We start from the raw sequence: 55763 nt of genomic DNA, 5'->3' as shown, positions 1-55763 counted from the left end.
AGCTGCTGCAGGCGCGGCTGGTTCAGCTGCTGGCCGCGACCGGCCGCCGGAGCGCGGCCCGCGACCACTATCTCCAGGTCCGCGCCCGGCTGGCCGAGGATCTGGGCATCGACCCGGGGCCGGAGCTGACCGCCGCGGGGGAGGACGTGCTGCACCGTCCGGCCGCCCACGGGGCGCACGCGACCATGACCGGGCCCGCCGGGCCCACAGCGCGGCCGAGCATGACCAGGCCCACCCAGCCCGGGGTGTGGGCGAGCGTGGCCAGGCCCGCCCAGCTGCCCGCCGATCCGCCGGTCTTCGAGGGCCGCCACACGGAGCTGGCCCAGCTGCCGTCCCCGGAGGAGGACCACGCCGGGCCGGACGCCGCGCAGGTCAGGGTCATCTACGGCATGGGCGGCATCGGCAAGACCACCCTGGCCGTGCACTGGGCGCATCAGGTCGCCCACCACTACGCCGACGGGCAGCTGTTCCTGAACCTGCGCGGCTTCCACTCCAGTGACCAGGCGATGAGCGCCGGTGAGGCACTGGACGCGCTGCTGGCCGGCCTCGGCGTGGCCGCGGAGGAGATCCCGGTCGACGTGGAGGCGCGGGCCGCGCTGTTCCGCGACCGCGTCGCCGGACGGCGGATGCTCCTGCTGCTGGACAACGCCCGGGACGTCCGGCAGGTACGCCCCCTGCTGCCCGCGTCCCCCGGCTGCCTCGTCATCGTGACCAGCCGCAACCGGCTCGACGGGCTCGCCGGCGCCCACCCGCTGGTCCTGGAACCGCTGCCGGCCCGCGAGGCCGCCGACCTGCTGCGTGCCCGGCTGGGCGCGGCGCGGGTGGAGGCGGAGCCGGACGCGACCGCCCAGATCCTGTCCCTGTGCGGCGGGCTGCCGCTCGCGCTGGTCGCCGTCGCCGCCCACGCTCTGACCCACCCGTCCTTCACGCTGGCGTCCATCGCGGCCGAGCTGCGCCAGGCGCGCGGCAACCTGGACGGCTTCACCGGCTTCGACGCGACGGCGGCCCCGCAGGCGGTGTTCTCCTGGTCCTACCGCGCGCTCACCCCGGCGGCGGCCCGGCTGTTCCGGCTGCTGGGCACCGCGCCGGGGCCCGACATCAGCGCGTCGGCCGCGGCCGGACTGGCCGGCCTGAGCCTTTCCGGCGTGCGCCCGCCGCTGCTGGAGCTCACCGCCGCCCACCTGCTCACCGAGCACGTGCCGGGCCGCTTCACGTTCCACGACCTGATCCGCGCGTACGCCGCCGAGACGGCCGCCGAGGAGGAGGCGGATCACGATGTCACGGCCGCCCTGCACCGGCTGCTGGACCACTACCTCCGTACGGCGCACCGCTGCTCGGAGCTGATCAAACCGGGCCAGAACACGATTCCCTTCCCCAAGCCGCGGGACGGCGTCGCCCCGGACCCGATCGACGACACGGTCCGGGCGCTGGCCTGGTTCGGCGCCGAGGAGGATGCCGTCCTCGCCGCCGTCGAGCACGCCGCCCGGCTCGGGCTCGACCACCACGTCGCGCATCTGGCCTGGTCGGCGCATACGTACCTGATCCTGATGCGCCCCGCGGAGCGGGTGCTGGCGCTGGCGCGGACCGCGGTGCAGGCCACGGAGCGGCTCGGTGACCCGCGCATGCACGCCCCCGCCCTGCACGCCCTGGCGTCGGCGTGCACGCGTGCCGGGCTGCCCGGCGAGGCGCACGACGCCTACCGGCGTGCTTTGAGCCTGTTCACCGAGCTGGGGGACGTGAAGGGCCAGTCCGTCGCCCATCTCGAACTGACCCGCCTGCACGACCGGCAGGGCCGTTACCAGGAGGCACTGCGCCACGCGCGGCGCTGCCTCGTGTTGTCCCGCCAGAAGGGAGCGACCCCGTTCGAGGAGGCCGGCGCCCTGAACGCGGTGGGCTGGGTGCTGATCCGGCTGGGCGAGCCGCGCGCGGGCCTGGCGTACAGCCGGCGGTCGCTGAAGCTGCAGACGAACGTGGTCGGCCAGAGCTTCGTCCTCTACACCATCGGCTGGGCGCATCACCTCCTGGGAGAGCACCGTGCGGCGATCGACAACTACCGCAGGTCCCTGGCGCTGGGCGACGGCCAGAGCTGGCACGGTCGTGACCACGACGCTCTGGTGCTGGAGCGGCTCGGCGACGCCTTGGATGCCGCCGGTGATCCCGGCGCGGCCAGGTCGAGCTGGCGGGCCGCCCTGGAACGCCTCTACGGCTCCCGGACCGAGGCCAGGGCGGCCCTCACCGCCAAACTCGACGGCGGATCATCCCAGGGGCAGGGCCGCCGGTCGCCGTGAGCGGTGCGTCAGCCCGTGGGCAGGGCCGCAGGTCGCCGTGAGTGGTGCCTCAGCAGCCGGCTCAGGGCGGCGTCGCACTGTTCGACGCCCTCGCGCGCCCACGCCTGCCGCCTCGCGAACGCCTTGACCAGGCCGTGGTACCGGTAGGTCCCGCCCGGCCCGGCCAGCAGCAGGTGCGCGTCGACCAGCGACTCCAGCAGCCGGTGGGCCCGCGGTCGCGGCAGGCCGAGCAGCGCCCCGACCGACTCCGCCGTCAGCTCGCCGTAGTCGGGCAGCGCGGCGAGCCGGAAGGCCGTGGCCTGCTGCGGATCGAGCCGGCTCTGGGCCAGCAGCAAGGGCGCCTCGATCAGCGCGCAGCCGTCGTTCGCGCCCGCGGGCCGGTACAGGTCGTCCTCCAGGCGCATGCGGACCTGCCGCACCGTCCAGTGCGGCCGGGCCTGCAGCAGGTCCGCGGCCACGCGTACGGCCAGTGGCTGGTGCGAGCACAGATCGACCAGCTCGACCGCGTCCTGCCGGTGCCCGAGGACCCGCCCGTGGCCGGCCAGCCGGGCCAGCAGCTCCAGCGCGTCCGCCGGGGGCAGGGCGTCGAGCCCGATCCAGCGGGCGCCGGGCAGGTCGATCAGGTGCCGCCAGGTGGTGACGATCGCGGCACAGCCGGGCGCCGCCGGCAGCAGGTGGCGTACCTGGTCCGCGTCGCCGGCGTCGTCCAGCAGGAGCAGCACCCGCCGGTCGGCCAGCACGGTTCGCCACAGCGCCGCCCGCTCCTCGAGCCGGTCGGGCAGCCGCTCCCCCGGCACGCCGAAGGAGCGCAGGAAGAAGCCCAGGACCTCGGCGGGGTCCGCCGGGCGACCGGCGGACGTTCCGAGATCCGCGTAGAGCTGGCCGTCCGGGAACCGGTCCCGCATGGCGTGCGCCGCCTGGACGGCCAGCGCGGTCTTCCCCACCCCGCCGAGCCCGGTGATCGCCACCACCGGCGTCCACCCGCCGGGACCGAGCGTGTCGTGGACGGCGGCCAGCTCCGCCTCCCTGCCCACGAAGCCGGGTGGCGCGGCGGGCAACTGGGCGGGCGGCCGCTCGGGCGCGACGACCGGTCCCGGCACCGGCGGGTCGAGTCCGGGGTCCGCGCGCAGGATGCGCTGGTGCAGCTCGCGCAGGCCGGTGCCGGGGTCGATGCCGAGCTCCGCCGCGAGCAACCGCCGTACCTCGTCATACGCGCCCAGCGCCTCCGCCTGCCGGCCCGACCGGTAGAGGGCGACCATCTGCAGCTCGCGCAGCCGCTCGCGCATGGGCTCGGCGGCGACGGCCTCGGCCAGCTCCTCGCTCGCCTCGGCGTGCCGGCCGAGCTCCAGGTCGAGCGACAGCCGCTCCTCCAGCGCGGCGACCCGGCGCTGGACCAGGCGGGTCCGCTCCTGGTCGACGTAGTCGCCGCGGGCCCTGCCCAGAGGCGGGCCCTGCCACAGCCGCAGGGCGCCGCGCAGCAGGCCGGCCGCCTCGGCCGCATTCCCCCGAGCCCGTACGGCCTGCGCCTCCCGCACCTGCCCGAGAAAGGTGTGCCAGTCCACGGACGCCGTGCCGGTGGAGATGACGTAACCGCAACCGGACGACCTGATCACCCGATCGTCGTCCTCGCCGGATGACACGACACGGCGCAGCCGGCACACGTAAGTACGCACGACGGCCCGCGCGCTCTCCGGCGGCCGCTCCCCCCACAGCGCGTCCACGATCTCGTCGATCGACGCCGCCTCGCCCTCGCGTAACAGCAGGAAGGCGAGCAACGCCCGCTGCTGGGGTGCGCCGAGGTCGAGCTCCGCGTCACCGCGCCATCCCCTGACCGGCCCCAGCAGGGCGAACCGCAACCCAGTCTTCATGATCGATCGTTCCTCCCCCCATCGGTAAGACCCCTGGTCAGACCGCGGGAAATCGTAGGCCGCCCCTTGTGACCAAGGACTGACCGAAGTGTGACCGCGGCTCACCCTCGACGAGCCGCCACCAGTTCGGCGATCGACTCCAGGGCGTCGAAGCCGGCGATCTCCTCGCGCAGCTCCCGTGCGCGGGCGCGGTAGGACGGCGTCGACAGGACGGTGTTCACGGCCGAGCGGAGTGCGGCGTCGTCGGGTCGCGCGGTGGCCAGGTTGACGCCCGTACCGCTCCACTCGACCCGGGCGGCGATCAACGGCTTGTCCTCGGTGACGCCCGCGACGACGAGCGGGACACCGTGCCGCAGGGCGGTGTGCACCCCGCCGTAGCCACCGTTGGTGACCAGGAGGTCGGCATGGGGCAGCAGCAGGTCGAAGGGGATGAAGTCGGCCACCCGGGCGTTGTCGGGAACGGTCTCCATGAGGTTCCGCACGTCCTCGACACCGCCCGGCCGCGCGGTGGCGGCGACGACGAGGACGTCGGAGCCGGCGAGGACGCGCAGCGTGGGGACGACCAGCTCCTCCAGGTCCACGTTGGCGAACGTCCCCTGCGTCGTCACCACGACCGGGCGGCCGTCCGACAGTTCCCTCCACCACGACGGCCGCTCGAAGTCCCCGGCGGGCGCCGACGGCAGGGGGCCGACGAAGCGGAAGGAGCTCGGGAGGTCGTCACGGGGGAACTCGAACCCGGGGACGGTCAGCTGCAGGTAGTGGTCGGGGACGGTGATCAGGCTGGTGAGCACGAACTCGGGAAGGCTCACCCCGACCGACTCGAACAGCTTCTCCAGATGCTGCTGCGCGTCCACGTGGATCTCGGGGCCCCAGCCGGTCGCCGGGGGCGGCGGCGAGACGCCCACGCTGACGGTGATCGGACGCGTGTCCGGCCCGGAGGCCAGGGAGAGCGGCAGGGCCCCGAGGAACAGGTTGTCGGTGATCACCGCGGTGGCCGGGATGTCGGCCAGCAGCCGCCGCAGCGCCTCGTACTGGGCCGGAACGGGGTCGCCGAAGATGTGCTTGACGTCGAACCCGAGCTGGACCGGGCCGGGAGGGAGCTGGCCGCGTTCGGGGAACTCCAGGTCCATCCGCCGGTCGTCGTAGTCGGCCTCCTCGGGGAGCGCCGTGAAGTACGCGCCGACGGCCTCCGCACGCTCCTTGAACCTCGTGCCGGTCAGGAAGGTGACCTCGTGACCGCGCCGCACCAGATCGGCGGCGACGGTGAGGAGGGGAGCCACGTGCCCGTTGGCGGGCGTGGCGGCAATAATGATCTTGGGCATGGACATCTCCGCTGTCAGAACGTGAGAAACAAGCGGAGATCGTACGTTCGCCCTTGTGCATAACTAGTGACCAGATTCAACACATGCGAACGGCCGCCGCCGGAGCCCGGTGCTCCGGCGACGGCCGCGTCCGTTGCCTCAGGACCTGCTCTTCTTGCCCAGCATGCTCGTGGTGGCCGCCACGCAGACGACGGCCAGAACGAGCTGCACGGCGATCACCAGCCAGGTCTTCTCGTTGAAGCCGAACAGGTAGGCGATCCCGGTGCCGGCCCCGGCGGCGACGATGCCCGCCGCGATGGTGGCGAACCAGCCGATGTCCTGGCGTCCGGGCAGGAGCAGCCGGCCCAGGCCGCCTACGATGGCCCCGCCGAGCACGGCTCCGAGCAGGATGGTGATCATTGTGTTCTCCTTGTGTTCGCGATGGGTCGGAGCTAGTTGCCGCTGTCCTGCTGGGCGAGGTCGCCGCAGGTGAAGCCCTCTCTGCGTTCGGGATCGAGCTGGATCCGGCTGAGGTTGGTGGTCTCCATGGGCCTGCGGAAGGTCTCGAGCTTGTCGCAGTCGTACATGACGTACGTGCCGTCGCTCTCGCCGAGCAGCATCATCCAGCGGCCGTCGTAGAGCGGCTTGTCGTCCTCGGCGCTCTTGACCACCGTCCACTGGTCCTGGAAGCCGACCGCGCCCAGCAGCTCGCTGGCCTGGCCGGTCTCCTGGACGTCGATCGCGCCCTCGACGAGGCTCAGGATGAGCAGGAACCCCAGGCCGACGCCGGTCAGGCCGCCGACGATCACCTTCGTCCCGGCGCGCCCGACGGGTTTGCGGCGCATCAGCCGGAACGGGATCAGGAAGGCCAGCACGCCCAGCCCCACCGCGACGACGACCATGACGAACAGGTCCAGCGTGCCGAAGATGCGGAAGATGCCCCAGTACGTCGCCCCGCACCACAGCGCCGCCATCGTGGCGGCGATCCAGGGCCGCTTCCTGATCCCCTGGAAGAGCCTGTTCGCCGCGCCGCCGGTCAGCTTGTCGATCAGCCATGCCAGGCCGGCGATGACGCCGAGCAGCGGGAGGGCGACCAGCAGGAGCAGGACCAGGGTGCTCGTCAGCCGGCCGAGCAGGACCGACTGGTCGACGCCCACCTGCTGCGGGTTGACGCCGAAGACGGCGTACATCTGCTCGACGCCGATGTAGAGGACCGCATAGAGCGCCACCGTGATCGGCACGACGACGGATCCGATGCGTTCGAGCAGCGCCATGACGCCGCCGCCGTCCTCCTGCTCCTGCTCCGGCCCCTGCTCCGGCCTCGTGGCGACGGCGCTCCCCGGAGCTTCGGGAGGGTACCGGTGCTCCGGCGATATCCGATGACTCGACATGGCCCAAGACCGTAGGACCCGCCCGCATGCGGAACGTTGACGGCGCGTATACGCGGCGGCGGGGACGGGCCCGGGCTGCCTACTGCGCGCCGCCCGGCTCGATGAGGTGATCGAGGAGGACCTGGCTGATGTCCTCCAGTTGCCGCAGCTGCTCCGGGGTGAGCAGGTCGATCAGGTGCTCGCGCACGCTGGCCACGTGGCGGGGAGCCGTGGCCCGCAGCGCGGCCAGGCCGTCGTCGGTCAGGACGGCGAGCCAGCCCCGCCGGTCGTCCACACAGTGCTCCCTGCGCATCCATGGTTTCGCGCTCAAATAAACGCCGAGCCCGGCCCTGGGGGCGGGCTCGGCGGGTCCGACGGTGGTCAGTACCGGAGCTTGCGCAGGTAGCGGTAGCCGACCTCCGCGGTCTGCCGGGGGGTCACGTCGGGAGTGTCGTTCTCGACGATGTACTCCTTCACCTGGTGCTTGTCGAAGATCCGCCGGAAGTCGATGGTCCCGGTGCCGAGGTCGGCCATGTCGCCGTCCAGGTGCCGGTCCTTGACGTGGAACTGCAGCACGCGCTGCGGCGCCCTGCGGATGACGTCGAGGGCGAAGCGCACCGGGTCGGCGGCGCCGCGTCCGACGCCGCCGGTGACCGCCCAGTAGATGTCGATCTCCAGGTGGACCAGGCGGGGGTCGAGCTCGGAGGTGAGCACGTCCCAGGGGGTCTTCCCGCCTCCGAGGTCGGTCGTGAACTCGTGGGCGTGGTTGTGGTAGCCGTAGCGCAGACCCGCCGCGCGGGCGGCCTGCGCCTCGACGTTCATGCGCCCGGCCCACGCCTTCCACTCGTCCAGGCTGGTCGAGTTCAGGTAGGGGACGACCATGAAGGACTGGCCGAGGGTCAGCGCGTTCTCGATCTTCGTGTCCAGGGCGGCCTGGTCGGCGGTGAGGCCGTCGTGGCTGGAGCTGGCCCGGATGCCGAGCCCGTCGAGGAACGTACGGAGCTGCTTGGCCGTGCGGCCGAAGTAGCCGAGCGCGACCTCGATCTTCGGGTAGCCGGTCTCGGCCAGGTAGGCGAGGGTGGCGTCGTAGTTCTTGGCGAGGTCGTCGCGTACCGTCCAGAGCTGGATGCTGATCTGGTCCCGGGGGATGCGGTTCCTGCCGGGGTGGTGCGCGGTGGCCGCGGCGGCGGCCGGGGAGGCGGCGGCGACGGCGGCCGCCCCGAGTCCGAGGCCCGCGGCGAGCAGGGAGCGCCTGCTGGGGCCGTATCCGTAGCACATGGGGGGTTCTCCTAACGTGTGGGCTGGAGGATGACCTCGTCGCTGCCGGTCAGCGAGGGCAGGTCCGCGCCGCCGGGGTCGGTGTAGGTCGCGACGAAGACGCCGGTGAGGTGATCGGTATCCGGATCGTGCCCGCTCGGCACGGTGGTCTGGATGGAGCCCGTGCAGCCGCGGGCCGTGGTCTGCGGGTGGCCGTGCTCGTCGTGGCCGAGGATGTAGTCCACGGTCACGTTGGCGCAGTTCACCGGCTGGTCGTCGGTGACCCGCACCTCGAACTCGACGGCGTCGCCGAACCTGAATGTCTGCCCGTCGGCGGGCCGGACCAGCTCGACGACCGGCGCGGCGTTGCCGACCACGATCCGCACCGACGTCGCCGCCGACCTGCCGGCCTCGTCGCTGACGCGCAGCGTGGCGTTGTAGAGGCCGTTCTGCCGGTACGTGTACGACGCCTGCGGGCTGCGGGAGTCGACCCGGCCGTCGGCGTCGAAGTCCCAGGCGTAGCGGATCCGGTCCCCGTCGGCGTCGGTCGTGCCGGCGCTGGTGAAGTTGACGGTGAGCGGTGCGTGGCCGGCGGTCACCGACGCGGCGGCGGCCGGGACGGGAGTGTGGTTGCCGGTGTTGCCGATGTAGTCGAAGCGCGAGAGCTGGGCGTCCGGGTTCTCCTGGAAGTAGCCGTCGCCGTACTCCAGCACGTAGAGCGCGCCGTCGGGGCCGAACTCCATGTCCATCGGGTTGTCGAACACGAGCGACGGCAGCACGTCCTCGATCCGCCCGTCACGGTGGAACGCCTTGACGTAGTCGCGGGTCCACTCGTAGAAGAGCGGGACGCCGTCGTAGTACCTGGGCCAGGCCACGGTGGTGCGGCCCTGCGCGGCGCGCGGGTCGTAGGCGTACGCGGGCCCGGCCATCGGGCCGATGCCGCCGGTGCCCAGCTGCGGGAACTCCTGCGACGGCCCGTACGAGTACCACACGTCCGGCTGGACCACCGGCGGCAGCCGGCGCAGGCCGGTGTTGTGCGGCGACTCGTTGACGGGTGCGGCGCAGGCGAACGCGTTGCCGGACGCGCCGGTCGCGAAGTCGTAGTCGACGTACGGGAGCCGCGCCGTCGCGCAGTACGGCCAGCCGTAGTTGCCCGCCTTGCGGATCTTCGTCCACTTGCCGTTCCCCGCCGGACCCCGCTTGAGATCGGCCTCCCCCGCGTCGGGCGAGTAGTCGGCGACGTAGAGGTCACCGTTGGACCGGTTGACCTCGATGCGGAACGGGTTGCGCAGGCCCATCGCGTAGATCTCCGGCCGGGTGCCCGCGGTCCCCGGCGGGAAGAGGTTGCCGCGCGGGATCGTGTAGGAGCCGTCCGGGCGGACCTTGACGCGCAGGATCTTGCCGCGCAGGTCGTTGGTGTTGCCGGCGCTGCGCTGGGCGTCGAACGCCGGGTTCCGGTCCGACCGCTCGTCGAGCGGGGTGTAGCCGCCGGAGGAGAACGGGTTCGTGTCGTCGCCGGTCGACAGGTAGAGGTTGCCGGCGGCGTCGAAGACGATGTCCCCGCCGACGTGGCAGCAGATGCCGCGGTCCACGGGCACGTCGAGGACGCGCTGCTCGGTGCGCAGGTCGATGGTGGAGCCGGTGAAGCGGAACCGGGACAGCCGGATCAGCCCCTTGAAGGGCGCGAAGTCCGCGGGCTTGCCGGTGACCGGGGCGTCGCCCTCGTTGACGTCCGGCGTCGCGGGGTCGTCGATCGGGGTGTCGAGAGGTGGCGAGTAGTAGAGGTAGACCCAGTCGTCCTTCTTGGAGCCGGTGCCGAAGCCGGGGCCGAGGGCGATGCTCTGCAGCCCCTCCTCGTCGTGCCGGTAGACGTCGAGCCGGGCGGCCAGCGTGTTGAGGCCGGTCTTCGGGTCGTTCAACCAGACGTCGCCGCGCCGGGTGGTGTGCAGCACCCTCGAATCCGGTAACACCGCCAGGTCCATCGGCTCGCCCGGATTGTCGTTGAGCGTCACCTTCTGGAAGTCACTGTCGGGAGGCGGGGCCGGGGCGCTCGCGGCGCTCTCGGCACTCCCGGCGCTCCCGGCGCTCCCGGAGGCGTGGGCGGCGGCGGGCAGGAGGATCGCCGCGGCAGACACGGCCGCGATCACGGTTCTCACTCGCATTGCCTCTCCCTTCGGTCTACTCGGGGGATAAGAGAGGGCAAATCACCGTGAATGTAACCCGAGTTACGCCGATAGAGGAGGGGGTAATCGCGGATGATCGAGCATCTTTCGCCTTCCGCTCGGACTAAGTGCCCCATCGGTTCCAAGTTGCGCTGCAGTGTGCTCCAAGTCGGCTTGATCACACTTGGCCGGTGGAATTCCGAGTTCTGGGGCCCTTGGAGGTCCGTACCGGCGACGGGCGGGCCGTCGCGCTGGGCGGGGCACGCCCGCGGGCGGTGCTGGCGCGGCTGCTGGTCGCGCGGGGAACGGTGGTCTCCTCCGACGCCCTGATCGACGACCTGTACGCCGGAGCGCCGCCGCCCAGCGCCCTGCCCACGCTGCACTCGTACGTGTCGAACCTGCGCCGCGCCCTCGAGCCCGGCCGCCTCCCGCGCGCCCGGCCCGGACTGCTGATCGGCCGGCCGCCCGGCTACCTGCTCGCCGCCGAGCACGTGGACGCCGACCGGTTCGCCGAGCTGCTGCGCCGGGCGGAGCTGCGGCCACCGGTGGAGGCGCTGGCCTGCCTGGAGGAGGCGCTCGGGCTGTGGCGCGGCACGCCGTACGGGGAGTTCGCCGAGGAGCCGTGGGCCGTCACCGAGGTGAGCCGGCTGCGCGAGCTGCGGCTGGTCGCGCTCGAACGGCGCGCGAACGTGCTGCTGGAGCTGGGCCGGGCCCAGGCGGTGATCACGGACCTGGAGACCGAGGCGGTCGCGAACCCGCTGCGCGAGCGGCTGTGGAGCCTGCTCGCGCTGGCCCTGTACCGTACCGGCCGCCAGGCGGAGGCGCTGGGCGTGCTGCGCACGCGGCCGAGCTGCTGGCCGACCAGCTCGGCCTCGACGGCCGCTTCGACGAGGCCGACCAGGTCTACGACGACGCGGACGACCAGGCCCGCGACCTCAAGCTCTGGCACGCCCGCCCGGCCGTCGCCGCCGGCCGCATCTCCGCCCTGTCGGCGGTCCTGTGCCTGGGCCCCGTCGACTGGTACCTCGCCCTGCTCGCCACCGCCACCGGCCATCACGACACCGCCGCCGCCCACCTCACCACCCTCGAACAGCTGGCCGACGCCGCCGGCCTGCACTGGTGGCGCAACCGCGCCGCCGCCACCCGCGAGCCCCTTCACGTGGCGACCAGTGGATGACAGGCGCCGCCTGGTCGACTGGCAGGCCGATCATTCGGTCAGCTCAGCAGCTCGCGGACCAGCGCCTCGCTCCACCAGCGCTCGACCCGCTCGGGTGACCACCCGCGCTCGGCGGTGAGCGTGGCGTAGACGTCGATGCTGCACATGCCCGCATAGACGTCCACGGCCGCCGGCACGTCCAGGCCCGGGCGGAGCGCGCCGGCGGGCCAGGAGGAGAACACCGCCGTGCGGGTCTCGTCGGCCCGCCTGCGGCCGTCGCGGTAGACCGTCGCCAGCTCGGGCTCGACGCGGCCGGCCTCGCGCAGCAGGGTGATGACGTCCCCGGCGCGCTCGTACAGGCGCCGGTCGAAGCCGGCCATCGCGGCCAGTTGCCGCGCGGGATCCGTCCCGGGGGCCTCCAGCTCCGCGAGCTGCTGGGACGGGTCGGCCGACAGGTCGGCGGCGTCGGCCAGGGCCCGGGTCAGGCCGGTCTTGTTGCCGTACACCGAGTAGACCGTCGGCACGGAGACCCCCGCCTCGCGGGCCACGTCGCGTACGGTCGTCGCCGCCCAGCCGCGCTCGACGAAGAGCCGCCGCGCGGCTCGGGCGATCTCGGCCCGCGTCTCCAGCGCCTGCGTCGTACGGCGCAGCGAGTCGTAACGGCGCGGCCCCACCTCTGCCTCCATGACTTGCACCCTAAGGCTCCCGGATCGGCGGCATCGCCGCCATCGGCTTCGCCGCCTCGATCGTGACCGCCAACCTGATCATGGCCCCGGCCGGCCTGCCGCTCACGGTCGCCGGGCTCGACGAGGTCAACGCGTTCTTCGGCGCGAACGGCCACATCGTCGGCCTCGGACCCGCGTTCGGCCCCGTCGCCTGGGTGCTGGCCACCGTGTTCGGCGCGGGCGCGGTCTCCGCGCTGTGGGCGTCCGAACGGAAGCGGGGCGTGGGCGTGGCACGACGGGGTGTTCACGCTCAACGGCACGTTCCTGGCCATGGCGCTCGTCGGTTTGTCCGTGGCGGGCCTGCGCGCGAAGCTGCTGCGCCCCTGGGAGGGCATGCTGGGGTTCGCGGCGGCGGTGCTCCAGTTCCCTTCGGCCTCCTGGCCTTCCTGGTCATGAAGACGGAGGGCCCGCTCGGGCTCATCGGCCTCGCCGGCTGGCTGATCTGGGTGGTCTGGCTGGTGATGTACGGCATCCGCCTGATCCGCCTGCGCGAGGCGTAGCGGCCCACCTGGAGCTCCTGGCCGGTCTCCCCCGGCGCTCCCGCGAGCCGCGCGAACGGCGTCCGGCTCACACTGTCCCCATGTCCACGGCGATCGTGCTGTTCAACAGGGACCTGCGCGTCCACGACCACCCCGCCCTCGTCGCCGCCTGCGAGCGGGCCGAGCGGGTGGTGCCGCTGTTCGTGCTGGACCCGGCCGTACCGGAGGGGAATCGGCACGGTTTCCTCCTGGAGTGCCTGGCCGAGCTGCGGGCCGCGCTCCGCGCCCGCGACGGCGACCTGGTCGTACGGCAGGGCGACGTCGTCCACGAGGCGATGAAGCTGGCCGCAGAGGTGGACGCGACGACGATCTGCGCCGGCGCGGACGTCAGCTCGCTCGCCAGGCGGCGCGAGGAGCGCTTCGCCCGGGAGCGGATCGAGTACCTGCGTTTCCCCGGCGTCACCGTCGTGCCCCCGGACGCGCTGCGGCCCTCGGGCGGCGGCGACCACTACCGGGTCTTCACCCCCTACTGGCGCGCGTGGACCCGCCACCCCCGCCGCCCGGTCCTGCCGCCGCCGCGCACGGTACGGATGCCCTCGGGCCTGGCCGCCGGGCGGCTGCCCCGGCCCCAGCCGCCCGGGCCGATGCCCGGCGGCGAGCCGGCGGCCCGCGAGCGCGCCGACCGCTGGCTGCGCCAGGGGCTGGACGGCTACGCCGAGGGGCACGACGACCTGGCGGGCGACCGCACCTCGCGGCTCAGCCCGTACCTCCGCTTCGGCTGCCTGTCGCCGCTGGAGCTGGCCTGCCGCGCCGAGCGCAGCGAGGCCTTCGTCCGCCAGCTCTGCTGGCGGGACTTCCACCACCAGGTGACGTACGCGTTCCCGCGCATCGGCCGCGAGAACTACCGCCACCCCGAACGGCGCTGGCAGCACGACCCGGACGCGCTGCAGGCGTGGCAGGCCGGGATGACCGGGCTGCCCATCGTGGACGCCGGGATGCGGCAACTGCTCGCCGAGGGCTGGATGCACAATCGGGCCCGCCTGATCACGGCCGCATATCTGGTCAGGCATCTCGGCCTCGACTGGCGCGACGGCGTACGGCACTTCTTCGAGCACTTGCTCGACGGCGATGTGGCCGACAATTCGGGCAACTGGCAATGGGTCGCCGGCACGGGGAACGACACCCGTCCCAATCGCACCTTCAATCCCCTACGCCAGGCCAAGCGCTACGACCCCGAGGGCCACTATGTCCGCCGCTATGTGCCCGAACTCGCCGCCGTGCCGGCCCCGTACGTCCACGAGCCCTGGCGACTTTCCGCGCCGCCCGCCGGGTACCCAGCGCGGCTTGACAGTGCCGCTGACCAGGGATGACTCTCGGACGATCTATTACGCCGGCCGTGTCACGAAGAATCTGGTCACAAACATTTCCCGAAATAACCGGTCTATCGTATTGTCATTGACTGGAATTGTTGGAACATATGGTCAGAGTCATCGAGTGAAGTCCAAAGATCGCTTACCGCAAAAAGGTCAGCGGCGAGGGGAAAGGGGACAACGCTCATGCACCGACGTGCTGTCCGAAACCTGGCCAGGCTCGACACGACGCAAGCCAGAATCACTCGGATATTCGACGCTGCCGCAGGTGGGAAGGACAACTTCCTGGCGGACAAAGACGTGGTGCGCCATTTTGATCAAGTTACACCTGCCCTCACGACCGCGGCCCGCGCCGTTCTACAATTCCTGTCCCGGGTGGTGGCCCATCTGGCGGCCGAAGGCGTGGACCAGTTCATGATCGTGGGCAGTGGCGTCCCCAGCGGCCTCTCGGCCGGGAACCGGTTACACGACATAGCCCGCCGCGCCTCGCCCGGGTCCGCGGTACGCGTCGTGTACGTCGAGAACAACCCGATGGTGGTGGCCACCGCCCAGGCCACCATCGAGCCCTTCACCGACCTGGTCCGCGTGGTGGACGGCGATGTTCGGGAGATCGACGAGATGCTCCAGGACCACGTGGTCCAGACGTTCATCGACTGGGAGCGGCCCCTGGCCGTGCTCCTGCTGTCGTCGCACAGCCTCGACGACGACGAGTACGCCCACTACGTCGTCAAGCGGCTCCAGCACACGGCGCCCAAGGGCAGCTTCCTCGGCCTGCTGCACACCACGTTCGACGCCGTCCCGCCGGAGCTGCTGCCCGCCGTCCGCGACATGGTCGCCATGACGCTGCCCCGCCTCGCGATCCGCTCGCGGGAGGAGGTCGCGGCCCTGCTCGACGGCCTCGACCTGATGGAGCCCGGGCTGGTGTGGGTGCCGGAGTGGCACCCCGGCGGGCGTGACCTCGCCTGCGCCGACGAGCCGAGCGCATCGGGCAACTACGGCGCCGTCGCCCACATCCCCTGACGCGTCTCTCCGAGCCCGGAATCGTAACGAAATCGCATTCACATAAGTGAGGGCGAGAGCTTATCGTGGAGTTGGGAGCGCTCCCAATCTGAGAGACGTGATGCGTATGTCCCCCCGCCCCAGCTCCTTGTCCGCCGCTCCGACTCGCGCGGTCGCGTACCTGCTGCCGTCGGTGCCGGCCGGTGTCTGCGAGGCGCGCTCCCTCGTCCGGACCGAACTGACCGGCTGGGGCCTGGAAAGGCTGATCGACGACTGCGTGCTCATCGTCAGCGAACTGGTGACCAACGCCGTCCGGTACGGCGGGTCGGCGTACGCGTTACGCCTGGAAGATCGTGCGGACCGGTTGTACGGGGAGGTCTTCGATCCGGGCGACGGCGAGCCCCGCCCGTGCTCGCCCGACGCGGACGCGCTCTCGGGGCGGGGGCTGCAGATCGTCTCGGCGATCGCCGACGACTGGGGAGTGACCGCGGCGGACGGCGGCAAGGTCGTCTGGTTCTCGGTCCTGAGCGCCATCTGACCCGGGGCGGGCTGCCCTCAGACCGGCGCGGCGGGCGCGGTTTAAACGGGTGCGGCGGGCGCGGCGTCAGCGGGCGAGGACGCGGGCCAGGGCGTGCAGGGTCTCCACGGGTGTGCCGGGTGGCGGGGAGACGCGGAGCACGGGTTCGCGCAGGTCCAGCGGCGCGCGAGCGGTCGGTACGACGTTGACCAGCAGCGACGCCTCGGCGGCCCGGACGGCGGCGCTCTGCGCGCTGTCTCCCGGCGGCGGCCGGAGCGTGACCAGGGCGGACGGCTCGTCGAGCGGCTCGACCACGCGCCACCCGCCGGCCCCGTCGAGCACGCCGCGCGCCGTACGGCCGAGGTCGGCCAGGTGCGCGTGGACCGCGAACGGCCCGAGCTCGTGATGCTCCAGCACGGCCGCCCCGAGCCCGGCCCGCGCCGCGACCGCCGCCTCCGAGCTCTCGAACCGCACCACCCCCGGCAACGGCACCGGGCCGCCGCACTCGGGCAGCCGGCTATCAGAACTCCACAAGTGGCCTCCCAGGGTGGGGACCGCGGCGTCCATGGCCGGCGTGAGCCCGGGGACGATCAGGAAGCCGACGCCGCGCGGCCCGGCCAGCCACTTGCGCGAGGTCCCCACGTACGCGGTCGCACCCGCCCCGCGTACCTCGACATGCCCGAGTGACTGGCAGACGTCCAGCACGAACGGCACTCCCGCCGCGCGGCACAGCGCCCCGATCTCCTCGGCGGGCTGCACGACGCCGCGATGGGAGGCCACGTGGGAGACGATCACCAGGTCGAGACCGGACGCCAGCAGGGCCCGCAGCCCTTCGAGGTCGAGGCGGGCGTCGCCGTCCACCGGCAGCTCGACCGGCTGCCAGCCCCGCTGGGCGGCCAGGCGGTGCAGCAGCATCAGCGTGCCGCCGTACTCGGTGCGCGCGTGGCCGACGCGACTGCCCGGCGGGAGCCGCCACCCGCCCAGGAGGGCCGCCATCGCCGCCGTCCCGCTCTCCAGGAACGCCACGTCCGCCGGGCCGCCCCCGACCAACCCGGCCAGGGCCGATCTGGCCGGGGTGAGGTCGGGGACGGCCGCGTAGCCGCCGCGTTCCCGTTCCAGCCGCAGGTGCGCCACGACCGCGTCGAGCACCCGGTCGCTGGGCACGTTGCAACCGGCCGCGTCGAGATGCCCGGGCGGCGCGACGCTGCGCGCCGCCCGCCACAGCTCACCGGCCCGCGCCGCCCACCCGGCCCGATCGGCCCGCGCGTCCGGCCCGACTCCGGCGGCCGACGCGTCCGGCCCGGCCCCGGCGGGCGGCGCCACCTGCCCCGTTCCGGGGATCATGCCTCCGCCAGGATCAGGGTGAAGTCACCGTCCGGGTCGGTGTAACCGCGGCGGACGAGGAAGCCCGCCCCGGCCAGCTCGGCCCGCAGCCCTTCCGGCCGGAACTTGGCGCTGATCTCGGTACGCATCTCCTCCCCCGCGGCGAAGTCCACCTCCAGCCCGAGCTCCGAGACCCGCACCCGCAGGTCCCGGACGGCCCGCAGCCGCATCTCGATCCATTCGTGCCGCTCGTCGTAGAGCGCCACGTGCTCGAACGCCTCCGGCTCGAAGTCGGCCCGCAGCTCCCGGTTGATCACGTGGAGCACGTTGCGGTTGAAGGCGGCCGTCACTCCGGCCGCGTCGTCGTAGGCGGCCACCAGCCGCTCGGTGTCCTTCACCAGATCGGCGCCGAGCAGGAACGTGTCCCCCCGCCGGAGCGTGGCCCGCACCTCCTTCAGGAACGCCCTGCGGGCGACGGGTTCGAGGTTGCCTATCGTGCCGCCGAGGAAGGCCACCATCCGCCGCCCGGTACGCGGCAGCAGCCCCAGGTGGTGCTCGAAGTCGGCGCACACCGCCCGCACGTCGAGCCCGGGGAAGCGCCCGGCGACCCGGCGCGCCGCCGCCTCGAGCGTGACGGCGTCCACGTCCACCGGCGTGTACGCGCGCAGCGTGCCCGCCGCGGAGAGCGCCTCCAGCAGCAGCTCCGTCTTCTCGCTGGTGCCCGACCCCAGCTCGACCAGCGTGTCCGCGCGGGAGGCGGCGACCAGGTCCGCGGCCCGGGACCGCAGGATCGCCAGCTCGCGCCGGGTCGGGTAGTACTCGGGCAGCCGGGTGATGCGGGAGAACAGCTCGCTGCCCGCGGTGTCGTAGAACCACTTGGGCGGCAACCACTTCGGCGAGGACGTCAGACCCATCCTGACGTCACGTTCGAGGGCCTGCCGCAGGTAGTCACGGTCGAGATGGTTGATCACATGCACGGACGACTGGCTGACGGCCATGAGGCCTCCTATGGTGAGATCACAACGGCTGCACGGCAACGCGGTCGGGGGTGACGGTCAGCAGGCTGCGCTCGGGAACGGGCTGCCAGCCCGGCAGGTCGTCGAGCGGCTCGCTGGCCACGCGCACGCCGTCGTGGCTTCGGTGGTGGAAGAGCGTGTCGCCCCAGGCGGTCGCGGCGATCGAGGCGCCGTCGCAGGCGAGCAGGTTGAGGCGGGCGCCGGGGTCCTTCTTCCCGGCGTGGACGACGACTTCGGCCAGCGCCTCGCCCAGCCCCAGCCCGGCGCGCCCGCGCAGGAACACGGCGGTCGCCACCCAGGCGGCGTCGCACGCGCTCTCCGCGCGACCGGCCAGGTCGTCGGCGAGGTCGCGGAGCGCGTCCTTGCTGACGCGCCCGTTGTGGCTGAGCAGCCACCCCTTGTCGGTGAACGGCGCGGTGGCGCTCTCCTCGATCGGCATGCCCGCGGTGGCCGAGCGCACGGCCGCGAGCAGGCAGGTGGAGCGGGCGATCTGGGCGAGCGCGGGCAGGTTGGCGTCGGACCAGATGGGCACGGTACGGCGGTAGCGCACGGGCTCGGGGCGCGTGGAGTCGTACCAGCCCATGCCGTAACCGTCGGCGTTGATCATGCCGTTGCGCTGGTGCCGGGGCGCGTACGACTGCTCGAACAGGCCGTGCTCGGGTTCGTGGATGAGCCAGGTGAGCGGGCGGGGCTCGCCCAGCCAGGCCGCGTGCCTGCACACCTAGACCAGCTCCGAACGCGCGCAGCGGAACCCGGTGAAGATCTGCCGCCGGATCGGGTAGTCCCAGTTCCTGAACGTGGTGCGGACCGCCGCCGGGTCGGCCGCCCAGGAGCCGCCGCGCAGCACCCGGTATTCCTGTCCGAAGAACACCTCGCTGTACTCCTTGTAGGGAAACGCGCGGAAGCCCGGGTAGGGCTGGAACCAGGAGCCGGTCCACTCCCACACGTCTCCGACCATCTGCTCGACCCCGTACGCGCTGGCCCCGGCCGGGTAGGCGCCCAGCGGCGCGGGGTGGGCGGCGCGGTGGCCGAGGTTCGCCCTGGCCGGGTCGGGGGCCTCCTCGCCCCACGGGTAGCGACGGGCGCGGCGGGCCTCCGGGTCCCAGCCGCAGGCCTTCTCCCACTCGGCCTCGGTGGGCAGCCGCTTGCCGGCCCAGCGGGCGTAGGCGTCGGCTTCGTACCAGCTCACGTGCTGGACGGGCTCGTCCATCGGGATCGGCTCGGTCCGGCCGAAGCGCCTGCGCCACCAGGCGTCGCCTTCCTTGACCCAGAACAGGGGGGCGACCACCCCGCTGCGCTGCCGCCACTGCCAGCCCTCGGCGGACCACCAGCGCGGGTCGCCGTAGCCGCCCTCCTCGATGAACGCCGCGTACGCGCGGTTGCCGACGGGAAGCCGGTCGATCCAGTACGCGGGCAGGTCCACCTGGTGGGCGGGGCGTTCGTTGTCGTAGGCCCAGGGGAGGGTGGCGGTGCCCATCATGAAGGAGCCCGCGGGCACGTACACCTCCTCGGGGCCGCCGCTCCGGCCCTGCGGCAGGTCGCCCTCGCGTACCAGGCCGGGCTGCCCGGACAGCTGCAGGGTGGCGAGCATGGTCTCGTCGTGCTGGTGCTCGTGCTGGATCACCAGGCCGAACACGAAGCCGTCGCGGTGCAGCGGGTCCGCGCCCTCCAGGTCGATCGCGTCGAGGACGTCGAGCACGCGCCCGCGTACGCCCTCGATATAGCGGCGGGCCTCGGCCGGGCCCAGGAGGGGCAGGGTGGGGCGGTCCTTGCGCGGATGTTTGAACGCGTCGTAGATGTCGTCGATCTCGGGGCGGATCGGCTCGATGCCGCCGGCCGCGCGCAGCACCCACAGCTCCTCGTAGTTGCCGACGTGCGCGAGGTCCCACACCAGCGGCGACATCAGCGGGGAGTGCTGACGCACCAGCAGGTCGTCGTCCGCCTCGGTGTAGGCGAGCGACCGGTCGCGCACGGCGAGGAGTTCGGCCGCGATGCGTTCCTTGGAGTCGGTCATTGCCGTCCTTCCCCGTTCAGCCAGGCCGGGACGCGCCGTCCCGGCACCGGATCCATCAGGTCGGCCGCCGGTGAGCGGCCCGTTGTCACGTACCGGTCGGCGAACGCGGCCACCTCGCCGACCAGGCCGGGGTCCGCGCCGAGGCGGGGCAGCGCCTCCAGCGCGGCGCGGAAGCACGCCTCGGCGGCCCGGCCCAGGCGCGGCTCGGTCAGCCCGCACCGCGCCGCGTCCCGCCACAACTCCCGGCTCGGCATCCGGCCGGGCCCCAGGTACGGCTCCACGGCGGCCAGCGCGGTGTCGGCGGCCCGGTCGTCGGCGACGAGGGCGTGGGTCACGGCCACGCACACCGGCCAGGCCGCCGGGTGCTGGGCGTCGAGGTAACGGATCTCCAGCCAGCCCCTGGGCCGTACCGGGGGGAAGACCGTCGTGGCGTGATAGGCCAGGTCGTCGGCGGTGGGGCGGCGCTCGCCGGCGCCGTTCAGCCAGTCGCGGAACGTCGAGCCGTCGCGGACCGGGCGACATCGCTCCCCGTCCTCGCGCACCAGCATGAGCCGGGCGTCCAGCAGGTAGCCGGCCCAATCGGCGGCGGGGTCGCCAGAGGCGGGCACGGGCGCGGTCCGGGTGCGGTCGAGGCGGTCCCAGACGGCCTGGCGGCCCGACATCCAGCCGCACGGCCGCCCGCCGCTGAGCGGGGAGTTGGCGAAGGCCGCCATCAGCACGGGGCCGAGCGCGTGCGCCCGCTCCCACCGGGCCTGCGGCCGCTCCCCCAGGTCCAGGTTGACCTGGACGGAGGCGGTCGAGCACATCATCAGGGCCCCGTACGGCTCGCCGAGGAACTCGGCCATGGCGTCGTACCTGGGCAGGCGGAGCTGGCGGCGGGCCGGGCGCACCGGGTCGAGGCCCACCCCGGCCAGCACCAGCCCCGCCGGGCGCAGGGCGGCGCGCACGGCGGAGACGTCGGCGGCCAGGCCGTCGATCGCGTCCCGCAGCGGGGCCGCGGGACCGGAGAGCTCGAGCTGCCCGCCCGGCTCGAACGTCACCCGGCTGCCGCCCGGCAGCGCCGGGACGGCCCGCTCGACCTCGGCCATCGGGACCTGCGCGGCCGCCGCCGCACGGTCGAAGACCAGGAACTCCAGCTCGACGCCCACCCGCTCCTCGGCGTCCGGATCCTGCGCGGCCGGCTGGAAGCAGCGGCGCGCGAAATCCGCCACCTCGGAGGCGTCCCGCAGCGGCGTGCTCTCGGACGTCAGCCCGATCATCGTCGTCCCCTTCGCGTGGCGCACAGGTCTACAGACCCGCGAGGCGCGCGAACGTTACAGGCGGATTTTCGTGTAACGGATGGGACGTGACCGGGACTAGGTCACATGGAGCGGGCAGCGGACGACCTCGGATGCGACGACGTGCTGGAGCTGCTCACGGACTATCTGGAGGCGGCGCTCCCGGCGGGGCGACGGCGGCTGGTCGCGGACCATCTGGACGCCTGCCCGGCGTGTTCGGAGTGGCGGGCGCAGATCCTGGCGACGATCGCGGCGCTCGGCTGCCTGCGTGACGACGTCATGCCGGCGCCGGTGCTCGCCGCGCTGCGGGCGAGCTTCCGTATGAGCCCCGGCTCATAACCGGCGCCGCTCACGGAAGGTGGACATGAGCCGGTCGCGCATGTCGGCGGGCAGCTTCTCCGGATGCGGGTCGCCGAGGGCGTCGATGGTCGCCCGGAACTGCTCGACGTAGCGCTCGCACCCCTCGCAGCAGGCCAGATGCTCCCGCACGCCGTCGCGGGCGGGCCGGTCGAGGGCGTCCTCAAGGTAGGCGGTGATGAGTCCCGCCAGCTCGTCGCAGGTGAACCGCTTCACGACGTCGACCGCCCTTGCCTCTGGATATGAACCGTTTCACTTATTGTCGCCGCTTCGCTGCCCAGGAGAAGCCCACCGGCTACTCCGGCTGCTTCACGGACTCGAAATAGTCCGCGAGCCAGCCGCGCACGGCCGTGCGGGCGCGATGCAGCAGCACCCGCTGGTTGGCCTCGGAGATCTCCAGGATCTCGCACACCTCCTCGGACGTGCACCCTTCCACGTCCCGCAAGGTGATCACGATCCGCTGCCGGGGAGGCAGCCTCGCCAGCCCTTCGGCGATCAGCCCGCGCACCTCCGAGGCGAGCGCCTCGCTCTCCGGCGTCGGCCAGGTCGCGGGGAGCTCCTTCCAGCCGCCCGGCAGGACCGCGTCGAAGCCCTGGTCGGCCACCGAGACGCCGTCGTGCTCGAAGGAGCTCCACGGCAGCGTGCGGCTCTCGCGGGCGCCGCGCTTCTTCGCGGTGTTGATCAGGATGCGGTAGACCCACGTCTTGACCGACGAGCGGCTCTCGAACGCGTCGATCCCGCCGATCACCGCCAGCCACGTGTCCTGGACGACCTCCTCCGCGGAGTGGTCGGTGGACACGTAGGACCTGGCCACCCGCAACATGCCCCCGGACCAGGTGTCGAGCAGCGCCGCGAACATCGCCTCGTCCCCGGCGCGCAGGGCCGTGACGACGACGTCATCCGGGGGCAGCTCACCACCCGCGAGAGACCCCACGATCGCTTCCCTCCGCTCGAACGCTGAGACATCCATGGCATCGGGACCGATCGCCGGCCCTCGCCCGGGACATACCGCCCCACGTTAATCCTTCCCACTGACGTTCTTCCGTCTCGGCGAAGGGCCACAAGATGTGTATTTTTCGGATAAACAGGTCAGAACCTTCCCAAAGGCGCAGTTCACGACGTTACGGGCCCGCGATCCCGCTCCCTTAGGACCAGACTCCCAAAGTTCCGGACATCCCCGGCGCCACCTCCTGGTGGAGATCCATCCTCGGGACGATAGTCGGCATCATGTTCGATATCTCCCTCGACCCCAGTGTCCGCTTCGCCGTCCAAGGGGCCTGGGCACCCTGATGCCGGCCTGAACCGCACTCCTCCGGCGACCGCGAACGCGGCCGCCGGAGGAGGCATGACGCCTGCGATGGGCCACGGGTTCACTTGCGGTTGATCAAAAAAGCTTGAGCGTCGCCTTCCGGGGTGGCTCGCGTCGCAATCCCCCTCCCGTAATTACTTTCTGTCGTGGCATACATCTGTCTGTAACCGAGGGGGACTTCATGCTCCGTCGTATCCTGGCGGGCGGGCTCGCTCTGACCGCCACCGGTCTCGTCCTGGCAACCGGCCCTGCCGTGTACGCCGACGAACTCAAGGCCCCGTACGCGCGGGCCGCGGCGGTCGTCGACGCGGACGGCAGGCTCAACCTGGGCAAGAACATCGTCGCGACCTGGCGGGCGGCCACCGGCAAGTACTGCGTGCAGGTCGCCCAAGACGTCGACGTGACCGAGGCAGTCATCCAGATCACCGCGCGCCACGCGCTGCGACTGCCGCACATCGCCTTCAGGAACCCCTCGGCGACCTGCCACCGGGACAACACCGTCACGATCAACGTCTTCAACCCCCACACGGCGCGGCTCGCCGACTCCGGTTTCGACCTCTCCATCTCCTGATCTGGACCGAAGGGACAACCAATGAAGAACATCAGGCGCATTGCCGCAGGGGTGCTCGCCGCAGCCGCCGTCCTGACGCCGGTCGCCGCCCACGCGGACACGCCGTACGCCCAGGCGTCGGCCGAGGTGGACATGGACGGTTCCCTGATCGAGGGCAGCCACGTCAACGACGTCTGGCACCCGTACAGGGGCGTCTACTGCGTGTCCGTCGACGAGAGCGTGGACTTCACCGGCGCGACGGCGATCCACGTCACGCCCATCGGCGAATACTCCGCTCCCCGCTCGCTGTCCGTCGAGCTCAATCCGTCGTCGGCGTGCGGCGAGAACCGCCTGGACACCATCGCCGTCTACAGCCAGGTCGGCTTCAGGGTGCGGGGCGACTCGGCGTTCTACCTGTCCGTCTCCTGACGCCGCCAGGGCCGCGCGCGACGAACGCGATGCGCGCGGCCCTGCCGCCTGGCGGCCTTCGGCTGCTGACAGAGGAGTTACGCCGCATTTCCCGGCAAAAGCGCAGATCAGCGACCTGCAGTCGGAGCGAATCCCCTCCGGGGCACCGGTGAATACAGCATCCTGGGCATGCCATCACGCTCACCCCGCCCCCTTCAGCCGAGGAGGTCGCGTGACCCGGTACGCCATAGATCACAGCCGCAACATGCTCATCGCCCAATGGAGCACCGGCATCGGCGACAGCGCCACCACCGTCGCCGAACTGCCCCGGGCCCGTTCCCCCTGGGACGCCCTGCGGCTGGCCACGTCCCTGACCGACCTGTCGCAGGCCTGCTGGCGCTGCTACACCCATCCGGCCAGCACCGCGGAGCGGCACGGACCCAACAGCCTGGGCTGGTACCGGCAGTGCGAACGCGACGCCTTCGCCGCCATCGTCCCCGCGCTGACCAGCCCCGGCCCCTCCATCGGCAGCCCGTTCCCCACGGCGACCACCAGGGTCGAGGACAGCGCCCATCGCGTCGGCCGTTCCCTGCGCGCCTTCGACATCTCGCAGCTCACGGTCCGCATCATCACCGAGGTCACCGACGAGCTGGCCGCAATCGAGCAGGCCGAGCTCGGCGACCTGTCCGACCGGGCCCAGCAGGCCGTCGTCCTCAGCCGCGAGGACGCCTCCCCTCTCCAGGTCGCCCAGGCCGACGGCCTGCTGCACCGGCACCCCTTCGGCCCCGAGGAGCTGTTCACCCACGTGGATCCGGCCGCGGCCGCCATCGCCGCCGCGCACTGGCTCTACGCGGCGGCCTCCACCACCGCCCGCCGCGCCCGCCTGCACCCGGCGCAGGTCGTGGCCCGGGTCGACGGCATCAGGCCGCTCGTCCAGGAGAGCCTCACCGAGATCGTGACCGCGATAGGCGCGGGCATGTCCCCCCGGCAGGCCGTCATGCCGATGATCCGCCACGCGCTGCACATCGCCGAGGGCCACCTCAGCGGCGTCACGGAGGCCAGATACCGCATCACCGCGGCCGAGGAGCTCGCCGAGCGGGCCCACGCCGACCACCCCGAGCTCGGGCTCGACTTCGACGCCGTCTACCTGCCGATCACCCCGCTCGACCCGGCCCGCCCGGCCCTCGACCTGCTGGAGAACCTGCTGGAGGCCATCCACGGCTGCTGGCTGCTGGACGTGCACCGCGTGCACCCATTGGGCACCCTCGTCGACGAGAGCACCGACCCGCTCCGGCGGGGTCCGGTCGAGGCGTTCCTGGCGGAGGTCAGGCAGGAGGCGGCCGTCCGCCACGAGGATCTGCTGTAGCGAGGCGACAGTTTCAGGCCTTTCGAAATGAGTCGGCCCCATGGCGGCCGTTGATTAGTGTCGCTCTCCTTGATCACCTCACTGGGGGAGCAACATGCGAAAGATATCGGCATACGTCGGGGCCCTGGCGCTGGCGAGCGCGGTGGTCGTGGGCTCGGTCGCGCCCTCCGCGTCGGCGGCCACGGCCCACAGCGTCACGGCGGGCGTCGAGCGTACGACGTGGTTGAACCCGGGTCAGCTGCTCAAGGCGGGTGACTCCGTACGGTCGTCCGGCGGCGACTACGTCCTGCAGCAGCAGACCGACGGCAACCTGGTCCTGTACCGGGGCGGCACGGCGCTGTGGAGCAGCCAGACCGGCGACAGCCCGGGCGCGTTCGCCGCCATGCAGGAGGACGGGAACCTGGTCGTCTACCGCGGCAAGACCCCGCTGTGGGCCTCGAACACCGACACCCCCGGCGCCCGCCTGGCCGTCCAGGACGACGGGAACCTGGTCATCTACGCCGGCAAGACCCCGCTGTGGACCCGCCACGCCACGATCAGCGTGCTCAAGCCCGGCTACGGTCTCAAGCCCAACCAGTACGTACGCTCCCGCAACGGCGACTACCAGTTCGCCATGCAGGAGGACGGCAACCTCGTGCTCTACAAGGCCGGCAAGGCCCTGTGGGACTCGAAGACGGGCGGGAACCCGGGCGCGCGGCTGGAGATGCAGAAGGACGGCAACCTGGTCGTCTACAAGGGCACGACGCCGCTGTGGGACTCCGAGACCGGCAAGAACCCCGGCGCGCGGCTGGAGATGCAGGACGACGGCAACGTCGTCATCTACGACGGCAAGCGCCCGCTCTGGTCCACCGAGACGGGCCGCTAGTTCCGGGTGAACCTCCTCGACGACGACGGCCAGGTCGTCGAGGAGGCAGTCAACCACAGTGCGCTCGCGCCGTCGCGACGGCGCGAGACCCGGGTGCGGCCATCGCTTGGTCCTCCCGGCGTCTATGACCTGGACCGCCGAAGGGCGATGGCCGCGGGTAACAGTCTGACGCCTCTGCGTGAACAGCGCAGCTCATCACCGCAAATGGCGGCGGCGGTGGCGGTTACTCCCGGTATCGGCAGCAGTTCGTCCGGCAATGGCGCTATATCAATATGTGCATGCCTTGAGGAAGATACTTAGCGCTGTACGTACCTCCATGCGGCAGATTCCGGTTTCGGGAGGTACGAATGCATCGCAGAGTCGTCCTGCTCTCCGCCGTCGCGCTCGCTCTGGCGGGCGCTCTGGTCCCGGCGGGCGCCGCCCAGGCGAGCGCACCGAGCGGTCTCGGTCCCAGGCCCGTCGGCTGGTCCGGCGCGGACTCCTGGTCGGAACGCAGGAGCGTCCTGCAGTACTGGACACCACAGCGCATGCTGGCGGCGCAGCCGCTGGGGGACCCGCCGCCGCGCCGCAGCCAGTCGAGCGGGCCGACCGAGGGCTCCCCGTGGGCCAGCCGGAACGGCTCGGTCCAGCGCTCTTCCTGGTCGACCGGCGGCGGCGCCGCCACCCGGGGCGCGGCCTGGTCGGTCGCCGGCACCCAGGCCGTCAACCAGCGGCTGCAGGCCGTGGTGCCCAACAGCCCCGGCCTGCGGTGGACCGACGGCGGCGCCATCGTCCGCACCACCGGGCGCGTCTTCTTCACCACCGCGGAGGGCGGCAACGCCTCCTGTTCGGGCTCGGCAGTGACCAGCGCCAATGAGAGCGTCGTGATGACCGCCGGGCACTGCGTGAAGATGAACGGGGCCGCGCACCGCAACTGGGTGTTCGTGCCCGGGTTCGACAACGGGCGGCGCCCGTTCGGCACCTGGGTCGCCACCAGCTTGCTCACCACGCAGCAGTGGAACGCCAACGAGGACATCAACTTCGACGTCGCCGCCGCCGTGGTCGCGCCGTTGCAGGGGCAGACGCTGACCGACGTGGTCGGCGGGCAGGGGATTGCGTTCAACCAGCCCAGGGGACGGCAGATGTTCTCCTTCGGCTATCCGGCGGCCGCACCCTTCGACGGCTCCCGGCTGATCTACTGCAGCGGGCGCACGTTCAACGACACCGTCCAGACCAGGGACCAGGGCCTGCGCTGCAACATGACCGGCGGGTCGAGCGGCGGGCCGTGGTTCCAGGGGTTCAACGAGTCCACCGGGCTGGGCTGGCTGAACTCGGTCAACAGCTTCAAGTACGACTTCGCCCCCCAGTTCATGTTCGGGCCCTTCTTCGGGAACGAGGCAATGGCCGTCTACCAGTCCGCCCAGCGCGCCAACGCGGCCTGAGTCCGCTCGGCTTTCAAGGCGATTGCCTTAATAAGGCGGCCGACTTATATTCGGAAGGGTCAGGCTTCCGAGCTGGAGGACACATGACCGCTGACGCGATCCCCGATTTCCCGTTCGACCGCCCCACCGCCCTGGAGCCGCCGCCACAGCTGGCGGAGCTGCGGGACAAGTGCCCGGTGTCGCACGTACGGCTGCCGAGCGGGGACGTGGCCACCCTGGTGACCAGGTACGACGATGCCCGCGCCGTCATGGCGGACCCGCGCTTCAGCCGTAACCTCGCCAGGGAGGGCGCCGCCCGGCTGTCCACCACCAAGGACGGCGGGCTGTTCAACCGGCGCAACGAAGGCACCATGGACATCAGGGAAGGGCAGGGCCACATGCGGTGGCGACGCCTGCTCAGCCGCTGGTTCACGGCGCGGAAGATGGAGGTGTGGCGGCTCAAGGTCCAGGCGATGACCGACGACCTGATGGACGCGATGCTGGCCAAGGGCTCCCCCGGCAACCTGTCGGCCGGGCTGGGCCTGCCGCTCCCGGTGCGGGTCATCTGCGCGCTGGTCGGCGCGCCGAGCGAGGACCAGGACAAGTTCGCACACTGGTCCAGGACCATGCTCACGCTGACGCGCAACACCCAGGAGGAGGTCGACCAGGCGTACCAGGAGTTCACCTCGTACGTGTCCGACCTGGTCGACCACAACCGGGAGAACCCGGGCGACGACCTGCTCAGCGAGCTGACCCAGATCACCGACGCCGAGGACGGCCGGCTCAGCCAGGACGAGCTCATCTCCACCGTGCGCGGCCTGCTGCTGGCCGGCCACGAGACGACCTCGAACATGATCGCGATCATGGTGGCGATGCTGCTCGCCGACCGCGAGCGCTACGAGGCCGTGATCGACGACCCCGACCTGATCCCGGGCACCGTCGAGGAGGTGCTGCGCCTGGACAGCACGCTGTCGGTCATCGGCGGGGTGCCCCGGTTCCTCACCGAGGACGTCGAGCTCAGCGAGGTCACGGTGCCCGCGGGCAGCACGCTGATCCCCAACGTCCCCGCCGCCAACCGCGACCCGGCCAAGTTCACGGACCCCGAGCGGTTCGACCCGCGGCGGCAGAACAGCAACCAGCACCTCACCTTCGGCGCGGGACCGCACTACTGCCTCGGCCAGCCGCTGGCCAGGCTAGAGCTCCAGGTCGTGCTGGGCACCCTGACGCGCAGGCTGCCCGGCCTGCGGTTGCGGGACGCCCCGGACGACCTGCGCCTTCGCACCGGAGGGCTGTCGGGAGGGCTCCAGGACGTATGGGTCACCTGGTGACCTCCTGAGCACGACGCCGGTGGACCGCTCGGCGGGCCGCCGGCGTCATCCGTGCTCGTGGCGAGGGCGATAATCGATCGGGGGACGGCACAGCAGGACGAGTTCAAGGATCGATCATGAAAGTCAGCACGGCGGTCGCCACGCCGTCACCCCGCTCGCTGCGCGCCCGCGACAAGCTCATGCACACCGCGGAGCGGCTCTACGCGGAGCACGGGTTCGCCAACGTCTCGATCAGGATGATCCGCGAGGCGGCGGGCCAGCGCAACAAGTCCGCCGTCCAATACCACTTCAGCACCCGCGACGAGCTGATCCAGGCGATCCTCTCCCGCCACGCGGCCGAGATCGACCGGCTCCGGGCCCCGATGGTGGCCGAGCTGGAGTCCTCGGGCGAGGTGTCGCGCCGCGATTGGATCACCTGCGTCATCGCCCCGAGCATCGAGCACCACATCGAGCTGGGCACCCCGTCCTGGTACGGGCGCTTCCTCGCCCAGGCCGTCGTGGAGCCGTCCCTGCGCGACCACACGACCGAGGCGAGCGTGAGCACGCCGTCGTTCCAGCGCCTGGAGCAGCTGCGACCCCCGCGCGGGCAGGAGCGCGACCCCGAGCTGATCGGGCGGTACGCGTCCATGACCCGCCTGCTCATCGTGCACATGTGCGCCGAGCTCGAAGGCGACCTGGCCTCCGGACGGGTCGATCCGGCCACCGCCGAACGGTCGTGGCGCGAGCTGGGCGAAAACCTGGTCACCGCGGTCTGCGGCCTCAGCTCCGCCCTCCTCGACCAGGAGACCGGCCCCACGCCGGGCTAGGAGGTGGTCAGCGGTGGCGGCGCGGCCGGGCCAGGAGGATGACCAGCGCCCCGGCGCCGATCGCGAACAGCGCCGCGGCGGTGACCAGCCACGGCATCCCGGTGTACCCGGTGAGCCGGTACGCGGTCGCCGGCCCTGGCTGGGCCCGCGCGCCGGCGGCGGGACCAGGGGCGGTGTTGCGGAAGACGACGTCCGAGCAGGAGTAATAGGTGTCCGGCGTGTCGGAGTTCTGCCAGATCGTGTAGATCAGGTGGCGACCGGTCCGGCCCGAGGGCAGGCGGCCCTTGATCGCGTACGAGCCGTCCGTCAGCTTCGGGTCGGTGACCTGGAGGAAGGGCTTGCGCTCCAGGTCGGCCCACTTCAGCGGCTTGGTCGGGTCGTAACCCTTCTTCGTGACGTACAGCCGGAACGTGCCCTGGTGCGGGATCGTGCCGCGGTAGCGGAAGGTGAAGCGCACCCCCGGCTTGAGCGTGGTCGCGGGCCAGTCGGCGCGCGCGAGGTCGAGCCCCTTGAACTCCGGGATGCCGCCGCTGCACAGCTTGCCATCCGGGATCGTCTCGCGATCCCTGCCGGCGACGTTCGCCACCCGCAGGTTGTCCCATTCCGCGGTCGCCGTCTTCCCCCCGGCCGCCACGGCGGCGCGGCAAGCGGCCGGCCGCGTCTTCAGCGGGCTGTCGGCGCCGCAGGCCGCCGCCCGGCTCAGCGGGCTCTCCAATGCTCCGTGCGCGCCCGCGGGGGCGGTGATCAGGCCCAGCGACAGCAGCGCTCCGACGCCTACGCTCGTGATCCGGTGCCGCACGTGGCCGTCCTCCTCGCATAGTCCTGCAACGAGGTACGGCCACCCGCCCCCACAGGTTCATGAAGACCTGGTAGAAAAGGCAAAAACCGCAGATGCGACATATGAGGTGAAGCTCTCGTGACAGATCATTCACCCCTGGATCCCGCACTCCTCTCCAGGATCGACACCAGCAAGCCGCATCAGGCCAGGGTCTGGAACTTTTGGCTGGGTGGAAAGGACAACTATCCGGCCGACCGCCAACTGGCCGAGAAACTCCGGGACATCTATCCGGGCATGGAGGACATCGCCCGCCATTCCCGTGTCTTCTTGGGACGTTCCGTTCGATATCTCGCCGGAACGGTAGGAATCAGGCAGTTCTTGGACATCGGTACGGGCTTGCCGACCGTTGATCACACCCACGAGGTGGCACAACGGGTGGATCCCACCAGCCGGGTGGTGTACGTGGACAACGACCCTCTCGTCCTGGTGCACGCGCAAGCCCTGCTCACCAGCGACCCCCGCGGCGCCTGCGACTACATCGAGGCCGACGTCCGCGACCCCGGCACCATCCTGGAGTTCGCCTCCAAGACACTCGACCTGAGCCGCCCGACCGCGCTCATGCTCCTCGGCGTGATGGGCACGGTCTTCGACGACGACGCGGCGTACCGGCTGGTCGAGCACCTGCTCGGCGCGCTGCCCTCGGGCAGCTACCTGGTGTTCGAGGACGGCACGAACATCGTCAAGCCCGACGCCGCCGCGGAGGCCGAGCGGCTGCGCGACAAGGGCGAGGTCTACGAGTACCGGCTGCGGACTCCCGAGGAGATCGCGCGGTTCTTCGACGGGCTGGAGCTGGTGGAGCCGGGCATCGTGTCCGTCTCCCGCTGGCAGGTGGAGTCCGACGTGTTCGGGCTGCCGCCGGAGGTCGACGCGTTCTGCGGGGTCGCGCGCAAGCCGTGACGGTCAGAGCTCAGCGATGATCTCGCGCAGGAGCGCCGGGGTGGCGGTCGGGGGCGAGGCGTGCACGCCGAGCTCGTCCATCAGCCTCTGGTACGGCAGGACGTCCGCCCTCTTGGTGAGGTACTGGGCGTTGGTCAGCTGCTCGAGGTAGACGACGTCGTGCAGCTCGAACTGCGGGAAGCGCAGGATGGTGACGGGGCCGACGCCGCCCATGGCCCAGCCGCAGCCGAACGGGACCACCTGCACGGTGATGTGAGGCCGCGCGGCCATCCGGCCGAGGTGTTCGAGCTGTCCGCGCATGATCGCGGGGCTGCCGACCTGGTGCCGGAGCACCGCCTCGTCCAGCACCACCCAGAGCTTGCGCGGCGTGGGCGGCTCGAGGATGAGCCGGCGGCGCATCCGCACCTCGACCCGGCGCTCGATCCGCTCCTCGGACTCGCCCTTGTTGCCCATGGTGAAGATCGCGCGGGCGTAGTCCTCGGTCTGCAGCAGGCCGGGCACGAACTGCATCTCGTGGACGCGGATCAGCGAGGCGTCCTGCTCCAGCCCCAGGTACGCCTCGAACCAGTCGGGGATCACGTCGCGGTAGTCGTGCCACCAGCTGGGCTCGTTGGCCTGCTTGGCCAGGGCGAGCAGGGCCGCGCGCTCGGCCTCGTCGGCGACGCCGTACATGATGAGCAGGTCGGTGACGTCACGCGGCTTGAAGCTCGTGCGCCCGCCCTCCATGCGGCTGATCTTGGAGTGTGAGCTGCGGATGGCGTAGCCGGCGTCCTCCCGGGAGATCCCGGCGGTCTCGCGCAGCCGTCGCAATTGCGCACCCACGAGAATACGCAGCGCGGTCGGCCCGGAGTGGGCGGCATCACCACCGAGCGTTTCCGCCAGGTCACCCATGCCGTGAGCAGTCGACATCCATATCCTCAATCGGCAACTCGCCACAGTCCGGTCCCGCCGTCAATATTGCCACGGGAGTCGCGACAGAGCGGATATTTCCTTGTGTCGCCGGAGGCGTGGTGCGGCGGCCCGGCTCGTCCGGGTGCGAGCGGGACCGCCCTCATGGCCGGGTACGCCTCAGACGGCGACGTCCCCGCACACGTGCACCTCCACACCGAGCCGCTGGAAGAACGCCGCCTTCGCCACCAGCGCCTTGTCGGCCGTGGCGGCGTCGGGAGCGTAGGCGACCTGGACGTGGTTGGCCTTGTGGCGGGCCATGAACTGGTCGCGGTCGACCCCGTGGTGCACGACGTGCGCGATCGGCCACTCGGGGTTGGTGGCCGCCCACCGCCGCTCGGTCTCCTCCTCCGGCAGCTCCACGACGGAGGCGCGGCCGAGGTCGAGCTGGAGCCGGGCGTCGGCGATGTAGAGCCGGGACCAGACGATCTCGCCCGGCTTGCTCACGCCCTTGATGGTGCCGCCGCCGGCGGGGAAGTACATCGGGTTCTGCCGCCAGCTCACCGCGCCCGCGTACCCGCCGGTCAGGTGGGACGGCGGCACGGAGCCGGAGATCTCGTAGACCCAGACGAAGTCGTCGCCGTACTGCTCGCCCCAGCGCACGTCGTGCAGCGTGGTCGCGGGGTCGAGGCCCATGGCGGTCCACACCCGGTTGGTCACCAGCGCGTCCACGGCCACGCCCTCGTCCGCCTCGTTGAAGTGCGGCAGCGGGGCGCCGTCGTAGAGCACGCGGGCGCCGTCGCGGCTGGTCACCGGCGGGCGTACGACGTTGTTGAGCAGGCCCTCCGCCAGGTCGGAGGCCGGGGTCAGGTCCTTCAGGCCCTGCTGGTACTGGATCCCGATGGCGTCGAGGCCGAAGTCGTCGGCGATCCGCAGCGCGGCGACGTACATCTTGAACTGCTCGCCCAGCTGCCGGTCGGTGAGCTCCGTGGCCTCGTCGGCGCCGGTGGCGAAGCGCATCCCGGCGGCGTCGAGCCACGCGCGCACGGCCGCCGCCTCGGCGTCCGGCACCTTGAGCATCTCGGCGTACAGGGCGCTCTGCGACAGCCGCTCCTTGTAGATCCCGAGGGGGTTGAGCAGCTCGTCGTCGATGATCGCGTTGTACATGCCCATGCAGCCCTCGTCGAACACGCCGATGATGGCCTTGTCGCGCAGCAGCTCCTCGGCCAGCGCGAGGCCGAGCCCGGACTCCGGGCCGGGCGGCAGCGGGGGCAGCGGGCGGACGTGCGAGGAGTCGTGCGCGATGTGGCCGGTCCGCACCCAGCTCGCGAGGCCGTCCAGGAAGTAGCGGTCGGTGAAGTCGACGGACCAGATCGTCGAGTACGCGCGGCCCATCTTGGTCAGGCCGGCGTTGAGCCCGAGCAGGCCGACCAGGCCGGGCCAGGTGCCGTCGAAGTTGGCGACGGTGAGGATCGGGCCCCGGTGGGTGCGGAGCCCGGCCAGCACGTGGTGGCTGTACTGCCACACGGCCTCGGCGACGATCAGCGGCGCGTCGGCGGGGATGGCCTTGAAGACCTCCAGGCCCATCCGCTGGCTGTCGATGAAGCCGTGCCCCTTGGCGGGATCCACCTCGTGCGCGCGGACCACCGTCCAGCCGAGGTCGCCGAACGCCGCCGAGACGGCCTTCTCCAGGCTCTCCTGGGCGGCCCAGCCGGCGACGTTGGCCGACAGGCGCAGGTCTCCGCTGGCGATCAGGTACGCGGTGCGCGGCGCGACGGGCTGCTCCGCGCGGGGAACGGGCATACGGTACGGGCCGGTCATGGCTGCTCCAGATCTGCGAGGGGCAGCCGGGCGAGGACGATGCCCCTGCGCTGCCAGGTGTAGGTGACGAGGAGGTCGTCGGGGGTGACGACGGCGAAGGGATAGCTGTATTCGGCGACGCCGCTGGTCACGACGCCGTCGTCACCGGGCGCGAACCCCGGGGCGGCGGCGCCGGCCGGCGGCAGCCGGAGCACGGCCGGGTCTATGGAGAGCACGCCGTCGTCCAGGGTCGGACCGGCGTGCCAGGTCAGCCCGTCGTCGTCCGACAGCGAGACGACGAGCGGGCAGCGGCTGCCCCACGACTCGGCGGCCGGGTTGTGCACGCAGGCCACCCGCCCGGACGGCAGCGCGACCACCGTGAGGCCGCTGTTGTTGTTCGGCAGGCCCGTGGGCTCGGCGGGCGTCCAGGTGCGTCCGCCGTCGGGGGAGGTCGAGCGGTACGCCCGCCCCTCGGTGCTGCGCATCAACGCGACCGGGCCGCTCGCACCCCACCACAGCGCGGGCTGGATGTGCCCGGCGCCGGTGAGCGCGTCGTGGTCCACGGGGATCGAGGCATGCGTCCAGCTCAGCCCGCCGTCGTCGGAGACGTCCACGAACGGGTCCCACCGGGGCGGCTCGCCCCACCGCTCCGTCGAGCCGGGCGCCAGCCAGGGGCCGCCCCCGGGAGCGAGCAGCGGCGGGTTCTTGACGGGGCCGCGGCCGCCGGACCGGTCTCCCGGGACGAGCTCGCGTACCGGCTCCCACGTGACTCCGCCGTCGTGCGAGCGGGTGACCAGCGTGATCCACTCGGAGATGCGCGCACCGGCCTTGCAGAACAGCCACAGGGCGCCGTCGGGGCCGGTCGCCAGCACCGGATTCCAGTGGGCGACGTCCCGGCCCGTCTCCAGGGTGCGCACCTCGCCGCCGCGGGCGATGCGGATGCGGTTGTCGGGCGTGCCCTCCCTGGTGCCCGCGAACCACGCGACGACGGGAGTGCCGTCCGCCACCGCGAGCGTGGACGCGTGGCACTGCGTCCAGCGGGGGTCGTCGACGGTCACGAACTCCCGGTGGATCCGCTCGGCCTCGCTCATCTGGTCACCCGCGCCGTGATCATCGTGCTTGGGCGGTCTCGGCCAGCCGCGCGATGCGCTGCCGCTGCTCCGGGCCGATCTCGGGGGCCGGCATGCGGAGGGCGCCCGTACCGCGGCCCAGGAGGCTCAGCGCCAGCTTGATGCCCTCCACGGTGCCGCCGAGCGCGGCCAGCACCTCGTCCACCCGAGCCTGCGTGGAACGTTCCGCTTCGGCGTCCCCGGCGGCCACGGCGTCGGCGAGCCGCGCGAACGGGTCCGGGAAGGCCGACGAGAGACCCGAGACGACCCCGTTGCCGCCGCCGCGGACGACCTCGGCGAGCCTGGTGTCCGAGCCCGACCACAGCCCGGCCGAGGCGGGCAGCGCCGCGCGGTACTCGGCGAACCGGTCGGCGGCCAGACCGCTCAGCTTGGCCCCGGCCAGCCCGGTCTCGGCGGCCATCGCGGCGAAGTCCGCGGGCTCGACGACCACGCCGGAGCGCTCGCTGAACAGGTAGCCGTAGACGGCGGCCGGACCGGCCGCCGTCGTCACCGCGGCGAAGTGCCGCAGCACGGCGCCGTTGTCGGCGGGCAGGTAGTACGGGGTCAGCGTGGCCAGCCTGCGCGCCCCCATCGCGACGGCGTCGCGGGTCAGCGCCACCGCCTCCCGGGTGGCCGCGGCGCCGACGTGCACCACGACTCGGTCGGGACCGAACACGGCCAGCGCGATCTCGGTCACCGCCCGGCGCTCGGCCCGGTCCAGCGCCGGGAACTCGCCGGTGGTGCCGCACACGAAGACACCGTCGACGCGACTCGCGAGATCCGTGAAGTGCGCCTTGGCGGTGGCGTGGTCGAGCTCGCCCGCCTCGTCGAAGAAGGTCGGGACGGCGGAGAGGATCTCGGCGCGGCGCCGGGTGTTTTCTGGCATGGCAAGGCCTCGGTTCGTCAGTGGTTTTCGTTGTCGAGGCGCGGCGGGCCTCAGCTCGTTGAGGGATGGCAGGCGAAGGAGGGCCCCGGACCCCTGGAAGGTCCGGCGCGGGCGGTGGGACGAGGAGGCTAGAGGGCGGGCTGGGTGCGCTCCCGCTCGATCAGCGTCGCGCGGATCCGGTCGCAGGAGCCGTCGAGGTGCGACACGAGCGCGACGAGCGCGGCGTCGACGTCGCCCGAGCGGACGACGTCCCGCAGATCGGCGTGGTCCTGCGCGACGGGGACCAGGTCACGGGCGGTGTTGGTGATCTCCAGCACCGCCGCGAACAGCGGCCGGTGCAGCGCCCACGTGGCGGTGAGCCAGCGGTTGTCGCCGATCACGTAGAAGCCGCTGTGGAAGTCGAGGTCCGCGGCGGCGAACTTGGCGGCGTCGCGGTCGTCCGCGGCGGCCCGCATCTGCTCGACGGCCTCGTCGATCGAGGTCCAGTCGGCGGCGTCGAGGCGGGCGATGGTCTCCTTGATGGCCAGGCTCTCCAGAGCGCCGCGCAGCGAGTAAAGCTCCTGGAGATCTTTGTCGGACAACCCGCGGACGAAGACCCCCCGCTTGCGCGTCTCGACCAGCCCTTCGATCTCCAGCTGGCGAAGCGCGTCGCGGACCGGCCCGCGACTCACCCCGAACTGCTCCGCGATCCGGCCCTCGACCAGGTGCGTCCCCACGATCAGCTCGCCACGCACGATGAGCGAGCGGAGCTGGATGAGCAACTGATCACCGAGCGGTGGATTACGCAGCGGATTGGTGATCGTCACCAGCTCTCCTCTCGTCTTCCCGCCCGAAGGTTCTTCGCCGAACGGAGACTATCCCGCACAACTCCATACGGTCAACGTTAACGGATGACCGTTGACGGTTAACCGTCTTCCAAGTAATAGTGTGCGACAACTGAACCACTGCGGAAACATCGAAGCCGCCAGCAGAAAGGGAGGCGCCATGGTCGCGACCCTTCCGAAGCCCGATCTTCGCTACACCTGGAAGGTCACGGCATCCAGCTTCCTCGGCAACACGCTGGAGTACTACGACTTCCTCGTCTACGGGACGGCGGCCGCCGTCGTCTTCCCCAAAGTCTTCTTCCCCGACGCCAGCGGCTTCGTGGCCACGCTGTCCGCCTTCGGCACGTTCGCCGTCGGCTTCCTCGCCAGACCCCTGGGCGGCCTCTTCTTCGGCAGCCGGGGCGACCGGCACGGCCGCAAGTCCACCCTGATGGTCACGCTCGTCGTGATGGGCCTCAGCACCATCCTCATCGGCCTGCTGCCGAGCTACGGGACGATCGGGATGTGGGCCCCGATCCTGCTGGTGGTGCTGCGGCTGATGCAGGGGTTCGCGGTCGGCGGTGAGTGGGGCGGCTCCATGATCATCGTCTTGGAGTCAGCGCCGCCGAACCGCCGCGGCTTCTTCAGCGCCTGGCCCAACACCGGCGGCTTCTCCGCGCAGATCCTCATCACCGGGGTCTTCGCCTACATCTACACGCTCCCCAACGATCAGTTGCTGAGCTGGGGATGGCGGATCCCGTTCCTGCTGTCGGCCGTCGTCCTCATCGTGACGTTCTGGATGCGGCGCAGCCTGCACGAGACCCCCGTCTTCACCGAGGCCGTGGCCGGTGACAAGGAGGGTGAGGCGGGCGCGGTGGAGGCCGAGCGGCCCAAGCACGGCCCGATCCGTACGATCTTCGTGGACGACTGGCGCAACCTGCTGCTGATCATCGGCCTCCGCTTCGCCGAGGCGCTGCCGTACTTCCTGCTCACGGTGTTCGCGCTGTCCTACGGCAGCAGCGCGCTCGGCCTGGAGAAGAGCCAGCTGAACAACGCGATCCTCATCGCCGCCGTGCTCTCCTTCATCAGCCACGGCGTGTTCTCCGCGATCTCCGACAGGATCGGGCGGCGTCCGGTCTACTTCTTCGGCGCGGTCGTGGTGTTCGTGATGGCCTTCCCGTTCTTCGCGATGCTGCGCAGCGGGTCGATGGTGCTGATCGTGCTCGGTTACGTGCTGGTGCTGAACCTCGGGCACAACGCCATCAACGCCATCCAGCCCGCGTTCTTCGCCGAGCTGTTCCCCGCCGAGCGCCGCTACACCGGCGCCGCGGCCGGCCGCGAGATCGCCTCCATCTTCGCGGGCGGCCTGACCCCGTTCGTCGCCACCGCCCTGGCCGGCGCGGACGGCGCCCGCTGGCCGCTGGTCGCCGGGTACGTCATGCTCGGCGCCCTGATCACCATGTTCGCGGTGTGGAAGGCGCCGGAGTCCTTCCGCCGCGACCTCAGCGCCACGGGCGAGACCGTCCGCTGATCACATCCTCCAGTCCTCGACCGGCCCCTGACCGACGGGGCCGGTCGGGCTGAACCCGACGGGCAGGGCCTCCAGGCCACGCATCCACACCGACGCCCGCCAGCGCAGCTCCTCCGGCTCCCCGAGGAGGTGAACGTCGGGCAGCCGGTCCAGCAGCACCTCGATGGCCGTCTTGACGATGATCTCCCCGAGCTCCGGCGCGGGAAACGGGCAGCCGTACTCGCCGTGGCTGAACGACATGTGCGCCCGGTTGGCGCCCGAATGGGCGTGCGCGGCCGGCCGCACCTGCGGATCGGCGTTGGCCGCCGCGAACCCGAGCAGCAACAGATCGCCCCTGCGCACGCGCTTCCCGCCCAGGTCGCAGTCCCGTACGGCGAAGCGCGAGGGCATGTTCTGCACGGGCGGGTCCATCCACAGCACCCTGATCAGCGCCTCGCCGACGCTGCTGCGGCCGCCCTGGAGCGTCATCGAGAAGTCGTCGTCGATCAGCATGAGCCGCAGCGTGTTGCCGATCCAGTTGGCGGTGGCGGCGTGGGAGGCCGCTATCAGCACCAGCAGGTCCTGGATGATCTCCAGCTCGGACAGCCCGGCCGGGTGCGCCAGCAGGTAAGAAGTGAGGTCGTGCCCCGGCCGGTCGCGCTTGGCGGCCATCAGCCCGCCCATGCGGTCCTGGACGCGGAGGAACCCGGCGAAGGACTCCTCGCCGCCGTCCAGCATGAAGCCCAGGTCCTCGATCAGCTCCGGCAGCTCGGACTCCGCCAGGCCGTAGAGCCGGGCGATGACCTGGGCCGGGGTCCGGTAGGCGTACTGGGCGATCAGGTCGGCCCGGCCGTACCCGGCGAACTCGTCGATCAGGAGGTCGGCGACCTGCTCGCAGATCGCGGTCAGCTCGGTGCGGTCGATGGTGTCCAGCGCGTCGCCGATGGCGCCGCCGCGCCGCTTGCGCTCGGCGCCCTCGGTGAACATCAGGGACGGCGTCCACTCCAGGTACGCCCGCGACGGCCAGTCCTCGGGGATCCGGTCCTTCAGGTTCCAGCGCCTGGGGTCGCGGCCGAAGAGCTGCGGCTGGCTGGTCACGTGGTGCAGCTCGCGGTAGCCGGCCACGAGCCAGGCCGGTACGTCGTCGTCGAGCAGGATCGGCACGATCGGGCCGTGCTTGCGGCGCATCTCCTCGTACACCGCGGACGGGTCGGCGAAGACCTCGGGCCCGTACATCCGCACGGCGTCGGCGTGGCCGGTGTAGCCCTCCAGCAGTGGGTTGGTCACGACGTGCTCTCCGGGGCCGAACGGGCGTTCATACGGGTGATGTGCTCCACGAGCGTGATGAGCACGTGCTTGGACGAGGACCGCTTCCGCGCGTCGCACTCGATGAGCGGCACGTCGGGCGACAGCGCGAGCGCGTCGCGCACGGCGTCCAGCGAGGGCCCGTCTGCGAAGCGGTTGACGGCCACGACGAACGGCATCCGGTGGTGCTCAAGCCGGTCGATGGAGTACCACGAGTCCTCCACGCGCCTGGTGTCCACCAGGACGACCGCGCCCAGGCTGCCCGCGAAGAGCTGATCCCACACGAACCAGAAGCGCTCCTGCCCCGGCGCCCCGAACAGGTACAGGACCTTGTCCGGCGTCACCGTGATCCGGCCGAAGTCGAAGGCCACCGTGGTGGTGGTCTTCTCCCGCACCCGGCTGGCGTCGTCGATGCCCACGCTGGCCTGGGTCATGACCTCCTCGGTGCTCAGCGGGCGGATCTCGCTCACCGAGCCGACCATGGTCGTCTTGCCCACGCCGAAGCCGCCGACGACCACGATCTTCAGTGCGTCCAGGGCGGTTTCGCGGAGCGGTGTACGTACGTCGTCAGAGGTCTTGGAGGGCACTGAGCACCTGCCTCAGAGTTTCGGGATCCGGCCGCCCGAACTGGAGGGCGGCCGACGGGTGACGGACGGTGATGCGGCCGGTGTCCAGCAGGTCGCGCAGCAGGATCTTCACCACGCTCACCGGCAGCCGCAGCTCGGCGGAGATCTCCACCACCGCCGTCGGCTGCCGGGCCAGCTGGAGGATCCTGACGTGCTCCGACTGCATGCCGGGGGCCGGCTCGCACTCGCTGACGATCAGGGAGACCGAGTCGAACGCGTTCTCGTCGGCACGGGTGCGGCCGCCGGTGACCGTGTAGAGCCGGTCCGGGTTCTCCCGGTCGATCGGGCGCGGCGTCATGGGCGATCGTCGCTGGGCTGCGCTCTCCGCGGCGCCGCGGAGAGGAAGACGCCGATCTGCTCGACCATCTCGTTCATGTTGTGCGCGATCAGGCCCACATCGCCGTCCTCGTCGGCCACCACGGCGAGGTGGGCGCCCTCGCCGGCCGGCACGATGAGCAGCAGCCCGCCGGCGAACTCCACCATCGCCTGCCCCGCGCCGATGCCGTCGCCGAACTCGGCGGAGGCGCTCAGCGACAGGCTCTGGATGCCCGCGGCCAGGGCCGCGAGCTGGTCGGCGCGGTCCCGCTCCAGGCCGGCGGTAACGCACATCTTGAGTCCGTCCCTGGTCAGGACGAGGACGTACCTGACCCCGGGGGTCTTCTCCTTGAGGTTCTCAAGCAGCCAGTCGAGCTCGCGATCGGTGGTGCCTGCAGCGTCGATAGTGCTCATCGAAACGACGGGGCGGGCGTCCGGCGCGGGCGCCGGAGGGGCCGCCCCTGCCTCCTTACTGTGATCCGATAAGTTCCGGTGACCGACGGCGCGTGCTCACGCATCGTCCGCGGCTGGAGCAGTGGCCGGGGATTCGGCCGGCGGAGACGTTGTCCGGTTGCGGCCGCCCGCCTGGCGGAACGCGGCGAACCTGGCCGCCGAGTCGCGCCCCTCGCGCGCCACCGGCCGGGCCGCCGGCGCCTGCCGCGCCTTCATCGCCTCGGCCAGCGTCTGCCCGCGCTGCCGCCTGGGCAGCAGCTCCTCGCCGGTCGGATGCTCCTCCGCTGGCACGGACTCCGTGGGCGGCGCTGCCTGCGCGGGCACGGCCGGCGGCTGCGCGGCAGCCGTACTGGGCTGCGTGATCAGTACGCGCGGGATCAGCACCACGACCCCGGTGCCGCCGCGGGCCGACGGCCGGAAGCTCACCGTGAGGCCGTACTTGTCGACCAGGCGCCCCACCACCGCGAGGCCCAGCCTGGTGCCGGAGAGCGTGCGCAGGTCGAGCGGCTCGGACACGAGCTTGGTCGCGTGGTGCCGCTCGCGCGGCCGCATGCCGAGGCCGCTGTCGTCGATCGTGATCACCACGCCGGCGTCCTCCTCGTCCGCGTACACGTGCACCTCCGTGCCGTGCGCCGAGAACGTGGCGGCGTTGTCCATCAGCTCGGCCAACGTGTGCATCACGCCTTCCGCGGCGTACCCGGCCACGGCGACGGTGCTGGTGGAATGGAGCCGGATGCGGCGGTAGGCGCCGATGCGGCCCATTGCACCGCGCAGGATGCTCTCCATGACGATCGGCCGCGTCCACCGCCGCCCGGACCGGCCGCCGCTCAGCAGGGCGATGTTGTCGGCCAGGCGGCTGAGCTGGGAGACCCGGTGGTCGAGGTCGAGCAGGTCGCTGAGGATCTCCTCGTGCTCGCCGTACTGCTCCTCCAGGCCGCGCAGCTGGGCGAGCAGGCTGGTCGCCTGGGCCTGCACCCGGGCCGCGGCGCCGGCGCAGGCGGCCATGACCGCGGCGCCCCCGCGCTCACTCTCGCCGAGCTGCTCCGCCGTCTCGCCGAGCAGGTCACGCAGCGGGCCGTACGCGGGCTGGCCCACTTCGGCCAGTGCCGCGCGGACCGACATCCGGTCCGTCCGGATCCGCCGTACGAGCTCCGGCATCGTCTCGGCGGACAGCCGCGAGATCTCGTCCTCCATCGCCTGGCGGGCCGCGCGGGCGTTGGTCTCCGCCACCGCGCGTGCCTTCTGGGCGGCGGCGCGGTCGCGCTGGAGCAGGTCCAGCTCGCTGCCGATCGCCTGGACGAGCGGCTGCACCGAGGTCTCCACGATCCGCGACACGCTGGCGAGCGCGTCGGCGAGCGGCACGCCCTCGCGTACCTGGCGTCCGAGCGCGGGCAGCGCCTCCTCGGCCACCCGCGCGTTCTCGCGGCGCAGCCACAGATAGCGCGCCTCCGCCCACCTGGCCTGCTCGCGCAGCTGGCGGGCGGTGGCGGCGTAGTGCACGGCCGCGCCGGCGGCGCCGGCCAGCAGCAGGGCCGAGCCTCCGCCGACGGCCGCCATCAGCCCCATGGCGCCGGCCGGGGCGGCCAGGATCGCCCACAGCCACAGACCGGCGGTGACGATCAACGTGCCCAGGGAGGCAGTGACCGCCAGCTCCTTCGGGGAGAGCCTTCGCTGTGTCGTCCGTTGAGGTACGTCTGCTTGCATGTTCTGGGAGTCCTCAGAGCGGGGGGTGGTGTGCCCTTTTCACGCATGCGATCGGGAACGGCACACACCGTAGCACCACGGGTATCTCAAGAACAGACAAGCGCTCCTTAACCATTCGCTTCAGCAGCAACCGGGACAAGACCAGGGCCCCAGCCGTTCACCACACGTGGCCGGGGTCCCTTGGGAGAGCTGGCCACTGGGGTCCTTTAGGGGACAGGGGTGGCGTCGGCGGGGTGGGGCGGGTCGCTAGACCTCCTCGGCGACCCCCAGGTACATCACTCCGGGGTTCGACGGGTTGAACGCGATGGAGGTGACCCGGTCGTAGGCGTTGTGGTTGACGGTGACCCGGTTCCGGCGGGCGTCGTACTTGTAGATGTCGGTGCCGGTCGCCGCCCATCCCGTGCCGAAGTCGAAGTACAGCACCCCCGGGTCCGTCGGGTGGGGCGCGAGCAGCGGGCCGTTGGCGAGGGTGACCCCGTCGCCGTGGTCCACGACCGGGGCGAAGCGCCGGCCCCCGTCGAACGAGCGGTAGATGTGCCGCCCGCCGGACGGCGCGCCCCCGTCGGCCTCCCCGATGTCGAGGCCCATCGCGTACACGACGTTGGGGGCGGCCGGGGAGATCGCGGCGCTGAACACGTTGACCTTGCCGCCGTTCTTGCTCAGGCCGGTGGAGGCGGTCCAGGTCCGGCCGCCGTCGAAGGTGACGCGGGCGCCGGTGTCGGAGCCGCCCACCACCACGTGGTTCAGGTCGTACGGGTCGAACACCGCCGTGTAGACCAGCACGAGATCGCCCTGCGCCCAGGCGGGCACCCCGACGGTCCGCCAGGTGCGCCCGCCGTCCCGCGACTCGTGGAGCTGCCCGCGGCCGTCGGAGACCCGCAGGCGGTCGCCGCGGTAGCGGTCGACGCCGAGCCCGGCCACCTCGCCGGCGGGTGAGGTGAGCTGGGTGAGGGCGCCGGACGTGGCGAGGGTGAGGTTGCCGTCGCGGTCCCAGGCGTAGGCCCGGCCGCCGCGGGCCGCGACCAGCTCGGTGTTCCTGCCGTTCACCTTGCCGACCGTCGCCCAGGTGCAGCCCGCGTCCTGCGAGGTCAGCAGCGCGTTGTTCGACATGGCGAGCAGTTCGTCAGGACGGTCGAGGGCGACGAGCCCGGTGGTGTAGACGACCGGCCGCAGCACCTGGCTGGTCGGCGCGATCGTCCTGCCGTCGTTGCGCGTGTACGTCACCGAGCCGTCGCCGTTGACGGTCCCGCAGGCCGGCTGACGCCAGCGGCCGAAGGGCTCGTCGTCCGCGGCGGCGGGCCCGGCGGCCGACAGGACCACAAGCGCGGTCGCGACTCCGATGGTGAATGCCTTCTTCAACACTGCCTCCCCGAACAGGCCGGACTTACGGATCCGTCCTATCGGGCACGGGAGTGCACGGGCTAGGCCGACGAAGGGCGGGTTTGTGACATGGCAGGTATCTGACACACTTGCCGATCATGGATACGGACGAGAACGCGCTCGCCGCCGTCGGGGTGGACGCCGAGGACGAGCGGATCTACCGCGACCTGCTGCGCCGGCCCCGCGCCACGCTGCCCGAGCTGGCCGCGCACACCGGCCGCACCACGGTGGCCCTGCGCCGCGCCTGCTCCCGGCTGGAGGCGCTGGGCCTGGTCAGCCGCATGGCGGGCCGTCCGGTCCGGTTCCTGCCGACCCGGCCCGACGTCGCGGTGGCCGCCCTGATCTCGCGCCGGGAGGAGGGGCTGGCCCAGGCGCGGCTGGCCGCCCTCGCGCTGCTCGCCGAGACGCCGCGTACGGAGAACCAGGCCCCCGAGGAGCTGGTCGAGGTCGTGCAGGGCCAGGCGGCGGTGGTGCAGCGGTTCACGCAACTGCAGCAGACCGCGACCGAGGAGCTCCTGGTGCTGGACCGGCCGCCGTACGCGCAGGACCCCGGCCAGCAGAACGTCGCCGAGATGGACCGCCTCGCGCACGGCCTCCTGGTGCGCGGCATCTACGACGCCGCGGCCCTGGAGATCCCCGGCAAGCTGCGCCTCGCCCAGGAGGCCGTGGCCGCCGGCGAGCAGGCCAGGATCAGCCCCGAGGTCCCCATGAAGCTGGCCATCGCCGACCGGAGGACCGCCATCCTGCCGCTGAGCACGGCCGCGACCTCGCACGCCGACAGCGCGGTCATCGTGCACTCCTCGACGCTGCTCGACGCGCTGGTCACGCTGTTCGAGGTCCTGTGGCGGTCGGCGCTGCCGCTGCCCGCCAAGCCGCTCGCGACGCTCCCCTCCGGCCCGGCCGAGCTGCCCGACCCGGAGCTGTTCACGCTGCTCGCGGCCGGGCTCAAGGACGAGGCGGTCGCGCGCCAGCTCGGCGTGAGCCTGCGGACCGTGCATCGGCGGGTCAGCGAGCTGATGGACCGGCTCGGCGCGCGCACCCGCTTCCAGGCCGGGCTGCTCGCCGCCCGCCGCGGCTGGTGGGGCGCGGACTAGCGGGGGGCGGGGCGCGGGCTTGCGGAGTGGGGCGCGAGCTCGCGGGGGTGGGGCGCGGGCTGGAGGGCGTCGCCGTGGGCCATCAGGTGGGCCGCCGCCAGCGAGCTCCAGGGGCGCCACCGTTCCAGGCAGGCGGCGGGGTCGAGGCCGAGATCGTCGAGTGCGGCGCGGAGAGAGGGGTCGGCCAGGGGGAACGCATCGGGGTGCCCGAGCCGGAAGGCCAGGTCGTGGCGTAGATCGCGATCCGCGTACGGCAGGGCCGCCATCGTGTCCGGGCCCGCGCCGTGACCGAGCGCCTCGTGCTCACCGGCCACGTCGGCGGCGAGCGCCCCGACCACGGACGCCTCCGCCCCGGTCGCGGTCGCCTCCGCCCCGATCATGGACGCCTCCGCGGCGGTCACGGACGCCTCCGTCGCGATCGCGGTCGCCTCCGGGAAGGTGTGCGTGAGGCCGCCCGGCAGCCCGGGCACCCTCGTCCCCAGTGTGGCCACGAGCGCCCCGAGCCGGTCCGCCGTCTCCCCCGGTGTCCTGCCGCGCCCGAGCACGGCCCGTACCCCGACCTCCAAGGCGCTCCAGGCCCCCGGCACGGCGAGCCCCGGACGGGCCCGTACCAGCGGTCCGAGCACCGGATCGGCCGACAGCGCCGCCACCCCCGCCCCGTGGTCGGCCTCCACGCCGAGCAGCCGCGTGACCTGCCCCACCACGTGGATCAGCCCCTCCCAGTACGGCAGGTGGGCCCGCAGCAGCAGGTGTCCCTCGCCGCCCGGCGACACCTCCAGCACCCCGGGCGCGCCGTCCACGGTGATCGTGCGCCGATAGGTGTCGCCGTCCACCTCCTCGACCCCCGGCACGGCCCGTACGGCGAGGAAGTCCCGCACGGCGGCCCAGTCGTAGCCGGGCACGAACGGCAGCCGCAGCACCAGCCCGCCGTCGGCCACCAGCCGGTCGGCGCGCCGCCGCCGCTCGCGCAGGTCGGACGGCGCGGCGCGGAACACCTCCCGCATGGTCCGGTTGAACTGCCGCAGGCTCCCGAACCCCGAGGCGAAGGCCACGTCGAGCACCGTCAGCTCGGAGTCGTCCAGGAGCCGCCGGGCGAAGTGCGCCCGCCGCGAACGCGCGAGCTGGTCGGGCGTCGCGCCCAGGTGCCTGAGGAACAGCCGGCGCAGGTGCCGCGGCGACATGCCGATGCGCGCCGCCAGCGCCGCCTCGGTGCCGCCGTCCAGCACGCCGTCGATGATCAGCTGCCACGCCCGGCACACCAGCTCGGGCGCGCCGGCCTCGATCGAGGCCGCCACCCGGTACGGCCGGCAGCGCAGGCACGCCCGGAACCCCGCGGCCTCGGCGGCGGCCGGGTGCTCGTACGTGCGCGTGTTGCGGAGCAACGGCTTGGCTCCGCAACCAGGCCGGCAGTAGATGCCGGTGGTGACGACGGCGGAGTACGTGGTCATGTCCTAGATGTACGTCATGCGTGCGTGGCCTGGAGGCGGCTGGAGAAGTTGACGCTGATCCGGACCCCGGCCGGAGCCGTCTGCTTGGGCACGCAGTGCCGCCAGTCGCGCTGGCAGCGCCCGCCCATCACCACCAGATCCCCACCGGCCGGCGTCAGCGCGACGCTGCGCCCGCCGGTCCTCGGCTTGAGCAGGAACCGCCGGGTCGCCCCGAGGCTGAGCACCGGGACCACGCACTCGTCGCGCCTGCACGTCTGCCAGTCGCCGTGCCACCCGGTGCTGTCGCGGTGGTCGCGGTAGAGGTTCACCCAGAGCCCGTCGTACGGGACGCCGTAATGCTCCGACAGCGCGGCGGTGATCGCGAGGAGCAGGGGCTCGGGCACCTCGGCCAGGTCGGTGTACTCGGCGGTGAGCCGCGGCTCGACGTACTTCTTGTCGAACATCCACCGGTCGCGCTGCTCCCAGCCGGCCTTCGCCAGCAGCGAGTCGAGCAGGTGCCGGCTGCCGCGCAGCCAGCCGGGGACGTGCTCGACCCATGAGGTGGCGTCGAGCCGGATGCGGCGCGCGCCGGCGAACGTGGGATCGAACCCCGGCTCCTCCACGGCCGGGTCCGTCTCCAGGAAGAGCGGCGGTTGCAAGGTGAACCTCCCGATGTCGCGTACCCGCAACATGGTGCGCGCGAGCCCGGGGGCAAGTCCGGCCACATCCGGACAACGTCTGGCCGGGCCCGGCCTAGCTCCCGAACCCGGTGCGCCAGGTGGCATGCCGCGGCCGCCACCCGAGCGAGCGGGCGAGGCCGTTGTCGGCGCCGCGCTGCCAGCCGGCCCGCCCGTCGGTGGGAGCGGGGGCGGGAGCCCCGACGGCGGCGGCCAGCGCGGGCAGCCACTCGCGAGCGGGGGCGGGCTCGTCGTCCACGATGTTGACGGTCCCGCTCGGCCAGCGCAGCGCGGCGACGGTCGCCTCGGCCGCGTCCTCGACGTGCACGAACGAGCTGACCGCGGCGTCGGCGGCCAGGCCGCTGAGGAAGACCGAGGCCGGGTCGCCGGTGGGGCCGCCGTTGCGCAGCACGTCCGCCACGAGGCCGCCGGGCCGGTACCACGTGCCGGGTCCGTAGAAGAGCCCGTAGCGCAGCACGACGTGCTCGTCCAGCTCCGCGACGGCCTCTTCGAGCGCCCGGACGCCGCCGACCACGCCCGAGCGCGGCGCGGGCGCGGTCACGTCCAGCGGCGTGTCCTCCGTGGCCGGGGCGTCGCCCGCCTCGTACGCCCAGGCGATGGACTGGGCGACGATGCGGCGCACGCCGGCCCGCTTGGCGGCGTCGACCAGGTTGCGGGTGCCGATCCTGCGGATGCGGCCGTTGTCGGCGGGGGTGCCGCCGTTCAGCGCGGTCAGCTGGTGGACGATCGCGTCGGGCGCGGCCTCGGCCACCGCGCGGGCGACCGCCTCGGCGTCGAAGACGTCCAGCCGTACGGCGCCGGCGCCCTGGGCGCGCAGCCGGTCGAGGCCGGAGTCGGTACGGGAGCTGCCCGTGACGCGGTGACCGGCCTCGACCAGCAGGGGGACGAGGTAACGGCCGATGGCGCCGGCGGCACCGGCGACGAAGACGTGCATGCGGAGGTTTCCTTGCGTTGGGCGGCGTGGGCGGTCGGGCGGATCGACGCTCGCACGGCCAGGCTAGGAGACAACTGTCCCAGTATTATGGTCCAGTCATCGGCCGGAAAATTGGACCATTTACATGACCGACGCGCTCGGGCCCGAGCTCCTGCTGGAGTTGCCCGGCTGGGGTTCTCGTGGCAGGGCGCTGGAGGAGGCGCTGCGGTCCGCGATCCGCGGCGGGCGGCTCGTGGCCGGCACGCGCCTGCCGTCGAGCCGCGATCTCGCCTCCCAGCTGGGGCTGTCGCGGGGGACCGTGACGCAGGCGTACGAGCAGCTGGTGGCCGAGGGCTGGCTGACGGCGCGGCAGGGCTCGGGCACCCGCGTGGCGGCGGGCACCGCGGAGGCCCCGGCTCGTTCCGGGAGGTCGGCAGGCTCGGCGGAGGCCACCGCGTCGGGGCGCTACGACCTGCGGCCCGGGCGGCCGGACGCGTACGCGTTCCCCCGCGAGGCGTGGGCCCGGGCGATGCGGCACGTCCTCCGGGAGGCGCCGACCGAGGTGTTCGGGTTCGGCGACCCGCGGGGGCGCATCGAGCTGCGTACGGCGCTGGCGTCGTATCTCGGCCGGACCCGCGGCGTCCGGGTCGATCCCGCCAACCTGATCGTCTGCTCCGGGTACACGCAGGCGCTCGGCCTGCTGGCGGAGGTCTTCACCGAGCTTGGCGTGCGTACGGCGGGCATGGAGGACCCGGCCATCGGCGACCACGTCCGCCTCCTGGCCGGCCGGCTGCGCGTCGCCGCCGTCCCCGTGGACGCGGCGGGCCTGCGCGTGGACGCGCTGCGCGACTCGGGCGCCGAGGTGGCCGTCTGCACGCCGGCGCACCAGTTTCCGCTGGGTGTGAGCATGGCGCCGGAGCGCCGCTCCGAGCTGCTGGAATGGGCGGACGACAGCCTCGGCTGGATCGTCGAGGACGACTACGACGGCGAGTTTCGCTATGACCGGCATCCGATCGCCGCGCTCCAGTCACGCCGCCCGTCCAGGATCGTGTACGCGGGCTCGACCAGCAAGACCATCGGCCCCGCCGTCCGGCTGGGCTGGATCGCCTGCCCACCGCTGCTGCTGGAGCCGCTCACGGAGGCCAAGCGGCGGGCGCGCGAGACCCGGCCCCTGGAGCAGCTGGCCCTCGCGCGCATGATCGAGCTGGGCGACTACGACCGCCACCTGCGCACGATGCGCCGCGGCTACCAGCGGCGCCGGGACACGCTGGTCGCCGCCGTGCGATCCGGCCTGCCGGACGTCCGGGTACGCGGCATCGACGCCGGCCTGCACGCCCTGCTCGAACTGCCCTCCGCGCCGTCGGAGCGGGCCGTCGTGGAGGCGGCGCGGGCGGCCTCGGTCGACGTGCACCCGCTGGGCGAGTACATGCGCGGCGACCGCGACCGGCACCCGCCGTCGCTGGTCGTCGGGTACGCCACGCCGCCGGCCCACTCCTACCCCGCCGCGCTCGACGCGCTGATCCGCGGCCTGCGCCGGCTCTGACCGGAACCCCGCGTTCGCCTGACTCGTTTTCTCATCAGAACGGGGTTCCCGGGGGAAAGGCGGACATGGTCACGAGTGAGCGGCGGCTGAGAAGGCGCGCCCGTCGGCAGGCGGGCAGGTTCGTGTCGGTGCCTCCGGAGAAGCGCCGGCGCCTGACCCAGCGGCAGCGCCGGCGGATGGCGCACCAGGCCAGGGCGGACGCCGCGCAGCGCCGCTCGGTGTGGCGGGAGTGGGGACCGGTCACGGCGATCACGCTGGCCGTCTTCGAGCTGATCTACTTCTTCCTGGTCGCCGACATGATCGGGGGGACGAGCGTCGCCGGTGTGATCGTGACGGGCGCCATCGGCTGCGTCACGGTCTGCTCCAGATTCGTGCAGGAATATGCGACGTGGAACAGGGCCGATTCCAGGGCCGTCCCGTTCCTCGTCGTGGCCGTGGTCTCGGTGGCCGTGACGCTGGTCGCCGTGGGCGCCGAGACGCTGTCGAAGATGCTCTGAACCCGTCTCATACGAACGTGTTTTCGAGTAAACTGCCGGCATGCCGAACCCGCTGGCCCTCAGCCTGGAGAGCGCGCGACGCCTGGCAGTGACGTGCCAGCACCTGGCCGGCCCGCGCCCCGGCGGCGGCCTCGACGGGCTGCGGCAGGTGCTGCGCACGCTACGGTGCCTGCAGCTCGACCCGATCGACGCGGTGGCCCGCAGCCACTTCCTGGTGCTCTGGAGCAGGCTCGGCGACTACGACCGCGCCGACCTCGACACGCTGCTGTGGCAGGAGCGCTGGCTCTTCGAATACTGGGCGCACGCCGCGTCGATCGTGCTGGCGGAGGACTATCCGATCCACCACGTCATGATGCGCGGCTATGCGACGGGCGAGTCCCCGCACGCGCAGCGGGTGCGCGGCTGGATGGAGGCCAACGACGGGCTGCGGCGGCACGTCCTCGACCGCTTACGCACGGCCGGTCCGCTGCCGCCGGGAGCGTTCGACGACCTCACGAGCGTGCCCTGGCAGTCGAGCGGGTGGACCAACGGCCGCAGCGTCGAGCGGATGCTCGACTTCCTGTGGTTCCAGGGCAACATCATGGTGGCCGGCCGGGCGGGCCGCACCCGCCACTGGGACCTGGCCGAGCGCTGGCTGCCCGCCTGGGCCGACGCCACGCCGCTGCCCCGGCGGGAGGCGGTCTCACTGGCGGCCGAGCACGCGCTGCGCGCCCTCGGCGTGGCCCGGGTGGCCGACATCGAGCGCCACTTCATCCGCGACCGCTATCCCGAGCTCCCCGAGGTCCTGGACGAGCTCCAGCGCTCCGGCCGCGTGGTGCCCGCCGAGGTCGAGGGCGGCACCGAGCGCTGGCACGTGCACCGTGACGTCCTCGGGCTGCTGGAGCGCGAGTGGCTGCCGCGCACCACGCTGCTGTCGCCGTTCGACAACCTCATCTGCGATCGGGCGCGCACCGAGCGGCTGTGGGGCTTCGAGTTCCGTACGGAGATGTACGTGCCCAAGCACAAGCGGCTCTACGGCTACTACATCATGCCGATCCTGCACGGCGAGCGGCTCATCGGGCGGCTGGTGCCCCGCTTCGACCGGCGCAAGCAGGTGCTGGAGATCGAGGGCCTGTTCCCGGAGCCCGGCCTCCCGGGCGACGAGGTCTCCGTCCGGGCCGTCGGGGCGGCGGTGACCGAGCTGGCCGCGTTCACGGGGGCTCGCGAGGTCGCCTACGCGGCCACCGTACCGGCGCCCTGGCGGGCCGCCTCGGGCTGAGCTGGGGCATCGCGCATCCCCGTTCGATTCCCTCGATCGCGGGCAAGTAGGGCATGCTAAAGATCCGTCAGCATCCGCCCCCGCATCACCAGGAAAGCCGTAGTCATCCACCCCGTCACCGCCCGCAGCCCCCGGCGATGGATCCGCACAGGACGTCTGACCAGCGACGACGTCTCCCAGCCCATCGCCCGCGCGACGGTGCCGTGTCACCCCGAAACCCCGCTCAGCGCGGCGATCACGCCTTTACCCTGCTGTGATCACATATAGCAATCTCATGACTACTTTTCGTTAATCGGCGGTTGCGAGACTCATCGAAAAGCTTGAGGGAGGTCCCCTATGCCGTACCTGACCCAGCTGGCCGACGTCGCCCGCCGCACAGGATTCCCCGTGACCGAAGTGGCCGGGTGGCAGACCCGCGGCCACGGCCCGCAGCCCCAGGTGCAGGGCGTCGTGTGCCACCACACCGCGGGCCCCGCCGGCGGCGGCGACTACCCGTCGCTCGCGGTGGTCCGCGACGGCCGCCCCGGCCTCGACGGGCCGCTGTCCCAGTTCGGGCTCGGGAGATCCGGCCACATCTACGTCATCGCCGCCGGGCGTTGCTGGCACAACGCCCCTTCGACGTCGACGATGCACACCAACTCCGCCTCCCTCGGCATCGAGGCGGAGAACGACGGCACCCAGCCCTGGCCCGACGTCCAGAAGGACGCGTACATCCGGCTGTGCGCGGAGTTGTGCCGCGAGTTCGGGCTGCCCGCCTCGCGCGTGAAGGCGCACCGGGAGGTCAACACCTCCAAGCCTGACCCGCACTCCATCGACATGAACGACTTCCGGGCGGCCGTCGCCGCCCTCATCCAAGGCGCCCCCGCGCCTGACCCATCGTCCTGGACGGAGGAGATCGTGAAGCAACTGCCTATGGTCCGGCCGGGTGACGACAGCTTTGACGTCAAGACCGTCAGAGGCTGCCTGTTCGCCCGGGGCCGAGTCCCCATGTCCGCTTACGCGCAGGTGGGGCTGGAGGACTGGCTCAAGTCCACCCGCTGCGACCCGGGGCTGGTCGAGCTGGTCCGCGGTTTCCAGCAGGCGGAGGGCATCGGCGCGGACGGCGTCGTCGGCCCGAAGACCTGGCCGTCCCTGCTCCGCGTCTGACCCCGCGACACCCCTGCCCCACCCAACGGTCCGGGCCCCGACGCCCAGGACCCTCACGGCAATCGTCCTGACGGCAGGGCCCGGCGGCGGGTGCGCCCGCCGTCGGTCAGCCGGATACCTTTGGCGTGGCTCGCATCCCGACGTAGCACACCGGGGTCCCGTCGGGCAGGGTCGAGAAGACGACGGGCATGTAGTCCTCGCTGAACGAAGCCCCGATGCCCGAGGCCGCGAACACCGTCTCCGAGACCGGGGTCAGATCTGCCTCCAGCGGCGGCGACAGGTCCTTCATGCCGTCGACGAACTCGTACCGGATCCGGCTCGGGCTGACGGTGATGACGACGCCCTCGCGCTTGTACGTGCCCACGAACGGTGTCATGTCCACCGCGATCGGCTCCGCCGGCGGGCCGAACGGGTCCGGCATGCGTACCCCGGCCAGCTCGGCCAGCAGCTCGCGGAACAGGGCGGCGTACACCTGCCGGGCCCCGCCCCCGTTGGTCATGAGCGCGACGGCCACGCCGGCCTGCGGGACGACACGCAGGTAGGCGTACTGGCCGATGGCGGCGCCGTCGTGGCCGTAGCCGAAAACGCCGTCCCAGTCGTAAAGAGTCCAGCCCAGGCCCCAGCCGTCCGCGCTGACAGTCCACTTGTCCGGGACGTCCACCTCGCGCCGCTGCATGGCCGCCACCGCGTCCGCGGGCATCACGCGCGTGCCGTCGGGGGCCAGGCCGCCGGCCAGGTGCATCTGAGCGAAGCGGACGAGGTCGCCGGACGAGGTGATGATCCGCCCGTACGGGCCGGCCGAGCGCGGCATCATGTCCCAGACGGGCGCCGGGTCGGGGTCCTGGCCCGGCTCCCCCAGGTGGCTCATCGCCGCGCGGAACCGGAGCGCCTCCTCCGGCAGCGTCATGGAGCGTTCGAGCCCGAGCGGCGTGAACACCAGGTCCCGCAGCGCCTCGTCCCAGGTCTTGCCGGTCAGCACCTCGACGAGGCGGCCGAGCACGACGTAGCCGAGGCCGCCGTAGGAGACGGCCGTGCCGGGCCGGCAGTCCAGGGCCACGCCCCGGGCCGCCTCGACGTACTTGGCCAGGCAGTCGTCGCCCCGGCCCGAGTCATGATTGAAGTCGTTGGTGACCCCGCCGGTGTGGCTGAGCAGCTGCCGGACGGTGATCACCTTGGTGGCCTCCTCGTCGGGAGTGGCGAACTCCGGCAGCACGTCCACCACCCGGGCGTCCAGGTCCAGCCTGCCTTCACCGACGAGCCGCATGACCAGCGTCGCGGTGTGGACCTTGGCGATCGAGCCGGACAGGAACACCGAGTCGGGGGTCGTCGGCACGCCGGTCGCGCGGTTCAGCACGCCGGTGGCCAACTCGTGGATGTTCCCGCCGGTCAGCACGGCCAGGGTCGCGCCGGGCACGTGGTGGGCGGCGCACAGCTCGTCGAGCCGCCGCTGCCAGTGCTCGACGTAGAAGCCGCGGCCGGTCGAGTCCAGCGTGCCCCAGTCGCCGGTGGCGTTCCAGTTCAGGTTCATGATCATTCTCCTTAGATCGAGGCGGTCTTCTTGGGCATCACCAGCAGGGCCAGTACGGCGGCCGCCACCACGCCGGCGGCGCTGATGAGGAAGGCGGACGACATGGCCGTGGTGAAGGCGTCGCGGGCGGCGGCCGCGATCCCGGCGTCGCCGAGGCCGAGCGCGCTCCCGATCGAGAGGCGGGCCGCCGCCGGCGCGGTCGCGGGCATGGCCGCGGTGTAGGCGCTGGCGAGCACGCTGCCCAGGACGGCGATGCCGAGGGCGGCGCCGGCCTGCTGGATGGTGTCGTTCAGTGCCGAGCCGACGCCGGCGTGCTCGGCCGGGATCGTGCCCATGAGGGCGGAGACAGCGGCGGGCATGGCCAGGCCGCCGCCGGCTCCCATGAGGAGCAGCGAAACGGCCGCGGTGGCCAGGCCGCTCGACGTGTCAAGGGTGCTCAGCAGCGCGAACCCACCGGCGCTCACGGCGAACCCGGTGACGATCAGCCGACGGTTGCCGATCCGCGCGCCGAGGGTCGCGCCGAGGGTGTTGCAGGCCAGGGAGGCGACGGCCATCGGGATGAAGGCCAGGCCCGACTCGGTGGGCGTGTAGCCGAGGACGTACTGCAGGTACTGGGTGAGCACCAGCAGCAGGCCGCCGTTGCCGATCTGGACCAGGGTGAGCGAGAAGCTGCCGCCGCTGAAGGTGCGGTTGCGGAACAGGCGGAGCGGGACCATGGGGTGCGGCGTACGCAGCTCCCAGATCACGAACCCGGCGAGCCCGACGACCGCCACGGCCAGCGCCGGCACGGACAGGCCGTGCGGCAGCTCGATGATCGTCCAGACCAGCGCCGACATGCCGGCCACCGACAGCACGGCTCCGATCGGGTCGGGCTTGGTCTGCGGACCCTTGGACTCGGGCATGAGCACCAGCGAGGCGACGATGGCCAGCGCCGCGATCGGCACGTTGATCAGGAAGACGGCGCCCCACCAGAACCAGGCGATCAGCGCGCCGCCCAGCACCGGGCCGCCGACCAGGCCGACCATGGCGACCGCGCTCCAGGCGGCCATCGCCTTGCGCCTCTCCTGCTCGTCGAACACGGTGATCAGGATCGACAGGGTGCTCGGCATGATGAGCGCGCCGCCGATGCCCATCACCGTGCGGGCGGCGATCAGCGTCACCGGATCGGCGGCGTAGGCGGCCGCCAGCGAGGCCATCCCGAACAGGGCCAGCCCGATGACCATGACCCTGCGCCTGCCGAACCGGTCGGACAGGCTGCCCGCCGTCAGCAGCAACCCGGCGAAGACCAGGATGTACGAGTCCAGGATCCACTGGATGTCCTGCGCACTCGCTCCCAGGTCGGCGGTCAGCGGCGGGATCGCCACCGAGAGCACCATGTTGTCGATCACCAGCACGAGCGTGCTGAGACACAGCACCACCAGGATCAGCCAGCGGCGCGAATCACGTGCTTGCATCAGACTCTCCCAGACCGCGAGTACGTCGTCCTCGTTATGCGAACACTGTACGCACAAGGGAGTGGCGTACGCAACCGAGGCGGGCCCGCGCGCCGGGCGCGGCGCGCCCCCGGGCCACAGGCCACCCGAAGAAAACGAAAGAGCAGCGCGGGTATTACGGTTGGGGGGTGTGGGTGTTTT

At 72.1% G+C, this 55763-nt stretch carries 53 protein-coding genes (1 of these 53 running past the window's edge); 21 read left to right on the top strand and 32 right to left on the bottom strand.

From position 1 onward, the window contains the following. Window positions 1-2288, top strand: partial view of an AfsR/SARP family transcriptional regulator gene (locus ACWDRB_RS55925; RefSeq protein WP_449908994.1) — the 3' portion only. Its footprint begins 589 nt before the window's first position; only the last 2288 of its 2877 coding nucleotides appear in the window; its start codon lies beyond the left edge, outside the window; it ends in the stop codon at window positions 2286-2288. Window positions 2289-2296: 8 nt separating this feature from the next. Here the strand turns inward: ACWDRB_RS55925 and ACWDRB_RS55920 are convergent, their stop codons facing one another. The 7 genes from ACWDRB_RS55920 to ACWDRB_RS55890 all read right to left on the bottom strand — a co-directional run bounded on the left by ACWDRB_RS55920 (window position 2297) and on the right by ACWDRB_RS55890 (window position 10246). Further along, window positions 2297-4156, bottom strand: a complete 1860-nt coding sequence (locus ACWDRB_RS55920) for a BTAD domain-containing putative transcriptional regulator (protein WP_449908991.1) — start codon at window positions 4154-4156, stop codon at window positions 2297-2299. Between the two features lie 101 nt (window positions 4157-4257). Then, complete coding sequence (locus tag ACWDRB_RS55915; protein WP_449908988.1) at window positions 4258-5478, bottom strand: glycosyltransferase; 1221 nt, start codon at window positions 5476-5478, stop codon at window positions 4258-4260. 138 nt (window positions 5479-5616) lie between these two features. Beyond that, entirely contained in the window at window positions 5617-5877 is a 261-nt protein-coding gene (locus ACWDRB_RS55910) for a GlsB/YeaQ/YmgE family stress response membrane protein (RefSeq protein WP_449908986.1), read from the bottom strand. A 32-nt stretch (window positions 5878-5909) separates the two neighbouring features. Next, window positions 5910-6848, bottom strand: coding sequence for a hypothetical protein (locus ACWDRB_RS55905; protein ID WP_449908983.1), 939 nt, complete (start codon window positions 6846-6848; stop codon window positions 5910-5912). A 79-nt stretch (window positions 6849-6927) separates the two neighbouring features. Then, window positions 6928-7122: a hypothetical protein gene (locus ACWDRB_RS55900; protein WP_449908980.1), complete on the bottom strand. Its 195-nt coding sequence runs from the start codon at window positions 7120-7122 to the stop codon at window positions 6928-6930. An 86-nt stretch (window positions 7123-7208) separates the two neighbouring features. Next, window positions 7209-8105: a sugar phosphate isomerase/epimerase family protein gene (locus ACWDRB_RS55895; protein WP_449908977.1), complete on the bottom strand. Its 897-nt coding sequence runs from the start codon at window positions 8103-8105 to the stop codon at window positions 7209-7211. Window positions 8106-8116: 11 nt separating this feature from the next. After that, window positions 8117-10246 carry a PQQ-dependent sugar dehydrogenase gene (locus ACWDRB_RS55890; RefSeq protein ID WP_449908974.1) on the bottom strand — a complete coding sequence of 710 codons (2130 nt, stop codon included), beginning with the start codon at window positions 10244-10246 and terminating at the stop codon, window positions 8117-8119. Window positions 10247-10437: 191 nt separating this feature from the next. Between ACWDRB_RS55890 and ACWDRB_RS55885 the strand changes: the two genes are divergently transcribed. Next, the gene (locus ACWDRB_RS55885; protein ID WP_449908971.1) at window positions 10438-11541 is read left to right on the top strand and encodes an AfsR/SARP family transcriptional regulator; all 1104 of its coding nucleotides are present in this window, start codon (window positions 10438-10440) and stop codon (window positions 11539-11541) included. Here the strand turns inward: ACWDRB_RS55885 and ACWDRB_RS55880 are convergent. After that, window positions 11462-12088 carry a TetR/AcrR family transcriptional regulator gene (locus ACWDRB_RS55880; protein WP_355193929.1) on the bottom strand — a complete coding sequence of 209 codons (627 nt, stop codon included), beginning with the start codon at window positions 12086-12088 and terminating at the stop codon, window positions 11462-11464. The genes ACWDRB_RS55885 and ACWDRB_RS55880 overlap by 80 nt on opposite strands. Window positions 12089-12150: 62 nt before the next feature. Here ACWDRB_RS55880 and ACWDRB_RS55875 point away from each other — a divergent pair, with 62 nt between their 5' ends. The 4 genes from ACWDRB_RS55875 to ACWDRB_RS55860 all read left to right on the top strand — a co-directional run bounded on the left by ACWDRB_RS55875 (window position 12151) and on the right by ACWDRB_RS55860 (window position 15513). Next, window positions 12151-12627 (top strand): hypothetical protein, encoded by a 477-nt coding sequence (locus tag ACWDRB_RS55875; RefSeq protein ID WP_449908968.1) that lies wholly within the window; start codon window positions 12151-12153, stop codon window positions 12625-12627. Between the two features lie 80 nt (window positions 12628-12707). Next, window positions 12708-13976 carry a cryptochrome/photolyase family protein gene (locus ACWDRB_RS55870; protein WP_449908965.1) on the top strand — a complete coding sequence of 423 codons (1269 nt, stop codon included), beginning with the start codon at window positions 12708-12710 and terminating at the stop codon, window positions 13974-13976. A 186-nt stretch (window positions 13977-14162) separates the two neighbouring features. After that, on the top strand, window positions 14163-14996 hold the full coding sequence (locus ACWDRB_RS55865) for an SAM-dependent methyltransferase (protein WP_449908963.1): 834 nt from the start codon (window positions 14163-14165) through the stop codon (window positions 14994-14996). Between the two features lie 100 nt (window positions 14997-15096). Continuing rightward, window positions 15097-15513, top strand: a complete 417-nt coding sequence (locus ACWDRB_RS55860; RefSeq protein ID WP_364245783.1) for an ATP-binding protein — start codon at window positions 15097-15099, stop codon at window positions 15511-15513. A 66-nt stretch (window positions 15514-15579) separates the two neighbouring features. Here ACWDRB_RS55860 and egtE read toward each other — a convergent pair whose 3' ends face one another. From egtE to egtA, 5 genes are read right to left on the bottom strand one after another with little or no spacing between them, the layout of a single operon-like run. Beyond that, window positions 15580-16836, bottom strand: a complete 1257-nt coding sequence (egtE, locus tag ACWDRB_RS55855; protein ID WP_449908960.1) for an ergothioneine biosynthesis PLP-dependent enzyme EgtE — start codon at window positions 16834-16836, stop codon at window positions 15580-15582. Next, entirely contained in the window at window positions 16833-17813 is a 981-nt protein-coding gene (gene egtD / locus ACWDRB_RS55850) for an L-histidine N(alpha)-methyltransferase (protein WP_350723377.1), read from the bottom strand. Before egtD ends, egtE begins: the two co-directional genes overlap by 4 nt. 19 nt (window positions 17814-17832) lie before the next feature. Next, on the bottom strand, window positions 17833-18552 hold the full coding sequence (gene egtC, locus ACWDRB_RS55845; RefSeq protein ID WP_350723379.1) for an ergothioneine biosynthesis protein EgtC: 720 nt from the start codon (window positions 18550-18552) through the stop codon (window positions 17833-17835). Next, window positions 18553-19845, bottom strand: a complete 1293-nt coding sequence (gene egtB, locus ACWDRB_RS55840) for an ergothioneine biosynthesis protein EgtB (protein ID WP_449908956.1) — start codon at window positions 19843-19845, stop codon at window positions 18553-18555. Continuing rightward, window positions 19842-21104 carry an ergothioneine biosynthesis glutamate--cysteine ligase EgtA gene (egtA, locus tag ACWDRB_RS55835; RefSeq protein ID WP_449908953.1) on the bottom strand — a complete coding sequence of 421 codons (1263 nt, stop codon included), beginning with the start codon at window positions 21102-21104 and terminating at the stop codon, window positions 19842-19844. Before egtA ends, egtB begins: the two co-directional genes overlap by 4 nt. Window positions 21105-21209: 105 nt before the next feature. Between egtA and ACWDRB_RS55830 the strand changes: the two genes are divergently transcribed. Next, window positions 21210-21461, top strand: coding sequence for an anti-sigma factor family protein (locus ACWDRB_RS55830; protein WP_449908950.1), 252 nt, complete (start codon window positions 21210-21212; stop codon window positions 21459-21461). Here ACWDRB_RS55830 and ACWDRB_RS55825 read toward each other — a convergent pair. Both ACWDRB_RS55825 and ACWDRB_RS55820 read right to left on the bottom strand, forming a co-directional pair. Then, a complete protein-coding gene (locus ACWDRB_RS55825; RefSeq protein WP_449908947.1) occupies window positions 21456-21695 on the bottom strand; it encodes an anti-sigma factor family protein in 240 nt (79 codons plus the stop codon). The genes ACWDRB_RS55830 and ACWDRB_RS55825 overlap by 6 nt on opposite strands. 79 nt (window positions 21696-21774) lie before the next feature. Beyond that, on the bottom strand, window positions 21775-22413 hold the full coding sequence (locus tag ACWDRB_RS55820) for an RNA polymerase sigma factor (RefSeq protein ID WP_350723388.1): 639 nt from the start codon (window positions 22411-22413) through the stop codon (window positions 21775-21777). 556 nt (window positions 22414-22969) lie between these two features. Here ACWDRB_RS55820 and ACWDRB_RS55815 point away from each other — a divergent pair. The 7 genes from ACWDRB_RS55815 (at window position 22970) to ACWDRB_RS55785 (ending at window position 29511) form a co-directional block, all read left to right on the top strand. Then, complete coding sequence (locus tag ACWDRB_RS55815) at window positions 22970-23359, top strand: hypothetical protein (protein WP_449908944.1); 390 nt, start codon at window positions 22970-22972, stop codon at window positions 23357-23359. A 21-nt stretch (window positions 23360-23380) separates the two neighbouring features. After that, a complete protein-coding gene (locus ACWDRB_RS55810; RefSeq protein WP_397368648.1) occupies window positions 23381-23767 on the top strand; it encodes a hypothetical protein in 387 nt (128 codons plus the stop codon). Between the two features lie 211 nt (window positions 23768-23978). Further along, a complete protein-coding gene (locus ACWDRB_RS55805; protein WP_449908942.1) occupies window positions 23979-25112 on the top strand; it encodes a hypothetical protein in 1134 nt (377 codons plus the stop codon). Between the two features lie 94 nt (window positions 25113-25206). Continuing rightward, window positions 25207-25977, top strand: coding sequence for a hypothetical protein (locus ACWDRB_RS55800; RefSeq protein WP_449908939.1), 771 nt, complete (start codon window positions 25207-25209; stop codon window positions 25975-25977). Between the two features lie 347 nt (window positions 25978-26324). After that, window positions 26325-27398: a trypsin-like serine peptidase gene (locus ACWDRB_RS55795; protein ID WP_449908936.1), complete on the top strand. Its 1074-nt coding sequence runs from the start codon at window positions 26325-26327 to the stop codon at window positions 27396-27398. Window positions 27399-27481: 83 nt separating this feature from the next. Next, entirely contained in the window at window positions 27482-28705 is a 1224-nt protein-coding gene (locus ACWDRB_RS55790; RefSeq protein ID WP_449908934.1) for a cytochrome P450, read from the top strand. A gap of 116 nt (window positions 28706-28821) precedes the next feature. Then, window positions 28822-29511 (top strand): TetR/AcrR family transcriptional regulator, encoded by a 690-nt coding sequence (locus ACWDRB_RS55785; RefSeq protein WP_449908932.1) that lies wholly within the window; start codon window positions 28822-28824, stop codon window positions 29509-29511. Window positions 29512-29518: 7 nt separating this feature from the next. On the opposite strand, the gene ACWDRB_RS55780 is transcribed toward ACWDRB_RS55785, so the two are convergent. Beyond that, on the bottom strand, window positions 29519-30310 hold the full coding sequence (locus ACWDRB_RS55780) for a lytic polysaccharide monooxygenase auxiliary activity family 9 protein (RefSeq protein WP_449908930.1): 792 nt from the start codon (window positions 30308-30310) through the stop codon (window positions 29519-29521). A gap of 117 nt (window positions 30311-30427) precedes the next feature. On the opposite strand from ACWDRB_RS55780, the gene ACWDRB_RS55775 reads away from it, so the two are divergent. Continuing rightward, window positions 30428-31246: an SAM-dependent methyltransferase gene (locus ACWDRB_RS55775; RefSeq protein ID WP_449908928.1), complete on the top strand. Its 819-nt coding sequence runs from the start codon at window positions 30428-30430 to the stop codon at window positions 31244-31246. Window positions 31247-31249: 3 nt separating this feature from the next. Here ACWDRB_RS55775 and ACWDRB_RS55770 read toward each other — a convergent pair whose 3' ends face one another. The 5 genes from ACWDRB_RS55770 to ACWDRB_RS55750 all read right to left on the bottom strand — a co-directional run bounded on the left by ACWDRB_RS55770 (window position 31250) and on the right by ACWDRB_RS55750 (window position 36735). Further along, a complete protein-coding gene (locus ACWDRB_RS55770) occupies window positions 31250-32155 on the bottom strand; it encodes a helix-turn-helix domain-containing protein (protein ID WP_449908926.1) in 906 nt (301 codons plus the stop codon). A gap of 159 nt (window positions 32156-32314) precedes the next feature. Continuing rightward, window positions 32315-33955, bottom strand: coding sequence for a hypothetical protein (locus ACWDRB_RS55765; RefSeq protein WP_449908923.1), 1641 nt, complete (start codon window positions 33953-33955; stop codon window positions 32315-32317). Further along, the gene (locus ACWDRB_RS55760; RefSeq protein WP_449908920.1) at window positions 33952-35025 is read right to left on the bottom strand and encodes an exo-alpha-sialidase; all 1074 of its coding nucleotides are present in this window, start codon (window positions 35023-35025) and stop codon (window positions 33952-33954) included. The genes ACWDRB_RS55765 and ACWDRB_RS55760 overlap by 4 nt, the downstream gene beginning before the upstream one ends. A 19-nt stretch (window positions 35026-35044) precedes the next feature. Beyond that, the gene (locus tag ACWDRB_RS55755; protein ID WP_449908918.1) at window positions 35045-35929 is read right to left on the bottom strand and encodes a dihydrodipicolinate synthase family protein; all 885 of its coding nucleotides are present in this window, start codon (window positions 35927-35929) and stop codon (window positions 35045-35047) included. Between the two features lie 128 nt (window positions 35930-36057). Continuing rightward, entirely contained in the window at window positions 36058-36735 is a 678-nt protein-coding gene (locus ACWDRB_RS55750) for a GntR family transcriptional regulator (protein ID WP_449908915.1), read from the bottom strand. 178 nt (window positions 36736-36913) lie between these two features. On the opposite strand from ACWDRB_RS55750, the gene ACWDRB_RS55745 reads away from it, so the two are divergent. Beyond that, complete coding sequence (locus ACWDRB_RS55745; RefSeq protein WP_449908913.1) at window positions 36914-38263, top strand: MFS transporter; 1350 nt, start codon at window positions 36914-36916, stop codon at window positions 38261-38263. On the opposite strand, the gene ACWDRB_RS55740 is transcribed toward ACWDRB_RS55745, so the two are convergent. The 6 genes from ACWDRB_RS55740 to ACWDRB_RS55715 form a co-directional block, all read right to left on the bottom strand. Then, entirely contained in the window at window positions 38264-39529 is a 1266-nt protein-coding gene (locus ACWDRB_RS55740; protein WP_397368637.1) for a cytochrome P450, read from the bottom strand. Continuing rightward, window positions 39526-40134, bottom strand: a complete 609-nt coding sequence (locus ACWDRB_RS55735) for a GTP-binding protein (protein WP_350723419.1) — start codon at window positions 40132-40134, stop codon at window positions 39526-39528. The genes ACWDRB_RS55740 and ACWDRB_RS55735 overlap by 4 nt, the downstream gene beginning before the upstream one ends. Further along, window positions 40115-40471, bottom strand: coding sequence for a DUF742 domain-containing protein (locus ACWDRB_RS55730; RefSeq protein ID WP_449908908.1), 357 nt, complete (start codon window positions 40469-40471; stop codon window positions 40115-40117). The genes ACWDRB_RS55735 and ACWDRB_RS55730 overlap by 20 nt, the downstream gene beginning before the upstream one ends. After that, entirely contained in the window at window positions 40468-40902 is a 435-nt protein-coding gene (locus ACWDRB_RS55725; protein WP_449908906.1) for a roadblock/LC7 domain-containing protein, read from the bottom strand. The genes ACWDRB_RS55730 and ACWDRB_RS55725 overlap by 4 nt, the downstream gene beginning before the upstream one ends. A 96-nt stretch (window positions 40903-40998) precedes the next feature. Next, window positions 40999-42645, bottom strand: a complete 1647-nt coding sequence (locus ACWDRB_RS55720; RefSeq protein WP_449908903.1) for a sensor histidine kinase — start codon at window positions 42643-42645, stop codon at window positions 40999-41001. A gap of 246 nt (window positions 42646-42891) precedes the next feature. Then, on the bottom strand, window positions 42892-44004 hold the full coding sequence (locus ACWDRB_RS55715) for a WD40/YVTN/BNR-like repeat-containing protein (RefSeq protein WP_449908900.1): 1113 nt from the start codon (window positions 44002-44004) through the stop codon (window positions 42892-42894). Between the two features lie 119 nt (window positions 44005-44123). On the opposite strand from ACWDRB_RS55715, the gene ACWDRB_RS55710 reads away from it, so the two are divergent. Beyond that, window positions 44124-45119, top strand: coding sequence for a helix-turn-helix transcriptional regulator (locus ACWDRB_RS55710; protein WP_363978179.1), 996 nt, complete (start codon window positions 44124-44126; stop codon window positions 45117-45119). Here ACWDRB_RS55710 and ACWDRB_RS55705 read toward each other — a convergent pair. The 3 genes from ACWDRB_RS55705 to ACWDRB_RS55695 are packed head-to-tail and all read right to left on the bottom strand — an operon-like array spanning window position 45116 to window position 48178. Next, a complete protein-coding gene (locus ACWDRB_RS55705) occupies window positions 45116-46567 on the bottom strand; it encodes an AlkA N-terminal domain-containing protein (RefSeq protein WP_449908897.1) in 1452 nt (483 codons plus the stop codon). The two genes, ACWDRB_RS55710 and ACWDRB_RS55705, sit on opposite strands and share 4 nt — an antisense overlap. Window positions 46568-46581: 14 nt before the next feature. Next, entirely contained in the window at window positions 46582-47271 is a 690-nt protein-coding gene (locus ACWDRB_RS55700; protein WP_449908894.1) for an alpha-ketoglutarate-dependent dioxygenase AlkB, read from the bottom strand. 28 nt (window positions 47272-47299) lie between these two features. Continuing rightward, window positions 47300-48178 carry an NAD-dependent epimerase/dehydratase family protein gene (locus ACWDRB_RS55695; RefSeq protein ID WP_449908892.1) on the bottom strand — a complete coding sequence of 293 codons (879 nt, stop codon included), beginning with the start codon at window positions 48176-48178 and terminating at the stop codon, window positions 47300-47302. A gap of 124 nt (window positions 48179-48302) precedes the next feature. On the opposite strand from ACWDRB_RS55695, the gene pdxR reads away from it, so the two are divergent. The 4 genes from pdxR to ACWDRB_RS55675 all read left to right on the top strand — a co-directional run bounded on the left by pdxR (window position 48303) and on the right by ACWDRB_RS55675 (window position 52601). Beyond that, the gene (gene pdxR / locus ACWDRB_RS55690) at window positions 48303-49700 is read left to right on the top strand and encodes a MocR-like pyridoxine biosynthesis transcription factor PdxR (protein WP_449908889.1); all 1398 of its coding nucleotides are present in this window, start codon (window positions 48303-48305) and stop codon (window positions 49698-49700) included. A 65-nt stretch (window positions 49701-49765) separates the two neighbouring features. After that, window positions 49766-50197 (top strand): hypothetical protein, encoded by a 432-nt coding sequence (locus ACWDRB_RS55685; RefSeq protein ID WP_449908886.1) that lies wholly within the window; start codon window positions 49766-49768, stop codon window positions 50195-50197. A gap of 40 nt (window positions 50198-50237) precedes the next feature. Continuing rightward, window positions 50238-51455, top strand: a complete 1218-nt coding sequence (locus ACWDRB_RS55680; RefSeq protein ID WP_449908884.1) for a winged helix-turn-helix domain-containing protein — start codon at window positions 50238-50240, stop codon at window positions 51453-51455. 336 nt (window positions 51456-51791) lie between these two features. Beyond that, window positions 51792-52601, top strand: a complete 810-nt coding sequence (locus ACWDRB_RS55675; protein WP_449908881.1) for an N-acetylmuramoyl-L-alanine amidase — start codon at window positions 51792-51794, stop codon at window positions 52599-52601. 106 nt (window positions 52602-52707) lie between these two features. Here ACWDRB_RS55675 and ACWDRB_RS55670 read toward each other — a convergent pair whose 3' ends face one another. Continuing rightward, window positions 52708-54129: a serine hydrolase domain-containing protein gene (locus ACWDRB_RS55670; RefSeq protein WP_449908879.1), complete on the bottom strand. Its 1422-nt coding sequence runs from the start codon at window positions 54127-54129 to the stop codon at window positions 52708-52710. 11 nt (window positions 54130-54140) lie between these two features. Beyond that, on the bottom strand, window positions 54141-55583 hold the full coding sequence (locus ACWDRB_RS55665) for an MFS transporter (protein WP_449908876.1): 1443 nt from the start codon (window positions 55581-55583) through the stop codon (window positions 54141-54143). Between the last annotated feature and the right edge of the window lie 180 nt (window positions 55584-55763).

This window comes from Nonomuraea sp. NPDC003707, assembly GCF_053587055.1.
Note: the sequence above shows the minus strand (reverse complement) of the source record. Positions and strands in the feature narration are given on the sequence as shown.

Coding starts and splice junctions, on each gene's coding strand:
- ACWDRB_RS55920 (WP_449908991.1), bottom strand. CDS start 4,156: ATGAAGACTGGGTTGCGGTTCGCCCTGCTGGGGCCGGTCAGGGGATGG.
- ACWDRB_RS55915 (WP_449908988.1), bottom strand. CDS start 5,478: ATGCCCAAGATCATTATTGCCGCCACGCCCGCCAACGGGCACGTGGCT.
- ACWDRB_RS55910 (WP_449908986.1), bottom strand. CDS start 5,877: ATGATCACCATCCTGCTCGGAGCCGTGCTCGGCGGGGCCATCGTAGGC.
- ACWDRB_RS55905 (WP_449908983.1), bottom strand. CDS start 6,848: ATGTCGAGTCATCGGATATCGCCGGAGCACCGGTACCCTCCCGAAGCT.
- ACWDRB_RS55895 (WP_449908977.1), bottom strand. CDS start 8,105: ATGTGCTACGGATACGGCCCCAGCAGGCGCTCCCTGCTCGCCGCGGGC.
- ACWDRB_RS55890 (WP_449908974.1), bottom strand. CDS start 10,246: ATGCGAGTGAGAACCGTGATCGCGGCCGTGTCTGCCGCGGCGATCCTC.
- ACWDRB_RS55880 (WP_355193929.1), bottom strand. CDS start 12,088: ATGGAGGCAGAGGTGGGGCCGCGCCGTTACGACTCGCTGCGCCGTACG.
- ACWDRB_RS55870 (WP_449908965.1), top strand. CDS start 12,708: ATGTCCACGGCGATCGTGCTGTTCAACAGGGACCTGCGCGTCCACGAC.
- ACWDRB_RS55865 (WP_449908963.1), top strand. CDS start 14,163: ATGCACCGACGTGCTGTCCGAAACCTGGCCAGGCTCGACACGACGCAA.
- ACWDRB_RS55860 (WP_364245783.1), top strand. CDS start 15,097: ATGCGTATGTCCCCCCGCCCCAGCTCCTTGTCCGCCGCTCCGACTCGC.
- egtE (WP_449908960.1), bottom strand. CDS start 16,836: ATGATCCCCGGAACGGGGCAGGTGGCGCCGCCCGCCGGGGCCGGGCCG.
- egtD (WP_350723377.1), bottom strand. CDS start 17,813: ATGGCCGTCAGCCAGTCGTCCGTGCATGTGATCAACCATCTCGACCGT.
- egtB (WP_449908956.1), bottom strand. CDS start 19,845: ATGACCGACTCCAAGGAACGCATCGCGGCCGAACTCCTCGCCGTGCGC.
- egtA (WP_449908953.1), bottom strand. CDS start 21,104: ATGATCGGGCTGACGTCCGAGAGCACGCCGCTGCGGGACGCCTCCGAG.
- ACWDRB_RS55830 (WP_449908950.1), top strand. CDS start 21,210: ATGGAGCGGGCAGCGGACGACCTCGGATGCGACGACGTGCTGGAGCTG.
- ACWDRB_RS55815 (WP_449908944.1), top strand. CDS start 22,970: ATGCTCCGTCGTATCCTGGCGGGCGGGCTCGCTCTGACCGCCACCGGT.
- ACWDRB_RS55810 (WP_397368648.1), top strand. CDS start 23,381: ATGAAGAACATCAGGCGCATTGCCGCAGGGGTGCTCGCCGCAGCCGCC.
- ACWDRB_RS55800 (WP_449908939.1), top strand. CDS start 25,207: ATGCGAAAGATATCGGCATACGTCGGGGCCCTGGCGCTGGCGAGCGCG.
- ACWDRB_RS55795 (WP_449908936.1), top strand. CDS start 26,325: ATGCATCGCAGAGTCGTCCTGCTCTCCGCCGTCGCGCTCGCTCTGGCG.
- ACWDRB_RS55790 (WP_449908934.1), top strand. CDS start 27,482: ATGACCGCTGACGCGATCCCCGATTTCCCGTTCGACCGCCCCACCGCC.
- ACWDRB_RS55785 (WP_449908932.1), top strand. CDS start 28,822: ATGAAAGTCAGCACGGCGGTCGCCACGCCGTCACCCCGCTCGCTGCGC.
- ACWDRB_RS55770 (WP_449908926.1), bottom strand. CDS start 32,155: ATGTCGACTGCTCACGGCATGGGTGACCTGGCGGAAACGCTCGGTGGT.
- ACWDRB_RS55765 (WP_449908923.1), bottom strand. CDS start 33,955: ATGACCGGCCCGTACCGTATGCCCGTTCCCCGCGCGGAGCAGCCCGTC.
- ACWDRB_RS55760 (WP_449908920.1), bottom strand. CDS start 35,025: ATGAGCGAGGCCGAGCGGATCCACCGGGAGTTCGTGACCGTCGACGAC.
- ACWDRB_RS55755 (WP_449908918.1), bottom strand. CDS start 35,929: ATGCCAGAAAACACCCGGCGCCGCGCCGAGATCCTCTCCGCCGTCCCG.
- ACWDRB_RS55745 (WP_449908913.1), top strand. CDS start 36,914: ATGGTCGCGACCCTTCCGAAGCCCGATCTTCGCTACACCTGGAAGGTC.
- ACWDRB_RS55730 (WP_449908908.1), bottom strand. CDS start 40,471: ATGACGCCGCGCCCGATCGACCGGGAGAACCCGGACCGGCTCTACACG.
- ACWDRB_RS55725 (WP_449908906.1), bottom strand. CDS start 40,902: ATGAGCACTATCGACGCTGCAGGCACCACCGATCGCGAGCTCGACTGG.
- ACWDRB_RS55720 (WP_449908903.1), bottom strand. CDS start 42,645: ATGCAAGCAGACGTACCTCAACGGACGACACAGCGAAGGCTCTCCCCG.
- ACWDRB_RS55710 (WP_363978179.1), top strand. CDS start 44,124: ATGGATACGGACGAGAACGCGCTCGCCGCCGTCGGGGTGGACGCCGAG.
- ACWDRB_RS55705 (WP_449908897.1), bottom strand. CDS start 46,567: ATGACCACGTACTCCGCCGTCGTCACCACCGGCATCTACTGCCGGCCT.
- ACWDRB_RS55695 (WP_449908892.1), bottom strand. CDS start 48,178: ATGCACGTCTTCGTCGCCGGTGCCGCCGGCGCCATCGGCCGTTACCTC.
- pdxR (WP_449908889.1), top strand. CDS start 48,303: ATGACCGACGCGCTCGGGCCCGAGCTCCTGCTGGAGTTGCCCGGCTGG.
- ACWDRB_RS55685 (WP_449908886.1), top strand. CDS start 49,766: ATGGTCACGAGTGAGCGGCGGCTGAGAAGGCGCGCCCGTCGGCAGGCG.
- ACWDRB_RS55680 (WP_449908884.1), top strand. CDS start 50,238: ATGCCGAACCCGCTGGCCCTCAGCCTGGAGAGCGCGCGACGCCTGGCA.
- ACWDRB_RS55675 (WP_449908881.1), top strand. CDS start 51,792: ATGCCGTACCTGACCCAGCTGGCCGACGTCGCCCGCCGCACAGGATTC.
- ACWDRB_RS55670 (WP_449908879.1), bottom strand. CDS start 54,129: ATGAACCTGAACTGGAACGCCACCGGCGACTGGGGCACGCTGGACTCG.
- ACWDRB_RS55665 (WP_449908876.1), bottom strand. CDS start 55,583: ATGCAAGCACGTGATTCGCGCCGCTGGCTGATCCTGGTGGTGCTGTGT.